General features: G+C 68.1%; 54 protein-coding genes and 1 tRNA gene (1 of these 55 only partly in view). 34 read left to right on the top strand and 21 right to left on the bottom strand.

Features of this window, described 5'->3' with window-relative positions:
* From KEG38_RS21340 to KEG38_RS21325, 4 genes are all read right to left on the bottom strand, one after another.
* Positions 1 to 502, bottom strand: partial view of a formylglycine-generating enzyme family protein gene (locus tag KEG38_RS21340; RefSeq protein ID WP_272416927.1) — the 5' portion only. 428 nt of this gene lie to the left of the window's left edge; only the first 502 of its 930 coding nucleotides appear in the window; it begins with the start codon at positions 500 to 502; its stop codon lies beyond the left edge, outside the window.
* A gap of 337 nt (positions 503 to 839) precedes the next feature.
* Positions 840 to 2915, bottom strand: coding sequence for a choice-of-anchor L domain-containing protein (locus KEG38_RS21335; RefSeq protein ID WP_272416926.1), 2076 nt, complete (start codon positions 2913 to 2915; stop codon positions 840 to 842).
* 127 nt (positions 2916 to 3042) lie between these two features.
* Positions 3043 to 4578 carry a choice-of-anchor L domain-containing protein gene (locus tag KEG38_RS21330; RefSeq protein ID WP_272416925.1) on the bottom strand — a complete coding sequence of 512 codons (1536 nt, stop codon included), beginning with the start codon at positions 4576 to 4578 and terminating at the stop codon, positions 3043 to 3045.
* A 343-nt stretch (positions 4579 to 4921) separates the two neighbouring features.
* On the bottom strand, positions 4922 to 5662 hold the full coding sequence (locus tag KEG38_RS21325; protein WP_272416924.1) for a hypothetical protein: 741 nt from the start codon (positions 5660 to 5662) through the stop codon (positions 4922 to 4924).
* A gap of 510 nt (positions 5663 to 6172) precedes the next feature.
* On the opposite strand from KEG38_RS21325, the gene rplV reads away from it, so the two are divergent.
* The 24 genes from rplV (at position 6173) to rplQ (ending at position 18354) form a co-directional block, all read left to right on the top strand.
* A complete protein-coding gene (gene rplV / locus KEG38_RS21320) occupies positions 6173 to 6511 on the top strand; it encodes a 50S ribosomal protein L22 (RefSeq protein ID WP_153821371.1) in 339 nt (112 codons plus the stop codon).
* Positions 6512 to 6526: 15 nt separating this feature from the next.
* Positions 6527 to 7219 (top strand): 30S ribosomal protein S3, encoded by a 693-nt coding sequence (gene rpsC / locus KEG38_RS21315; protein WP_136935251.1) that lies wholly within the window; start codon positions 6527 to 6529, stop codon positions 7217 to 7219.
* 9 nt (positions 7220 to 7228) lie between these two features.
* Positions 7229 to 7642, top strand: a complete 414-nt coding sequence (rplP, locus tag KEG38_RS21310) for a 50S ribosomal protein L16 (protein ID WP_272416923.1) — start codon at positions 7229 to 7231, stop codon at positions 7640 to 7642.
* A gap of 10 nt (positions 7643 to 7652) precedes the next feature.
* Positions 7653 to 7871, top strand: a complete 219-nt coding sequence (rpmC, locus tag KEG38_RS21305) for a 50S ribosomal protein L29 (RefSeq protein ID WP_272416922.1) — start codon at positions 7653 to 7655, stop codon at positions 7869 to 7871.
* A 4-nt stretch (positions 7872 to 7875) separates the two neighbouring features.
* Entirely contained in the window at positions 7876 to 8196 is a 321-nt protein-coding gene (gene rpsQ, locus KEG38_RS21300) for a 30S ribosomal protein S17 (protein ID WP_271930142.1), read from the top strand.
* Between the two features lie 2 nt (positions 8197 to 8198).
* Complete coding sequence (gene rplN / locus KEG38_RS21295) at positions 8199 to 8567, top strand: 50S ribosomal protein L14 (protein WP_136935255.1); 369 nt, start codon at positions 8199 to 8201, stop codon at positions 8565 to 8567.
* Positions 8567 to 8881, top strand: a complete 315-nt coding sequence (rplX, locus tag KEG38_RS21290) for a 50S ribosomal protein L24 (protein WP_136935256.1) — start codon at positions 8567 to 8569, stop codon at positions 8879 to 8881. The genes rplN and rplX overlap by 1 nt, the downstream gene beginning before the upstream one ends.
* Positions 8882 to 8884: 3 nt before the next feature.
* Complete coding sequence (gene rplE, locus KEG38_RS21285) at positions 8885 to 9619, top strand: 50S ribosomal protein L5 (protein ID WP_504968466.1); 735 nt, start codon at positions 8885 to 8887, stop codon at positions 9617 to 9619.
* Positions 9620 to 9629: 10 nt separating this feature from the next.
* Positions 9630 to 9815: a type Z 30S ribosomal protein S14 gene (locus KEG38_RS21280; protein WP_136935257.1), complete on the top strand. Its 186-nt coding sequence runs from the start codon at positions 9630 to 9632 to the stop codon at positions 9813 to 9815.
* Between the two features lie 4 nt (positions 9816 to 9819).
* Positions 9820 to 10212 carry a 30S ribosomal protein S8 gene (gene rpsH, locus KEG38_RS21275; RefSeq protein WP_272416921.1) on the top strand — a complete coding sequence of 131 codons (393 nt, stop codon included), beginning with the start codon at positions 9820 to 9822 and terminating at the stop codon, positions 10210 to 10212.
* Positions 10212 to 10811, top strand: coding sequence for a 50S ribosomal protein L6 (rplF, locus tag KEG38_RS21270; RefSeq protein WP_272416920.1), 600 nt, complete (start codon positions 10212 to 10214; stop codon positions 10809 to 10811). Before rpsH ends, rplF begins: the two co-directional genes overlap by 1 nt.
* Before the next feature lie 48 nt (positions 10812 to 10859).
* On the top strand, positions 10860 to 11219 hold the full coding sequence (rplR, locus tag KEG38_RS21265) for a 50S ribosomal protein L18 (RefSeq protein WP_136935260.1): 360 nt from the start codon (positions 10860 to 10862) through the stop codon (positions 11217 to 11219).
* Positions 11220 to 11305: 86 nt separating this feature from the next.
* A complete protein-coding gene (rpsE, locus tag KEG38_RS21260; RefSeq protein WP_272416919.1) occupies positions 11306 to 11908 on the top strand; it encodes a 30S ribosomal protein S5 in 603 nt (200 codons plus the stop codon).
* On the top strand, positions 11905 to 12114 hold the full coding sequence (rpmD, locus tag KEG38_RS21255) for a 50S ribosomal protein L30 (RefSeq protein ID WP_372518152.1): 210 nt from the start codon (positions 11905 to 11907) through the stop codon (positions 12112 to 12114). Before rpsE ends, rpmD begins: the two co-directional genes overlap by 4 nt.
* Positions 12115 to 12128: 14 nt before the next feature.
* Entirely contained in the window at positions 12129 to 12602 is a 474-nt protein-coding gene (gene rplO, locus KEG38_RS21250; RefSeq protein WP_271930126.1) for a 50S ribosomal protein L15, read from the top strand.
* 45 nt (positions 12603 to 12647) lie between these two features.
* Entirely contained in the window at positions 12648 to 13976 is a 1329-nt protein-coding gene (secY, locus tag KEG38_RS21245; RefSeq protein WP_272416918.1) for a preprotein translocase subunit SecY, read from the top strand.
* A gap of 16 nt (positions 13977 to 13992) precedes the next feature.
* Complete coding sequence (locus tag KEG38_RS21240) at positions 13993 to 14631, top strand: adenylate kinase (protein WP_272416917.1); 639 nt, start codon at positions 13993 to 13995, stop codon at positions 14629 to 14631.
* Positions 14628 to 14882 carry a translation initiation factor IF-1 gene (gene infA / locus KEG38_RS21235; protein ID WP_136921418.1) on the top strand — a complete coding sequence of 85 codons (255 nt, stop codon included), beginning with the start codon at positions 14628 to 14630 and terminating at the stop codon, positions 14880 to 14882. The genes KEG38_RS21240 and infA overlap by 4 nt, the downstream gene beginning before the upstream one ends.
* Positions 14883 to 14930: 48 nt before the next feature.
* Positions 14931 to 15044: a 50S ribosomal protein L36 gene (gene rpmJ, locus KEG38_RS21230; RefSeq protein WP_136935266.1), complete on the top strand. Its 114-nt coding sequence runs from the start codon at positions 14931 to 14933 to the stop codon at positions 15042 to 15044.
* A 12-nt stretch (positions 15045 to 15056) separates the two neighbouring features.
* Entirely contained in the window at positions 15057 to 15437 is a 381-nt protein-coding gene (gene rpsM / locus KEG38_RS21225) for a 30S ribosomal protein S13 (RefSeq protein ID WP_272416916.1), read from the top strand.
* Positions 15438 to 15460: 23 nt separating this feature from the next.
* Positions 15461 to 15865 carry a 30S ribosomal protein S11 gene (rpsK, locus tag KEG38_RS21220; RefSeq protein WP_136935268.1) on the top strand — a complete coding sequence of 135 codons (405 nt, stop codon included), beginning with the start codon at positions 15461 to 15463 and terminating at the stop codon, positions 15863 to 15865.
* Between the two features lie 36 nt (positions 15866 to 15901).
* On the top strand, positions 15902 to 16531 hold the full coding sequence (rpsD, locus tag KEG38_RS21215; RefSeq protein ID WP_272416915.1) for a 30S ribosomal protein S4: 630 nt from the start codon (positions 15902 to 15904) through the stop codon (positions 16529 to 16531).
* A gap of 208 nt (positions 16532 to 16739) precedes the next feature.
* A complete protein-coding gene (locus KEG38_RS21210; protein ID WP_372518158.1) occupies positions 16740 to 17777 on the top strand; it encodes a DNA-directed RNA polymerase subunit alpha in 1038 nt (345 codons plus the stop codon).
* A gap of 10 nt (positions 17778 to 17787) precedes the next feature.
* Positions 17788 to 18354 (top strand): 50S ribosomal protein L17, encoded by a 567-nt coding sequence (rplQ, locus tag KEG38_RS21205; RefSeq protein ID WP_272416914.1) that lies wholly within the window; start codon positions 17788 to 17790, stop codon positions 18352 to 18354.
* Positions 18355 to 18495: 141 nt separating this feature from the next.
* Here rplQ and KEG38_RS21200 read toward each other — a convergent pair whose 3' ends face one another.
* On the bottom strand, positions 18496 to 20223 hold the full coding sequence (locus tag KEG38_RS21200) for a tetratricopeptide repeat protein (RefSeq protein WP_272416913.1): 1728 nt from the start codon (positions 20221 to 20223) through the stop codon (positions 18496 to 18498).
* A gap of 47 nt (positions 20224 to 20270) precedes the next feature.
* Positions 20271 to 20549: an acylphosphatase gene (locus tag KEG38_RS21195; protein WP_272416912.1), complete on the bottom strand. Its 279-nt coding sequence runs from the start codon at positions 20547 to 20549 to the stop codon at positions 20271 to 20273.
* 350 nt (positions 20550 to 20899) lie between these two features.
* On the opposite strand from KEG38_RS21195, the gene rho reads away from it, so the two are divergent.
* The 4 genes from rho (at position 20900) to KEG38_RS21175 (ending at position 27163) form a co-directional block, all read left to right on the top strand.
* Positions 20900 to 22147: a transcription termination factor Rho gene (gene rho, locus KEG38_RS21190; protein ID WP_272416911.1), complete on the top strand. Its 1248-nt coding sequence runs from the start codon at positions 20900 to 20902 to the stop codon at positions 22145 to 22147.
* A gap of 166 nt (positions 22148 to 22313) precedes the next feature.
* Positions 22314 to 24440: a GAF domain-containing protein gene (locus tag KEG38_RS21185; RefSeq protein WP_272416910.1), complete on the top strand. Its 2127-nt coding sequence runs from the start codon at positions 22314 to 22316 to the stop codon at positions 24438 to 24440.
* 57 nt (positions 24441 to 24497) lie between these two features.
* Positions 24498 to 25589 carry a (Fe-S)-binding protein gene (locus tag KEG38_RS21180; protein WP_272416909.1) on the top strand — a complete coding sequence of 364 codons (1092 nt, stop codon included), beginning with the start codon at positions 24498 to 24500 and terminating at the stop codon, positions 25587 to 25589.
* A gap of 11 nt (positions 25590 to 25600) precedes the next feature.
* The gene (locus KEG38_RS21175; protein ID WP_272416908.1) at positions 25601 to 27163 is read left to right on the top strand and encodes a sensor histidine kinase; all 1563 of its coding nucleotides are present in this window, start codon (positions 25601 to 25603) and stop codon (positions 27161 to 27163) included.
* A gap of 10 nt (positions 27164 to 27173) precedes the next feature.
* Here the strand turns inward: KEG38_RS21175 and KEG38_RS21170 are convergent, their stop codons facing one another.
* The 6 genes from KEG38_RS21170 to clpB all read right to left on the bottom strand — a co-directional run bounded on the left by KEG38_RS21170 (position 27174) and on the right by clpB (position 33729).
* Positions 27174 to 27659 carry a hypothetical protein gene (locus tag KEG38_RS21170; protein WP_272416907.1) on the bottom strand — a complete coding sequence of 162 codons (486 nt, stop codon included), beginning with the start codon at positions 27657 to 27659 and terminating at the stop codon, positions 27174 to 27176.
* Positions 27656 to 28282: a sigma-70 family RNA polymerase sigma factor gene (locus KEG38_RS21165; protein WP_272416906.1), complete on the bottom strand. Its 627-nt coding sequence runs from the start codon at positions 28280 to 28282 to the stop codon at positions 27656 to 27658. The genes KEG38_RS21170 and KEG38_RS21165 overlap by 4 nt, the downstream gene beginning before the upstream one ends.
* Positions 28283 to 28334: 52 nt before the next feature.
* Positions 28335 to 28408 (bottom strand) — tRNA-Gln (locus tag KEG38_RS21160).
* Positions 28409 to 28622: 214 nt separating this feature from the next.
* Positions 28623 to 29579 carry a DUF4339 domain-containing protein gene (locus tag KEG38_RS21155; protein ID WP_272416905.1) on the bottom strand — a complete coding sequence of 319 codons (957 nt, stop codon included), beginning with the start codon at positions 29577 to 29579 and terminating at the stop codon, positions 28623 to 28625.
* A 219-nt stretch (positions 29580 to 29798) separates the two neighbouring features.
* Positions 29799 to 31097 carry a serine--tRNA ligase gene (gene serS / locus KEG38_RS21150; RefSeq protein ID WP_272416904.1) on the bottom strand — a complete coding sequence of 433 codons (1299 nt, stop codon included), beginning with the start codon at positions 31095 to 31097 and terminating at the stop codon, positions 29799 to 29801.
* A 37-nt stretch (positions 31098 to 31134) separates the two neighbouring features.
* A complete protein-coding gene (clpB, locus tag KEG38_RS21145) occupies positions 31135 to 33729 on the bottom strand; it encodes an ATP-dependent chaperone ClpB (protein ID WP_276072105.1) in 2595 nt (864 codons plus the stop codon).
* A gap of 152 nt (positions 33730 to 33881) precedes the next feature.
* Between clpB and KEG38_RS21140 the strand changes: the two genes are divergently transcribed.
* Positions 33882 to 36263, top strand: coding sequence for an FG-GAP repeat domain-containing protein (locus tag KEG38_RS21140; RefSeq protein ID WP_272416902.1), 2382 nt, complete (start codon positions 33882 to 33884; stop codon positions 36261 to 36263).
* A 153-nt stretch (positions 36264 to 36416) separates the two neighbouring features.
* On the opposite strand, the gene gyrB is transcribed toward KEG38_RS21140, so the two are convergent.
* The 3 genes from gyrB to dnaN all read right to left on the bottom strand — a co-directional run bounded on the left by gyrB (position 36417) and on the right by dnaN (position 41570).
* Positions 36417 to 38954 (bottom strand): DNA topoisomerase (ATP-hydrolyzing) subunit B, encoded by a 2538-nt coding sequence (gene gyrB, locus KEG38_RS21135; protein WP_272416901.1) that lies wholly within the window; start codon positions 38952 to 38954, stop codon positions 36417 to 36419.
* A 257-nt stretch (positions 38955 to 39211) separates the two neighbouring features.
* Entirely contained in the window at positions 39212 to 40342 is a 1131-nt protein-coding gene (gene recF / locus KEG38_RS21130; RefSeq protein ID WP_272416900.1) for a DNA replication/repair protein RecF, read from the bottom strand.
* A gap of 103 nt (positions 40343 to 40445) precedes the next feature.
* The gene (gene dnaN / locus KEG38_RS21125; RefSeq protein WP_272416899.1) at positions 40446 to 41570 is read right to left on the bottom strand and encodes a DNA polymerase III subunit beta; all 1125 of its coding nucleotides are present in this window, start codon (positions 41568 to 41570) and stop codon (positions 40446 to 40448) included.
* Positions 41571 to 42101: 531 nt separating this feature from the next.
* On the opposite strand from dnaN, the gene KEG38_RS21120 reads away from it, so the two are divergent.
* The 4 genes from KEG38_RS21120 (at position 42102) to KEG38_RS21105 (ending at position 47586) form a co-directional block, all read left to right on the top strand.
* Positions 42102 to 43862 (top strand): serine/threonine-protein kinase, encoded by a 1761-nt coding sequence (locus KEG38_RS21120; protein ID WP_272416898.1) that lies wholly within the window; start codon positions 42102 to 42104, stop codon positions 43860 to 43862.
* A gap of 10 nt (positions 43863 to 43872) precedes the next feature.
* On the top strand, positions 43873 to 44532 hold the full coding sequence (locus KEG38_RS21115; protein WP_272416897.1) for an ATP-binding cassette domain-containing protein: 660 nt from the start codon (positions 43873 to 43875) through the stop codon (positions 44530 to 44532).
* A gap of 166 nt (positions 44533 to 44698) precedes the next feature.
* Positions 44699 to 46420, top strand: a complete 1722-nt coding sequence (locus tag KEG38_RS21110; RefSeq protein WP_272416896.1) for a hypothetical protein — start codon at positions 44699 to 44701, stop codon at positions 46418 to 46420.
* Positions 46414 to 47586, top strand: coding sequence for a hypothetical protein (locus KEG38_RS21105; RefSeq protein ID WP_272416895.1), 1173 nt, complete (start codon positions 46414 to 46416; stop codon positions 47584 to 47586). Before KEG38_RS21110 ends, KEG38_RS21105 begins: the two co-directional genes overlap by 7 nt.
* Here the strand turns inward: KEG38_RS21105 and bioD are convergent.
* From bioD to zapA, 3 genes are read right to left on the bottom strand one after another with little or no spacing between them, the layout of a single operon-like run.
* Positions 47574 to 48275 (bottom strand): ATP-dependent dethiobiotin synthetase BioD, encoded by a 702-nt coding sequence (bioD, locus tag KEG38_RS21100; protein ID WP_272416894.1) that lies wholly within the window; start codon positions 48273 to 48275, stop codon positions 47574 to 47576. The two genes, KEG38_RS21105 and bioD, sit on opposite strands and share 13 nt — an antisense overlap.
* Positions 48272 to 49393 carry an aminotransferase class I/II-fold pyridoxal phosphate-dependent enzyme gene (locus tag KEG38_RS21095; protein WP_272416893.1) on the bottom strand — a complete coding sequence of 374 codons (1122 nt, stop codon included), beginning with the start codon at positions 49391 to 49393 and terminating at the stop codon, positions 48272 to 48274. The genes bioD and KEG38_RS21095 overlap by 4 nt, the downstream gene beginning before the upstream one ends.
* Positions 49390 to 49713 carry a cell division protein ZapA gene (zapA, locus tag KEG38_RS21090; RefSeq protein ID WP_272416892.1) on the bottom strand — a complete coding sequence of 108 codons (324 nt, stop codon included), beginning with the start codon at positions 49711 to 49713 and terminating at the stop codon, positions 49390 to 49392. The genes KEG38_RS21095 and zapA overlap by 4 nt, the downstream gene beginning before the upstream one ends.
* A 370-nt stretch (positions 49714 to 50083) precedes the next feature.
* Here zapA and KEG38_RS21085 point away from each other — a divergent pair, with 370 nt between their 5' ends.
* Positions 50084 to 50707: a hypothetical protein gene (locus KEG38_RS21085; protein WP_272416891.1), complete on the top strand. Its 624-nt coding sequence runs from the start codon at positions 50084 to 50086 to the stop codon at positions 50705 to 50707.
* 48 nt (positions 50708 to 50755) lie between these two features.
* Here KEG38_RS21085 and KEG38_RS21080 read toward each other — a convergent pair whose 3' ends face one another.
* From KEG38_RS21080 to KEG38_RS21070, 3 genes are all read right to left on the bottom strand, one after another.
* On the bottom strand, positions 50756 to 51499 hold the full coding sequence (locus tag KEG38_RS21080) for a hypothetical protein (protein WP_272416890.1): 744 nt from the start codon (positions 51497 to 51499) through the stop codon (positions 50756 to 50758).
* A gap of 81 nt (positions 51500 to 51580) precedes the next feature.
* Positions 51581 to 53152: a 3-dehydroquinate synthase gene (gene aroB / locus KEG38_RS21075; protein ID WP_272416889.1), complete on the bottom strand. Its 1572-nt coding sequence runs from the start codon at positions 53150 to 53152 to the stop codon at positions 51581 to 51583.
* A 495-nt stretch (positions 53153 to 53647) separates the two neighbouring features.
* Positions 53648 to 54946 carry a hypothetical protein gene (locus KEG38_RS21070; protein WP_272416888.1) on the bottom strand — a complete coding sequence of 433 codons (1299 nt, stop codon included), beginning with the start codon at positions 54944 to 54946 and terminating at the stop codon, positions 53648 to 53650.
* Positions 54947 to 55419: the final 473 nt, after the last annotated feature.

Raw genomic sequence — 55419 nt, 5'->3', positions numbered from 1 at the left:
CGTCGGCGGCGCAGAGGCGCTTGCCCGAGGCCTGGCAGGCGCGCTGCGCTTGCTCCCCGCTGATGTAGCCCTGCGGGACCACACCGGGCCGCGAGACGGCACGCACGGAGGCTTCGTGTCCATCCACGGGGTGGAACGGCGACCACCCGCGCACCTCGCCGCTCGCGAGCCGCTCGACGAGCGAACCCTCCCAGCGATCGACACAGACGCGGTTGTCGACGAGCGCCATCTCTGCCGGGCAACGCGAGGTGTTCGCGAGGATCTCGCTGTCCACGTCCTCGGCCATGGAGCGCCACGCAGCCGCGGCGAGGCGCGTCTCGACCGTGACGACGCGCGCCTCGGTGGCCCGCACCGCGATGGGCCGCTCGGCGGGCGCGACCGGCGCTTGCCGAAGGGCGGACGCGACGCGGGTGTTCGCGCTCGGCTCCTTCACGGCGTGGAGCTGCGAGAGCCCGCCCGGGGTAGCACAGCCGACGGCCCCTGATCCGAGAACGGCCGCCACGACGAGACGGACGAAGCTGGAAACGTGCCGTGCAACGCGACGCGTGTGGAGGCTGGATCGCAGCGGTTGCCCAGGAGGGCTGGGCGCTCGCCAGTCTGCGTCGTCCGCCTTCGTCGCCACGAGCGTCGAAGATGCCTGCGGACGCGCCGAGACGCAATGGAGAAAAATGCCAACGCCCGCCGGCGGGATCGTCTTCCCACGCTTTCATCGCTTGACAGCGGGATGGAAGCTGTTCGGAACGTCTATATTTGGAGGTCCAACCATTGGACCACGGACGGGTTTGTCCGCGAGGGCGCGCTCGCCGGGGAGGCGCCCTCGCGGTTCGGGCGAGAGGGGTTCACTCGTGGATGCCGGTGCCGAGATCGGCCGCGTTCCACCGGAAGTTGTCGAGCAGGACGAGCGAGTCGAGGATGGTGTCGGTCACGTCGAAGATCATGAGCTCGAGCGTGACCTTCTCGCCGGGCACGACGGAGGCGGTGTTGAAGAGCCAGTCCGTGCCGCCACCGACGTTGTCGAGTTGCATGCCCGTTCCCGTGAGCTCGCCCGAACCCGAGGGGCACGTGTTGCAGCCCTTGGCGACGCAGACCTGGAACAAGCTGTTGTTGACGCTGACGGGGTTACCCGAACCGTCCTTCGCGATGTTCTTGTCGGTCGGCAGGCCCATGGCGCCCGACTGGAGCAACGCGAGGAAGAAGTCGTTGTACGACGAGCACTGCCAGCTCTTGTATTCCGAGGAGAAGAATCGGAACTGGTACTCGAACGACTTCGCGTTCGTGGGGACACGAATGTCGAGCCGCACGTTGATCGAGTCGTTCGCGCCCGTGCCCGACGAGCAGCTGCCGTTGCAGCCCTGCGACGAAGGCAGCTTGCCGCCGTTCGCGAGCAGGTACGGGGCAGGCGGGTTGCCGTTGATGCTGTGGCTCGTGCTCGTCCCGGTGTACCCCACGTCGTCCTGGTCACGCATGACACCGCTGGAGATGCCGGCCATCGTGAGGCCCTTCTGCGGCTTCACGACCGAGCCGTACCCCGTCATGATCGCGGTCGACTTGTCCTGCAGGACCGAAAGCTGGGCCGCGGTCGGCGTCGAGCCGTCGGCGAGGACGAGCTTGGCGCCGAGCACGCCCCACTTCTTGAACTCTCCCGCCGGCGGGTTTTCCGGCACGAACTGGCAGAGCTCCATGGCCTTCGCCACGTCCTCGGCCGTGACCGCGGCGAACTTCGCCGACGAGCTGCAGGGCGGCGCCTCGACGTTGTCGGGCGTCGTCGGGTCGCAGTCGTTGTCGACGCCGTCGTTGGTGAACTCGAAAGCGCCGGGGTTGACGGCCTTCGGGTTCGGGCAGCCGGGGCTCAGGAAGTCGCAGCAGTCGCCGCCGCCGCACGAGCTGTAGCCGTCGCCGTCGAAGTCACCGGCGGAGTCGTCGGCCGCGCCGTTGCAGTCGTCGTCGATGGCGTTCGCGCAGATCTCGTACTTCGGAAGCACCTGGCCTTTGCAATCCCCCCAGCCCGAGCCGTCTTCCTTGCACGTCTGCGTGCCGGCCTTGCACGGCCCGATGCCGAGCGTGCCCGGCAAACCCTGGTAGCAAGACTGCGTCTGGCCCGGCACGCAGGTGCACGGGCCGTCCTGCAGCGTGTTCCACTCGCAGCCGTCCGACGGGTCGTTGTTGCAGTCGGAGAAGCCGGGCTTGCAAGCGCCGAGCGAGCAGAGGCCGTTGTCGCAGACCGCCGTGCCGTTCGGCGGGCCGCCCATGACCGGCGGGGTCTGCGTGTCGTCGAGGACCCACGCATTCGAGCAGGAGTTGTTGCAGAAGCCGCAGTTGTTCTCGTCGTTCGAGAAGTCGTAGCAGCTCGAGGAGCAGCAGCTGAAGCCAGCCTGGCAAGGCTGGGTCGCCGAGCAGCCGGGGATGCAGGTCTTCGAGATGCAGATCGAGCCCGGGAAGCAGTCGGTGTCGACAATGCAGCCGTCGCTGCACTGGTTCTTCATGGTGTCGCAGACCTGCGCGCCCAGGCAGTCAGCCTTGTGCGTGCAGCCGACCTTGCACTTCCCCTCGTCCTTGTTGCAGTACTGCCCGAGGCCGCAGTCGTCGACGAGCGGGTCGCCGCTCGGGATGCACTCGACGCACTTGCCCGTGTCGGCGTTGCAGATCGTACCGCCGGGATCGTTCGCGCAATCGCCGTCGACCACGCATCCCGTGGGCCCGGCGCCCGCGCCGCCCGCGCCGCCTGTGCCGCCGGTGCCGCCCGCGCCGCCCATGCCCCCGGTTCCGGCACCGCCGGTGCCGCCGCTCCCGCCGTCGCTCACGTTCGACGTGCCTGCCGAGCCGCCCCCTCCTCCGCCGACGTCCGCGGCGCAGCCGGCCGCGGCCGCGTATGCGACGAGCGCCGGGACGAGCAGGGTCGAAAGCGAAAAACGCATGTCGTTCCGCCTCGTACGCTTCATCATCTCGAAATACCTCTTCGTAAAATCGCGAGCGGGCCGAGCCCGCACCATCCGAAGCCCGAGGCCGCGCGCCGCGCTCACGAAGAGCGCAGCGCGCAGCGGATCACTTGTGGACGCCGGCGGCCGCCGCCTTGATGTCCCAACGGAAGTAGTCGAGCAGCACCGTCGAATCGACGTTCGAGTCGCCCGCGTCGGCGATGATGAACTCGATCTCGATGGTCTCGCCGGGCACGACGGGCGCGTCGTTCACGAGCCACACCGTGCCGCCGCCGTCCTTGTAGTCGCCGCTCCAGCCGCCCATGCCCGTGCCGAGGAGCTCGAGCACGCCGGCCGGACAGGCGCCCGGCGGCGAGATCGGCGAGGGGAAGCAGACCTCGTAGAACGCGTTGTTGACGGTGATCGTCTTGCCGGTTGAGTCCTTGGCGATGTTGCGATCCGCGGGGAGCGGAGCCTGAGGCGGGTTCGCCATCGGATCGGGCGTCCAGTTGCTCTTCAGGAGCGCGAGGAAGAAGTCGTTGAACTGGCCGCAGCTGTACTCGGGGTACTCCGAGGTGTAGCTCTTCAGCCGATACGAGAACGACCGCGCGTTCGTCGGCACGCGGATGCGCATCTTGAAGTTGACCGAGTCGAACGCCTTCGTGCAGTTCTCGCCGACGCACGCCGGGCATTCCGGGGGCGAGGGGAGCTTGCCGCCGTTCGCCGCGAGGTAGGGCGCCGGGATCGGGCAGACCGTGTTCGCCTTGTAGTTGCCCTTCTGGATTTCGGGATCGGGCCCGTTTTGCGGGTGGATGAAGCCGAGGTCGCCCTCGTCGCGCGCCGTGCCCGTCGAGAGCACGGCCATCGTCGTGCCCTTCTTCGGCAGCACGTTCGGCCCGTAGTTCGCGAGCACGCCGACCTGCACGTCCTTCGGCACGACCGCGTTCGTCCCGTCGGCGAGCTGGAGGTAGCTCGCGATCACGCCCCACTTTTTCTGGGGGAGCGGCGGGTTTTCCGTCGTGAACTGGCAGAGGTCCATCGCCTTCACGAGCTCGAGCGTGCTCGTCGGCGTGGCGAGCGGCGGATCGGTGCAATCGACCGCGGCGACGTCGTCCTTCGTCGAGGGATCGCAGTCGTCGTCGATGCCGTTGCCGAGGTACTCGAACGCGCCGGGGTTCACGCTCCCCGGGATGTCGCACTTGACGTCGTTGTCGCAGCAGTCGCCGTCGCCGATGGTCCAGCCGTCCATGTCCTTGTCGACGGCCAGCGGATCGCCGCCCTCACCACCGCCGCCGCCCGCGCCGCCGGCCCCGCCGAGGCCCCCGGCTCCGCCGGCACCACCTGCGCCGCCGGCTCCGCCCGCGCCGCCGAGGCCGCCCTCACCGCCGGTGCCGCCGGTGCCGCCGGTGCCGCCCGTGCCGCCCACGCCGCCGGTGCCGCCCGTGCCGCCGGTTCCCCCGGTGCCGCCGATGCCGCCCACTCCGCCGGTGCCGCCCGTGCCGCCGCCGGTTCCCCCGGTGCCGCCCGTCGCGCCCGCGCCGCCCGTGCCGCCGGTCGCGCCGCTACCACCTTGGCCCCCCGTGCCGTCGTCCGAGCACGACGCGAGGCCGAGGGCGCCCGCGAGCAGAAGCAGCGAGCTTGAAAAGAGAAGGGTACGAGCCATCAGGAAAACCTCCGGGAGCAACGCGCCGGCGCGGCGCCGCCCGAATGCGCGCGGTGGTGCGGCCACGTGGAGCACCCGCCGCGCATGTCGGATCCGGAGCGCGCGCCTGCCGGGAGTGCGGCTCCGATCAAGCGGGCCGAAGCGACTTCCGGAGCATCGTCTCAGATTTCCGCGTGCGGCTCAACTCGGACGAACGAAGTCGATCCACGGCCGACGCGAGCTGCAGCCGTGCAAACGAACGGCTCCCATCGTGGGAGAACTCGCGATCCTGGGAGGGAATGCGGACGGAGGAAGGGCGGCGCGCCCGGGGTTCTCTGTCGCCGGGCGCGCGGGCGAGGGAGGGTCAGTAGCTCGTGACCTGCGCGAAGCAGGCGTCGTATGCGTCGTTGCAGTCGGGCAGGGCGCTGTCCGAGATGCAGTTGGCGAGCTCCTGGAGCGCGGCGTTGTTGAAGGGATTCGTCTCGAGCTGGCAGCCCTGCGTGTCGAAGGTCTCGCCGTTGATGCAGAGCTGGTTGGAGATCGTCTCGCAGGCGAGGGCCGCGTCGGCCGAGGGGCAGGCCGCGCCGTACATCTTGCCGACGCAGTCCGCGACCTGCTGATCGTCGCAGGCGTTCGCGGGCTCGACGCCGATGTCCGAGAGACAGTTCTGGAGCACGGTGGCCGCGCCGCGCGTGTAGATCTCGAAGCCGCGCTTGCACGTGCCGTAGCCGGGGGGGTCGAACTCGATGGGGTTGCCGTTCGGGTCGGTGCCCGGGCACTGGGCCGCGGGGCCCTCCGGCTTGGGCGTGATGTTCATGGCGTCGCAGGCGGCGACACTGCCGTCGCCGTCCTCGGGGCCGACGCAGTTGGAACCGCCGCCCTCACCGCCGGTGCCGCCGGTGCCGCCGGTGCCGCCGACGCCGCCCGTGCCGCCCTGGCCGCCCGTGCCGCCCGTGCCGCCCGAGGCGCCGACACCCGCGCCGCCGTCGCCACCGTTGCCGCCGGTGTTGTTGTTGGGATCCGAGACGATGATGCAGCCGCTGCTGAGGGCCGCGGCCGTGAGGAACGAAGTAAGAACCAAGGCAAACGTCGAGCGAGACTGCATGTTCCGAAACCTCCGGAGTGTAGGAGGCGCCGAGGGCCCGGGGGGGTGGGGCTCCGGCGCGGACGATTTCAAGAAGTGTCAGCGTAGTACGAGCGGCCCGGCGGATCCTTCAAAACCGAACCGTGCTCCGTACGCCCGTTCAGCGATCGCGGCAGATCCGTTCAGCCGGCTCCCTCACGGACGGGGGAGCGCGCAGATTTTCTGCGGATCTCGCTTGCAAGCGTCGTGGGGCTTTGCTAGACACCGCGCTCCGTTTTCCTGGAGGCGATCACCTTTGGTGTTCGTCTCTCCCGAAGCCGTAACGGCGCTTCGGACTCAGCTCGCCTCTTCGGCCGCCGTGGGACACCCCCCGGTGACGCGGAGAGGGTTTCTCGTCGCGAGACGTCGGGTTGATGTTCCGGAACGTACGACGGCAGGGCTCGGTTCGACAGGCGTAACGCTGGTCGACCGGGTTGGCCAACGACCGGGCGCCCTGGGCCGAACCGGCCCCCTGTCTGCGAGGTTTCTCGGATGCTAAGCAAGGCCAGTGCGATGTTTTCGCGGATCTCTCCGCGAAAGGCGCGCATGATTGCGGACCTGGTCCGCGGACGTGATGCAGCGGATGCGATCCAGCTGCTCCAGTTCACGGAGAAGTCAGCCGCGCCGGTGATCAAAAAGGTCATCGAGAGCGCGGTGGCGAACGCCCGCCAGGGTGGCGCCGACGTCGACGCTTTGTTCATCAGCAAGGCGACGGTCGACAAGGGCCCGAACAAGTTCAACCGCCGCTGGCGCCCCCGTGCGATGGGGCGCGCGACGAAAGTCGTGAAGGGCGTCTCTCACATCGTGATCGAGCTCAGCGAGCGCAAGTAAAGGAACACGGCTTCCATGGGACAGAAGACCCATCCGTACGGCTTCCGCGTCGGCGTGATCAAGACGTGGAGCAGCAAGTGGTACGAGGACGGCAACGCGTACCAGAAGTGGCTCCACGAGGACATCCGCATCAAGCGGGCGATCAAGCAGTACCTCTACAACGCGAACATCGCGAGCGTGGAGATCGAGCGCGCCGCGAACCGGGCCAAGGTCATCGTCTACACGGCGCGTCCGGGGATGGTGATCGGCAAGGGCGGCAAGGGCATCGAGACCCTGAAGGGTGGCAACGTCGGCACCGCGACCAAGGGTGAGACGGTGTTCCCGGGCGTCGCCTCCTTCACGGACAACGAGGTCTTCATCGACGTCCAGGAGGTCCGGAAGGCGGAGACGAACGCGCAGCTCGTCGCGGAGAACATCGCGACGCAGCTCGAGCGCCGCATCGCGTTCCGCCGCGCCATGAAGAAGGCCGTGGCGACGGCGATGAAGTTCGGCGCGAAGGGCATCCGCGTTCGGTGCGCGGGCCGGCTCGGCGGCAGCGAGATGAGCCGGGTCGAGACGTACCGCGAGGGTCGGGTTCCGCTCCACACGCTGCGCGCCGACATCGAGTTCGGCCTCGCTGAGGCGAGGACGAAGGTCGGCATCATCGGCGTGAAGGTGTGGATCTTCAAGGGTGAGGTTCTCCAGCGCAAATCGCGCCGGATTCAGTAGGACAGACCGATGCTGTCTCCCAAGCGAACGAAGTTCCGCAAGATGCAGAAGGGCCGCATTCGCGGGGTTGCGACCTCGGGAAGCGACGTGTCCTTCGGTGATTTCGGCCTGCAGGCGCTCGAGCCCGCGCGCATCACGTCTCGCCAGATCGAGGCTGCGCGTATGGCAATTCAGCGGCACTGCAAGCGCGCGGGTAAGCTCTGGATCCGCATCTTCCCGGACCGACCGGTGACGAAGAAGCCGCTCGAGGTCCGCATGGGTGGCGGAAAGGGTGCGCCGGAGGAGTGGGCCGCGGCGGTGCGGCCGGGCCGCGTCATGTACGAGATCTCGGGCGTGCCCGAGGAGATGGCGCGTGAGGCGTTCCGCCTCGCCGGGCACAAGCTCCCGATGGCGTGCAAGTTCATCGCTCGCGGGATCGTGTGAGGTATTCGAGATGAAGGCGAAGGATCTGCGCGAACGCACGACGGAGCACCTGCAGGAGCTCGAGAAGAACCTCGGCCGTGAGGTGTTCGACGCCAAGTTCAAGAACTTCACGAACCGGCTGAACGACACGTCGGCGATCCGCAAGGCGCGCCGCGATCTCGCCCGGGTCAAGACGATCCTCCAGCAGCGTGCCAGCGAGTCGGCGGCAGCGGCGGAAGGGAACAAGTAGAGCCATGGCAACGAACGAGGCGAACGCGACCGCCGCCGGGCAGGCTCAGGCCGAGACGACCGCGAAGCCGCACGGCTTCCGACGCAAGCTCGTCGGGCGCGTGAAGAGCAACAAGTGCGACAAGACCGTCGTGGTCGAGGTTGTGCGTAACTCGCCGGATCCGGTCTACAAGAAGTACGTCCGGGCTCGCGAGCGCTACAAGGCGCACGACGAGAAGAACGAGTACAAGGTCGGTGACCGCGTGGAGATCCAGGAGCACCGCCCGATCTCGCGCGAGAAGCGCTGGATCGTCACGAAGCTCATTTCCCGCCCGGTGGAGGAGTAGCCATGATCCAGGTCACGACGCATCTCGAAGTGGCTGACAACTCCGGGGCTCGGGTCGTCAAGTGCATCAAGGTTCTCGGTGGCTCGCGTCGCAAGTACGCGGGGCTCGGCGATGTGATCGTCGTGTCCATCAAGGAAGCCATGCCGGGCACCAAGGTGAAGAAGGGCGACACGGCGCGGGCGGTGGTGGTGCGCACGGCGCGTGAGTATCAGCGTTCGGACGGCACCTACATCAAGTTCGACACCAACAGCGCGGTGCTGATCAACAAGGAGAAGGAGCCGATCGGGACCCGTATCTTCGGGCCGGTGGCTCGCGAGCTCCGCGCGAAGAAGTTCATGAAGATCATCTCGCTCGCGCCGGAGGTGCTCTGATGCGACGGCTCCGAGTCGGTGACCTCGTGCAGGTCATCAGCGGCAAGGACAAGGGCAAGCAGGGTCGCGTGACGAAGGTCCTCGCGGAGGACGACAAGGTCGTCGTCGAGGGGATCAACGTGGTGACGCGCCATCAGCGCCCCACGCCGCGCAACCAGCAAGGCGGCAAGATCACGAAGGAGGCGCCGCTCCATGCCTCCAAGGTGATGCCGGTGGATCCGACGACGGGCAAGCCCACGCGGGTGAAGTCTACGATCGTCGATGGCAAGAAGCAGCGCACCGCGAAGAGCGGCGCCGTGATCGCGGCAGGCTGAGCCATGGCGGACAAGAAGGAAGAAAAGGGCAAGGGCAAGGGCGAAAAGCCCAAGGACGCCAAGCCGGCGGCTGCGAAGCCGCAGGCGGCTGCGGCCGGCAAGGGTGGCAAGGAAGCCGGGAAGGGCGGCAAGGGCAAGGGCGAGGCGAAGGCCACGTCGCAAGCCGAAGTCGCTGACGTTCCGCGCGATCCGAGCTACACGCCGCGTCTGCGCAACAAGTACCGGGACGCTGTCGGGCCCGCGCTTTCGAAGCGCTTCGGGTACAAGAACCCGATGATGGTGCCGCGCCTCGAGAAGGTCGTGATCAACATGGGCCTCGGCGCTGCCGTCGGGAACCCGAAGATCATCGACTCCGCTGTCGAGGACATGCGGGCGATCTCGGGCCAGAAGCCGGTCGTGACGCGCGCCCGCAAGTCGATCGCGACGTTCAAGCTCCGCGAGAACCTCCCGATCGGCGTGATGGTGACGCTGCGCGGGGAGCGGATGTGGGAGTTCGTCGATCGCCTGATCAGCTTCTCCCTGCCGCGCGTGCGTGACTTCAAGGGCGTGAGCCCGAAGGGCTTCGACGGCAAGGGCAATTTCACGATGGGTCTGCGCGAGCAGATCATCTTCCCTGAGATCGACTACGACAAGGTCGACGTCGTGAAGGGAATGAACATCTCGTTCGTGACGACCGCGCGCACCGACGAGGAGGGACGAGCCCTTCTCACGGAGCTTGGGATCCCGTTCAGGCATTGAGGAACGTTCGATGGCCCGTGCAAAAGAATTCGCCAAGCTGAACCGGCCGCCCAAGTTCGCCGTGCGGCACCGGAACCGTTGCAAGGTGTGCGGCCGTTCGCGGGCTTATTACCGCGATTTCGAGCTCTGCCGCATCTGTCTTCGTACGTTCGCGCTCCGAGGCGAGCTGCCGGGCGTGATCAAGGCGAGCTGGTGATGCCATGATGACCGATCCTGTCGCCGACATGCTGACCCGGATCCGGAACGCCGCCCTCGCGCGGCACGATCGGACCGAGGTTCCTGCAAGCAAAATGAAGCAGGCCGTTGCCGAGATCCTCAAGTCCGAGGGGTACATCGCGGACGTGCGGCCGAGCGACGGCAACCCTGGGAAGTTGACGATCGTGCTGAAGTACGGGCGTGACCGCTCGAGCGCGATCGACGGAGTCCGTCGGGTGAGCCGTCCGGGGCGACGCGTGTACGTCAAGCACGACCGCATCCCCCGCGTGCTCTCCGGCCTCGGGATCTCGATCCTGAGCACCTCCCACGGCCTGATGAGCGACCGCGACGCCCGCAAAAACAAGCTCGGAGGCGAGCTCATCTGCGAGGTGTGGTGATGCAGACGGCTACGACGCAACAAGGCGAGGCCTCCAAGACTTCGCGCATCGGCAAGCGACCGGTGGACGTCCCCAAGGGCGTCACCGTGTCGGTGCAGGGGCGCAAGGTCGAGATCAAGGGCACCAAGGGCCAGCTCGCGCGCGAGCTGCCTTCGACCGTCGACGTGAAGGTCGAAGGCGCGAAGCTGCACGTGACCTCGACGGCTCCCGGGCGTGATGGCTCGCGGCTGCAGGGGCTCGTGCGGGCGCTGCTCGCCGGCATGGTGAAGGGCGCGGCCGACGGCTACGAGCGAGTGCTCGAGCTGAAGGGCACCGGTTACCGTGTCGACCTGAAGGGCACGACGCTCACGTTCGCGCTCGGGTATTCGCACCCGGTCGTGTTCAACGTGCCGAAGGGCCTCACGGCGACGATTCCGGCGGATTCGAAGGGCACGGTCCTCGTTCTGACGGGCGCCGACAAGGAGCTCATCGGGCAGACGGCCGCGACGATCCGTGGCTTCCGTCCGCCGGAGCCCTACGGTGGCAAGGGCGTTCGTTATCGTGGCGAACGCGTTCGCGAGAAGGCCGGTAAGGCTGGCGGTAAGGGCGGCAAGAAGTAACCGAGCGGGGCGACCTCGTGTCGCCCCTACAGGTACGGGGTTACGACCATGGCTATGAAGATCGTCGGACGGGAGCGCCGCAAGCTCCGTATTCGCAAGAAGGTGAACGGCTCGCCCGCTCGCCCGCGCCTCACCGTCTTCCGCAGCGCGAAGCACATCTACGCGCAGGTGATCGACGACACGACGGGTCAGACCGTCGCGCACGCGTCGACGCTGTCGAAGGACCTGAAGGGCACGCTCGACAACGACAACAAGGTCGACGCGGCCAAGAAGGTCGGGGCGCTCATCGCCAAGATCTGCAAGTCGAAGAAGATCGACCGTGTCGTGTTCGATCGGAACGGCTACCTCTATCACGGGCGCGTGAGCGCCCTCGCTCAGGCCGCGCGGGAGGCGGGGCTCGAGTTCTAGCCCCGAAGGCGCCGGACCCGCGGGGGTCTCGGGCAAAACGTCTCGGGCGATAGCGAAGACTTCACGGACGACGAAGAAGGCACGGTATGGCGTTCGATCAGGTCGACGAAGAAAAGCTCAAGGAGCGGGTGATCCACATCAACCGCGTCGCCAAGGTCGTGAAGGGCGGGCGGCGCTTCAGCTTCTCGGCGCTCGTCGTTGTGGGCGACGAGTCGGGACATGTGGGCGTCGGCCTGGGCAAGGCCAACGAGGTTCCGGAGGCGATCCGGAAGGGCAACGACCAGGCCCGCAAGAACATCTTCCGCATCCCGCTCGACGGGGCGACGATCCCGCACGACGCGTTCGGGCACGTCGGCGCGGGCAAGGTGCTCTTGAAGCCGGCGAGCCCTGGAACGGGCGTCATCGCGGGCGGTGCGGTGCGCGCGGTCGTCGAGTCCGCGGGCATCCACGACGTTCTCTCGAAGTCGCTCGGCACGAGCAACCCGCACAACGTCGTTCACGCGACGGTGGCGGCCCTCAAGGCGCTGAAGAGCGTGGAGCAGGTCGCGGGCAGGCGCTCGATGCAGGTGGACGACGTGGGTTGGCAGCGCAAGGGCGGCAGCGCGACGGGCGCGACGAACCGTCGTCGTGCGAGTCAGATGCCCCCCGCTCGCAACCCGCGCGAGGGGGGTGAAGGAGGTACGCCGTGAAGAGCCATCTCCGCGTGCGGCAGACGGGCAGCGTGACGAACCAGACGGAGCACACGCGCAAGGTTTTGCGGGGCCTCGGCCTTCGCAAGCCGGGCCATGAGGTTCTCGTGGAGAACACGCCCTCGTTCCGTGGCATGGTCAAGAAGGTGATCCACCTCGTTTCGGTCGAGGAAGTCGACGGCAACGGCGCGCAGGCGTCGAAGTAAGAAAGCGAAGCAGCATGGACATCCTCTCGAAGCTTCAGGCCCCGGAAGGCGCCAACAAGAAGGAGACCCGCGTCGGCCGCGGCGTGGGCTCCGGCCTCGGCAAGACGGCGGGTCGTGGCCAGAAGGGCCAGAAGGCCCGGTCGACGGGCAACATCGGCAAGAAGCACTTCCAGGGCGGCCAGACGCCGATTCAGCGTCGCCTCCCGAAGCGCGGCTTCCGCAACCCGCTCGCGGCGATCGTCGCGAACGTGAACGTCGGCGACCTCGAGATCTTCGAGGCTGGCGCGGACGTGAACCAGGAGGCGCTGGAGGGCAAGCGCCTGCTCCAGGGTCGTTACGACCTCATCAAGGTGCTCGGCGACGGCGAGCTCACGAAGAAGCTCACCGTGACGGCGCACCGGTTCTCGAAGAGCGCCATCGCCAAGATCGAGGCGGCGGGCGGCAAGGCGATCGTGCTTGCGCCCGGCAAGGCTTCGGCGCAAGCCTAACGTCCTTTCGGCTCGAGCCCCCCCAAGGCAGCACACCGACGTACCATGGCCACACTCGCGGGAATTGCGAACTTCCACAAGGTCCCGGAGCTCCGGCGCAGGGTGATCTTCACCCTCGTGATGCTGGCCGTGTACCGCATCGGGGTCTTCGTCACGGTCCCCGGCGTCGACCGCGCCGCCATGTCGAAGTACATGGCCAAGCAGTCGGGCGGTTTGCTGAACTTCTTCAACATGTTCTCCGGCGGCGCGCTGGAGAACTTCTCCCTCTTTGCGCTCGGGATCATGCCGTACATCTCGGCATCGATCATCATCCAGCTGATGGGCATGGTCTACAAGCCCATCGACGAGCTGCGCAAAGAGGGAGAGCAGGGGCGGCGCAAGATTGATCAGTACACGCGCTACGGCACGGTCGCGCTGTCGCTCTTCCAGGCGTACGGCAGCGCCAAGCTCGTCGAGGGCTGGTCGGCCTCGGACGCGGGCGCGGGCATCGTCACGCACCCGGGTCTCGGCTTCCAGCTCATGACGATGATCACGCTGACCACGGGAACGGCGTTTCTCATGTGGATCGGCGAGCAGATCACGGAGCGCGGCATCGGCAACGGCATCTCGCTCCTGATCTTCGCGGGTATCGTGACGGGCGTGCCGGGCTGGGTGGGTAGCTATCTCGCGACGAACGCGGGCAACATCCAGCCGCTCACGATCTCTGCGGTCGGCGCGTTCGTCGTGGCTGCGATCGCGGTGATCGCGTTCTTCGAGAACGGTCGCCGGCAGATCCCGATCGTTTATTCGCGTCGGCAGGTGGGGCGTCGCGTGTACGGCGCGCAGAACGCGCACCTGCCGCTCAAGGTGAACACGGCGGGCACGATCCCGCCGATCTTCGCCTCCTCGCTGCTCATGTTCCCCGCGACGCTGGCGAACATGAACGTGCCGGGTGCGGACAAGCTCCAGTCGATCATCAGCGGCGGCGGCTGGGTGTTCAACACCGGCTACGCGCTCCTGATCGTGTTCTTCTGCTACTTCTACACGAGCGTCACGTTCCAGCCGGTCGACGTGGCGGAGAACCTGAAGAAGCAGCAGGCGAACATCCCTGGCATTCGCCCGGGCAAGCAGACGGCGGACTACATCCAGGGCGTGATGAATCGCATCACGTTCGGCGGGGCGATGTACGTCGCGGCCGTGTGTGTCTTGCCGTCGGTGGTTGGTGACCTCCTGCGTGTGCAGATTACGTTTGGCGGGACGTCCCTGATGATTGTCGTGGGTGTTGCGCTTGATACGGTCAACCAGATCGAGGCGCAGCTCATCACGCGCAGCTACGAAGGGCTCACCGGCCCTGGGGCGAGCCGCATTCGGGCGCGGCGCCTCCCCGAGGGATGAGAAGGGAGATCTTCGGATGATCGCGATCTTGGTTGGTCCGCCCGGTTCGGGCAAAGGCACGCAGGCGAAGGTTCTCACCGGCAAGTTTGGGATCCCGCAGATCTCGACGGGTGACATGCTTCGCGCTGCCAAGGCAGCCGGCACGCTCGATCCGCAGTACCGCGCGATCATGGACGCGGGCGGCCTCGTTCCGGACCAGGCGATGATCGATCTCATCGACAAGCGCATCGACGATGCGGACTGCAAGAACGGGTTCTTGCTGGATGGTTTTCCGCGTACGGTCCCCCAGGCCGAGGCGCTTGAGCGTCTGCTTGCGGGTCGGAGCCTCACGATCGATGCTGTTTTGCAGCTGGATGTGGCGCGATCTCTCCTGGAGGAGCGCTTGATCCACCGTCGGACCGACAAAAGGTCTGGACAGATCTACCATCTCGTCTATAATCCGCCGCCCCCGGATGCCGAGCTAGAGCATCGGGCGGACGATCGGCCGGAGGCCGTCGGAAAGCGTCTCGATGCGTACGAGGCGATGACGGCGGCACTTCTGCCCTACTACGAAGCAAAAGGTCTCCTCCGGCGTGTCGATGGTGTCGGCAAACCCGAGGAGGTCACGGCGAGGGTGCTCGGGGCCCTTGGCCGAGCGCATCCGGAAGAGTCATGAGGCGATCGAACCAAAGCTCGAAACCCGCGAAGGAACCGAAGGGCGACAAGCTCGAGTTCGATGGTGTCGTTCAGGAGGCTCTTCCGAACGCGATGTTTCGGGTAAAGGCCGACAATGGTCTCGGGGTGCTCGCGACCATCAGCGGCCGGATGCGTCAGTACTACATCAAGATTTTGCCCGGCGATCGCGTTACGGTCGAGGTTTCGCCCTACGACCCGACGCGTGGCCGGATCACGTATCGTCACAAGTAGACCAAGCAGCCCAAATAGCGGAGCGAGGACAGGGAACGGAGCCGCGTCATGAAGGTGCGACCGAGCGTCAAAAAAATCTGCGACAAGTGCAAGGTGGTGCGCCGTCGCGGCGTCGTGCGCGTGATCTGCGAGAACCCTCGCCACAAGCAGCGTCAGGGCTGAGCTGGAGCAACCATGGCACGTATTGCTGGCGTCGATCTCCCGCGTCGTAAGCATCTCGCGTATGCGCTTCCGTACCTCTATGGTATCGGCCGCGCCCTCGCGAAGCAGATCTGCGCGAAAGCCAAGATCCCCGAGAACAAGCGGGTGGAGGAGCTGAACGACGCAGAGATCAGGACGATCCGCGAGATCCTCGACGCCGAGTACAAGGTGGAGGGCGATCTTCGTCGTGAGGTTCAGCTCAACATCAAGCGGCTGATGGATCTGGGCTGCTACCGCGGTCTTCGGCATCGCCGCGGTCTGCCGGTGAATGGCCAGCGCACGCACACGAATGCGCGTACGCGCAAGGGCCCCCGCAAGGGCATGCTGCAGCGTCGCCCGGCGACGAAGGCGTGACGGGACGTTAGGAAGAGGACGCTATGGCGAGTCCGAAAACGGCGGCCACCAAGGCCAAGCAGAAGAAGAAGGTCAAGAAGAACATCGCGGCTGGGATTGCGCACATCCAGTCGACGTTCAACAACACGGTCGTGACGATCACGGACATCAACGGCAATGCCGTGGCGTGGTCGTCGGCCGGTGCGCGCGGGTTCAAGGGGTCGCGCAAGTCGACGCCCTTCGCTGCGCAGCTCGCTGCCGAAGAGGCGGCGCGGCGGGCGCAGGAGCACGGGATGCGGTCGGTGGCCGTATTCGTGAAGGGCCCTGGCGCCGGGCGCGAGAGCGCGCTCCGTGCGCTGCAGACGGCCGGCTTCAAGGTGACGTTGATCCGCGACGTCACGCCCATTCCGCACAACGGTTGCCGGCCGCCCAAGCGGCGCCGGGTCTGAAGCAGCGCGCGCGGGAGTCCGCTCGAGGTTACGAACATGGCTCGCTACGTTGGTCCTGTCTGCAAGCTCTGCCGCCGCGAAGGCATGAAGCTCTACCTCAAGGGAGAGCGCTGCTACTCGGAGAAGTGTGCCTACACGCGGCGTCCTTACCCGCCCGGCCAGCATGGTCAGGGTCGCATCAAGCTCAGCGAGTACGCCGTCCGGCTCCGCGAGAAGCAAAAGGTGCGTCGCATCTACGGCGTTCTCGAAAGCCAGTTCCACGGCTACTTCCAGGAGGCGAGCCGTCGCAAGGGCCGCACGGGTGAAGAGATGCTGGCGCTCCTCGAGCGTCGCCTCGACAACGTCGTGCATCGGCTCGGCTACGCGGCGTCGCGCTCCGAGGCGCGTCAGCTCGTGCGCCACGGTCACGTGAAGGTGAACGGCAAGCGCCTCGACATCCCGAGCTTCGTGGTTCGGGTGGGCGATCGCGTGGAGCTCACGGAGGGCGCGAAGAAGTTCAAGTTCGTGGCGGCCGCCGTGGCCGGCGCGGACAAGCGCCCGATCGCCTCGTGGCTCGATGCCGACCGCGGGTCGTTCTCGGGTTCGGTCAAGGGCACCCCGGTGCGCGAGGACCTCAACGAGCCGGAGATCCGCGAGCAGCTCGTCGTCGAGTACTACTCGCGCTGATTCTGTTCGCAGGTCGGTGGTCTTGCGGTGAACGTTTCGGAAAGCTGATCGGGGGCGTGCGAGGGAGCGCGGCCCCGATCGCTTTTTGATTGCAGGAAAAGAGCGCCATCCGGCGCGACGCGGGCAGGAGACGGCTTTCGCTCACCGAGTGCGGTGACGGGGTGAGATCTCCGCGCGAACCCCTCGAAGAAAGAGGACGCTGATGACGATGCAGACCAGCGGAAGCATGACGATGATCGCGCGAAACTGGCGCGATCTGATCCGCCCGAAGGGCATTTCGATCGACACGGAGTCGGCGAACAACTTCTACGCGAAGTTCACCTGCGAGCCTCTCGAGCGCGGCTTCGGGATCACGATCGGCAACTCGCTCCGCCGCGTGCTCCTCTCGTCGCTGCAGGGCGCGGCGATCACCGCCGTCCGCATCGAGGGGGCGCTGCACGAGTTCACCACCGTGCCCGACGTCGTCGAGGACGTGAGCGACATCATCCTCAACCTCAAGGAGGTCGTCTTCAAGGCGGCCGCCGCGCGCACCTATACGGTCCGCGTCGACAAAGAGGGCCCGGGGCCGGTGTACGCGCGCGATATCCAGCTCGTCGACGGGCTCAGCGTGCTGAACCCCGATCACCTGATCGCGGTTCTCGACAAGAAGGGCCCGCTCGCGATGGAGCTGACGGTGAACGTCGGCCGCGGCTACGTGCCCGCGGAGCGGAACAAGACGCCGACGATGGCGATCGGGACGATCCCCATCGACGCGCTGTTCTCGCCCATCCGCAAGGTCAACTACACGATCCAGAACGCGCGCGTCGGTCAGGTGACCGATTACGACAAGCTGACGCTCGAGGTCTGGACAAACGGCTCGGTGCTGCCCCAGGACGCGGTCGCGTTCGCCGCGAAGATCCTGAAGGAGCAGCTCTCGATCTGGGTCAACTTCGAGGAGTCGGAGGAGACGAGCTACCAGACGGTGCCGGGCGACGAGGAGCCGCTGAACGAGAACCTCTTCCGCTCGGTCGAGGAGCTTGAGCTCAGCGTGCGCAGCGCCAACTGCCTCCAGAACGCGAACATCACCCTGATCGGCGAGCTCGTGCAGCGGACCGAGCAGGACATGCTGAAGACCAAGAACTTCGGTCGGAAGTCCCTGAAGGAGATCAAAGAGATCCTCGCGAACATGGGGCTTTCGCTCGGTATGAAGATCGACAACTGGCCGCAGCTGCTCGAGCGCTGGAAGGCGCAGCAGGCGCAAGCCTAGAGGGTGCGATATGCGTCATAAGAAGGCGGGGAGGCAGTTTGGTCGGGACACGTCGAGCCGGCGCGCGATGCTGCGCAACTTGACGGCGAACCTGATCACCCACGAGCGCATCGAGACGACGGACGCGAAGGCCAAGGAGCTCCGGCGCGTCGCGGAGCGGCTCATCACCAAGGCCACGCGCCTCGGCAAGATCGCCTATACCGCGCAGAGCGAGCTGTCGGCGGCCGACAAGGCGCGCCGGCTCCACGCCGAGCGTCTCGTCTCGTCGTACGTGCCGCGCTTCGGCGTGAAGGCCGACGGGACCAAGGTCGACGTCGTCGAGAAGGTGATGCTCGACCTCTCGAAGCGCTTCGAGGGCCGGCCCGGTGGCTACACGCGCATCATCAAGCTCGGCAATCGCCGGGGTGACAATGCGCCGATGGTCTACATCGAGTTCATCGACGCGACGCCGGTGACCGACAAGCAGGCTCCCGAGGAGCCGGCTGCGGCGGTGACCGCCGAGCCCACGTCGGCCGCGTCGGCCTCGGCCGAGTCCGCCTCGACGGCGAGCTCGGGCGAGACCGCGTCGAACGAGTAAAGCGCTCCCACGACGAACCCGTGAACGGGGATCGGGTGACCGGTCGCCACCGTTCACGGGTTTGGAAGGGAAAAACGAACACGGACACCACAGGGTGCCCGTGTTTTCGTTTGTCTGGACTGCGATCCGCTTCGCGGAAGCTCACTCCGCGCCGGCAACCGGCGCATCTGGCGCGGGCGGAGTGGGCGGATTGCTGCCTGCCCGCGACCCTTCCGCGTCGCGACCGGCGTCAGGCTTGCGCCGCGCCAGGAAGATCATCGCGATCAGCGCGACGAGCCCCACGCCGCTCGCCGCCACGTAGCGGTGCAGCGAGCTCTTCTGCGGCGCGATGCGCTCCTGCTCCAGCGACGCGAGCGCCCGCTTCGCGCGCTCGTTGCTCGGATCGAGCTCGATCGCCTTCGTCAGGGGAAACTTGTCCGGCGTGCCTCGTGCGATGAGGGTCACGCCTTCGAGGTAGGCGATCTCCGCCTCGATCTTTCGCGCCCCCTCCCCCTTCGGGTCGAGCCGCAGCGCCTTGCGCAGCATCTCCAGCGCCGCCGCCGGCTCCTTCTCTTCGAGCGTCTTCGCGTGCGCCACGTACGCCGGCGCCATCTCCTTGCGCCGCTCGAACACCGGCGAGCGCGCCAGCACCTTGTCGAACGCGCTCGTCGCCTCGACCCAGCGGCTCGCGGCTGCATGCGCCGCGCCCTCGTCCATCAGCTTGTAGACCTCGGCGAGCCGCGCGCGGTCGTACATGCCGAAGAGCTCGCGCGCGATGCGGTCCCATGTGAACTCGCGCGGGGCCTTGTTGCCCGTCTGGTTCAGGTAGGCGTCGCGGAGCTGCCAGATGCCGGGCTCGCCGATCGCTGCGATCGCCTCGCGCGCGGCCTCGCGGAGCTGGATGCGGTCGCTGTTGCTGAACGAGAGGATCACGCGGACGGCGTCGACGTCGCGCGTGCGGCCGTAGGCGCGCAGGATGTCGGCGAGGACTTGCGGATCGGTCACGCCGACGGCCTCGCCGGGGATCGCGCGGCCGAGCAGATCGAGCTGCTTGCTCGCGAAGCGCTGGACGATCTTTGCGTCGTGCTGGCGGCCCTCGATGAGCGCGGGGACGGCGCGGTCGCGCAGCTTTCCGATTTGCCGCTGCAGATCGACCCGCAAGAGCTCGCCGAAGTACGAGTACATCTGCAGGAGCTCGCGCACCGCGGGCGTCGTGCCCGCCGCGGTCAGCATGCGCTCCATCGCGAGCAGGCGGACGAGATCCCGCCAGGTGTCGCTCTTCGGCTTTGGAGAGGCCAGGACAAACTCGAGCCAATCGCCCTCGTCCTCCGCGTCCTTGTCCTTCTCCTTGTCGGCCTTGCTCTTCTTCGGCGCCTTCGCGTCCTTGCTGGCCTTGTCGTCCTTGGCGGCGGCCTTCTCGTCCTTGCCGGCCTTGTCCTTCTCCTTGCCTGCCTTCTCCGCCTTCTCGGCCTTCTCCTTGTCGCGCAGCGACTTGCGGCCGGCCTTGCGCGCGTCGTCGAGCAGGCCTTGCGCCTCCTTGCGGTCGAGCCCGGCGCGGAGCTCCTGCACACGCGCGCGCACCGCAGGCACGACGGCGGGCGTCACCTCGGCGACGGCCGTCCGCGCCGTCTCCTTCCCGCGCGGGTCGCCCGTCGTGAGGCGCTCGAGCACGCGGTCGAGCTCTTGCAGCGCCGCTGCGTCGGGCTCTTGCAGCACGATCGGCTGGAGCTTCGGCAGCTCTGGCAAGGAAGCGGGCGCGGCCGGAGCTGCGGCGGCTGAGGCCGAGGCCGAAGGTTGCGTGAGCTCTCCGGCGGCGTGCACGTGCAGGGGCACGAGCGCGAGCGCGGAGACGAGAACGAACGACGAAGCGAGCTTCGAGACGTGATTCACGGTGCCCCCGAGAACGACGGGCGAGCGCGCGGCCCTTCCCGGGCGGTTCACTCGATGATGCGGAAGTCCGGAAAATCGCCCTGGAATCCGCGCCAGCGGATGTCGACACGCTCCACGCGCGCCGCGGTCGGGCCTTTTTGGGCCCAGGCGATGAGCTCTTTCAAGCCGTCTTCTTCGCCTTCGGCGAGGATCTCGACGCCTCCGTCCGGACGGTTCTTGACCCAGCCGGAGAGGCCGAGGCGCTTGGCTTCGCGCTGCGTCGACGCCCGGAAATAGACGCCCTGGACGCGACCCTTCACGTGCAGATGCACTTGTTTCAGCCCCATCGGACCGCTCGATTCCTACTCGCACGTCGCGACCGAGGCAACCTCGTAGGCCTGCGCGCGAACGCACGCGCTGAAACGATCCGCCCCCGAAGGAGCGAACCCGCGAGGCGAATCGGCCGATTGACAGGGCAGTATCGCTTGATAGAGTCCCCGCCCGCCGAGCACCGCGCTCGGCCGCGCCCCCTCGCTGGGGACGCCCATCACTGTCCGTCGAACCGCCCTTCCCAGGGGCGGGCAATCCACGAGAGCCGGCCCAAGGGCCGACTCGAAGCTCGACCTTCCCACAACCCTACCGACCTCGGGGAACGCGCCGTCTCCCGGCCGACGCCCCTGCGTGGAGTTTTCGATCGATGCACCTGCGTGAACTGAAGCAGAAATCGATGGCCGATCTGGTGCAGATGGCCAAGGGCCTCAACATCGAAGGAGCCGCGGGCCTGCGCAAGCAGGAGCTCATCTTCGCGCTCCTCCAGGCCTTGGCTGCCCAAGATCAGCCGGTGTACGGCGAGGGCGTGCTCGAGTGCCTGCCCGACGGTTTCGGCTTCCTGCGGGCGCCCGACTACAACTACCTGCCGGGTCCGGACGACATCTACGTCTCCCCGTCGCAGATCCGGCGCTTCAACCTGCGCACGGGCGACGCGGTGAGCGGCCCGATCCGGCCCCCGAAGGAGCGCGAGGCGTACTTCGCTCTGCTCAAGGTCGACAAGATCAACGGCGTCTCGCCCGAGGTCGCGCGCGACAAAATCCTCTTCGACAACCTCACGCCGCTCTACCCGCAGCAGAAGTTCAACATCGAGAACGGCACGAAGGGCTTCTCGACGCGCATCATCGACATGCTCTGCCCGATCGGGAAGGGCCAGCGCTGTCTGATCGTCTCGCCGCCCCGCGCCGGCAAGACGGTGCTGCTGCAGAACATCGCCAACGCGATCAGCACGAACCACCCGGAGACCACGCTCATCGTGCTGCTCATCGACGAGCGGCCCGAAGAGGTCACGGACATGCAGCGCAACATCAAGGGCGAGGTCATCAGCTCGACCTTCGATGAGCCTGCGACGCGCCACGTGCAGGTCGCGGAGATGGTCATCGAGAAGGCCAAGCGCCTCGTCGAGCAGAAGCACGACGTGGTCATCCTGCTCGACTCGATCACGCGCCTCGCCCGCGCCTACAACACCGTCGTCCCCCCGAGCGGCAAGATCCTCTCCGGCGGCGTCGACTCGAACGCGCTGCACAAGCCGAAGCGCTTCTTCGGCGCGGCCCGCTCCATCGAGGAGGGCGGCTCGCTCACGATCATCGCGACCGCGCTCGTCGATACGGGCTCGCGCATGGACGAGGTGATCTTCGAGGAGTTCAAGGGCACGGGCAACAGCGAGATCCACCTCGACCGCAAGCTCATGGAGAAGCGGATCTTCCCCTGCCTCGACATCAACAAGAGCGCGACGCGCAAGGAAGAGCTGCTCCTGCCCGAGTGGATCCTCCAGCGCGTCTGGCTGCTCCGCGGGCTCCTGCACCCGCTCAACGTCATCGACTCCATGGAGTTCCTGCTCGACAAGGTGAGCCGCACCGAGACGAACCAGGAGTTCCTCGAATCGATGAATCAGTAGGCCTGGCCTTCGGCCATGCCTGAGGGGCCCTCGACCTGGGGGCCCCCTTCCCTTTTTACCCTCCTCTCCCCTCCCCTCCCCTGCCGATCCCCCGGGCAAACGCCGGATCCATCGCGATTTTGCGGGAGCGCTGTAGCGCCGGCCGGAGGCGTGTTAGCGTCGACGAGTGACCGGTAAGGCGGACCGCCTGCGAGAGCTCACGGCCCGGGTCGAGGAGCTCGAGGCCAGGCTCGAACGCTCGGAGAAGACCGTCAGCGCCCTGCGCGACGTCGGGCTCGCGCTCGGCTCCACACTCGACCTCGACCAGCTCCTCGAGCTCATCCTCGGCAAGATCACGGAGCTGCTCGAAGCCGACCGGGCCACGCTGTACCTGCTCGACGAGCAACGAAAGATGCTGCTCTCGCGGGTGATGCTCGGCGGCGAGGTGCGCTCGATCGAGCTGCCCGTCGGCGAAGGCATCGCCGGCCACGTCGCCAAGCACGGCAAAATCGCCCGCGTCAAGGACGCGTACAGGGACAAACGCTTCCAGCGCACGTGGGACGAGCTCACGGGCTACAGGACGCGCTCGATCCTCGCCGCGCCGATGCGCAACCACGTGGGCCGCACGATCGGCGTCGTGCAGGTGCTCAACAAGCACGGCGGCAAGGGCGAGTTCTCGCAGTACGACGAGGAGCTGCTCTCGGCGCTCGCCACGCAGGCGGCGATCTCCATCGACAACTCGCGCCTGTTCCTCTCGGTCATCCAGAAGAACATGCAGCTCGTCGAGACGAAGGAGCAGCTCGAGCACCGCGTCGCCGATCTGAAGCTGCTCTTCGAGCTCGAAACGGCGATGAGCGGAGCCTCGTCGCTCGAAGAGCTGAGCCGCGCGGTGATCGCCGAGGCCTCGAAGGCGTGCGAGGCGCGCGCCGGTGGTCTGCTCGTCGACGAGGGCGAGGCCGGCGTGTTCTTGTACTTCTGCGACGCGTCGGCGCCGGGCGTCTCGGTGCGCGACGTCGACGTGAAGCGACTGCCCGTCAAGCGCGGTGAAGGCCTGCTCGGCTGGGCCATGACGCACAACGAGTCGGTCCACCTCGGCCCGAAAGATCCGCCGATCGGGCCGGTCGCCGAGGCCGCGCTCGCGCACATGCATCCGTCGCTCGATCTGGAGATCGAGAGCGCGATCGTCGTGCCGCTCGAAGGCGAGGAAGACACGTCGCTCGGCGCGCTCGGGCTCTACAACGCGAAGAACACGCTCGGCTTCACGCAGGACGATCGCTCGCTCTTGCGGCTCGTGTCGGCGAACGCGTCGACCGCGGTGCGCCTCTTCCGCTCGCGCACCGAGCGCGAGAAGAGCGAGCGTCTCACGGCGATCGGGCGGCTGCTCTCGGGCGTGATGCACGACATGCGCACGCCGCTCACGGTGATCAGCGGCTACGTGCAGCTCATGGCGACCGCGGGCGAGCCCTCTGTACGCGCCGAGCACGCGCGGCTCATCCTGAAGCAGTTCGACGCGATCAGCGCGATGCAGCGCGAACTGCTCGAGTTCGCGCGCGGCGAGCGCAGCATCCTCGTGCGCAAGGTCTACCTGACGAAGTTCTTCGGCGACCTGGAGAAGCAGCTCCAGCTCGACCTCGCAGGCAACCGCGTCACGATCGTGATGGAGCTCGACGACCGCGGCACCGCGCGCTTCGACGAGACGAAGATGACGCGCGTCGTGCACAACCTCGTGCGCAACGCGGTCGAGGCGATGGAGCCGCACGGCGGCGGCAAGGTGGTGCTGCGCGCGCTGCGGCACGGCTCGGACTTCGTGCTGAGCGTCTCCGACACGGGGCGCGGGATTCCGCCGGAGATCCGCGAGCGGCTGTTCCACTCGTTCGTGACGAGCGGCAAGCGCGGCGGCACGGGCCTCGGCCTCGCGATCGTCAAGAAGATCGTCGACGAGCACGGAGGCTCGATCGAGGTGGATTCGTCCGAGCGCGGAACGACGTTCACGATCCGGATCCCGCAAGAGACGCCGATGATGGCGACGATCGCGCCGCCGGCCCCGACCGCGTCTCCAGCGTCGCCGCACATCCCACGGGCATCGAGCGCGCGTGTCGACGAGGCAACGGGCTTGCCGCTCGTGCATGCGACGAGCCCCACGTCGGCCTCCGCGACGACGGCGCGCTCGCCGCAGGCGCCGGCGGCTGAGGAGTCCGAGGCCGACCGATCGGCCAAGACGGCGCGAGCGAGCCAGCCCGGCGAGGAAGGGCCACCGAGCCGACGCAGCGGCCGCGCGAGCAACCCGGGCCAACCCGCGGGACGAACCGGATAGCTCGGTAGAATCCGCGGATCCCTTGCGCGCATCGCCTCGGGAGCAGAGACTCCGGAGGTGCTCCGCCTGCCCATCGTCGCCACGCACAAACGCGCGCTCGAGACGTGCGTGTACTGCCCGAAGCTCTGCCGCGCCGCGTGCCCCGTCTCGAACGCGGAGGCGAGCGAGACGGTGACGCCGTGGGGCAAGATGAGCCTCACGTACTTCGCGGGCCGCGGCGACGTGCCCGTCGAGGCCGAGCACACCGCGCCCGCATGGGCCTGCACGGGCTGCCACGCGTGCCGCGAGAAGTGCGACCACAGGAACGAGCCCGCGACGGTGCTCGTCGAATCGCGCGCGGACTTTTTCGCACGCGGCGCCGCGCCGAAGGCCGCCATGGACGTGGTGATGCGGACGCAAGCGCGCGCCAGCGAGACGGCCGCGGCGCTCGATGCGATCGAGGGCGAAACGCCAAGGCACGTCGCGGCCGGCGTGCTCGTCGGATGCTCGTACGCTCGGAAAAACCCGGCCGTCGCGAAGGACGCGCTCGCCGCCGCGGCGAAGCTCGTCGGCGGCCCCGTACGCGCGATTCGAAGCTGCTGCGGCCTTCCCTCCCTCCACGCGGGTGACCGGGAAGGCTTCCGTGTGGCCGCCGAGCGCCTCGCCGCCGAGGTCTCCGAGGTCCCGCGCCTGCTCGTCGTGGACCCGGGCTGCGCGCGCGCCACGATGGTCGAGCACGCGCGCGTCGGCGTCACCATGCCCCGCGAGCCCGAGCTGCTCCTCGACCTCGCGCACGCCGCGCAGGACCGCCTCCGCGTGCTGCCCGAGCTCGCAGGCACGACCGTGCGGTGGCACGCGCCGTGTCAGCTCGGCCGCGGGCTCGGCCGGTACGACGAGCCGCGCGCGCTGCTCGCGAAGATGTCCGGCAAGCAGCCCGCGACGTTCCAGCGCGACCGCGAGCACAGCGAGTGCAGCGGCGCAGGCGCGCTCTTGCCCGTGACACGACCGCGCACGAGCGAGGCCATCGCGGACGCGCGCATCGCCGAGCACAAGGCGCGGGGTGGAGGCCTGCTCGTGACGGCGTGCGGGTCGAGCTTGCGGCGCTTCCGGAGCCGCGGCGAAGCTGCCGAGGACCTCGTCAGCCTGCTCGCGCGGGCGCTCGCTCCCTGACGACCGCACGCATGTCGACCCCGAAGGTTCCTCGCCGAAGGCGAACCGTTTCGAGCAGGCTGCTCGCGAGTTACGTGCTCGTGCTCGCGGCCTTCGCGCTCACCGTGACCTGGAGCTTTCGCGCGCTGCGCGACACGTCGCAAGGCGCGGAGCTCCTCCGCAGCGGATACGCGCCGCTCCTGCTCCGCGTGGGCGAGGCCCTCGCCGCGCAGAACGTGTTCAACGCGCAGCTCAACCACATCACGGCCGCAAAAAACCCCGGCGACGTGCGCGAGTGGATCGAGACCGCGCGCCGCACGCGCCCGCTCACGTTCGCGCACGTGCGCGAAGCCGCGGAGAAAGGGCTCGTCGACGAAGATCCTTCCGTCGCGAAGTTCCAGGACGAGATCGTACGCGAGGCCGCGGCGATCGAGCGGCTGCTCGGCGCGGATCCCGAGCGGTTCGGGCAGCTCTTCCAGGCGCTCGCGGTGAGCGATCGTGAAGCCGCGGAGCGGGCGCGGGACGAGCTGCTCAAGCGCGAGGCCGAGGGCGCGCAGCGGCTCCGCGCCATCAAGCTGCGCGTCGAGGAGCGGATGGAGAGCCTCACGGCCGAGGCGAAACGACGCGAGGCCCGGTCCATCCAGCTCCTCGTCGGCCTCTTCGTGCTCACGCTGCTCGTCGGCGTGGTGATCTCCATCTACGCGCGCCGCGTGCTCGCGCCGCTCACGGCCGTCACCGAGCGCGCGAAGGCCGTCGCCCAAGGCGACCTCACGCCGCGCGAGGTCATGGCCACGAACGACGAAATCGGCGAGCTCGCGACCACGTTCGAGGGCATGGTCGCCGCCATCCAGCGCGCCCGCAGCGAGCTCGTCAACGCCGAGCGCCTCGCCGCCATCGGCAAGATGGCCGCGCACGTCACGCACGAGATTCGCAATCCCCTGTCGTCGATCGGCCTCAATTTGGAGCTGCTCGAAGAAGAGGTCGCGTCGTCGGACAACAAGGAGGCCTCGCAGCTCGTCGTCGCCATCAAGGCCGAGGTGGAGCGGCTCTCGCGCATCGCCGAGCAGTACCTCAGCATCTCGCGCAGGCCTCGCCCGCGGCTCGAACGCGAGCGCGTCGAGGACCTCGCGCGCGAGCTCGTGGCCTTCGTGCGACCCGAGCTCGACCGCGGCGGCGTGGCGAGCCGCGTGGATGCCGACGACGATCTGCCCGACGCGCGCCTCGACGAGTCGCAGTTCCGTCAGGCGCTCCTGAACCTCGTGCGCAACGCGCGCGAGGCCATGGCGAAAGGCGGCGAGCTCGTCGTGTCGATCCGCAAAGCCAAGGACGACGGCATCGACCTCGCGGTCGACGACACGGGTTCGGGCGTGCCCGAGGAGCTACGCGCGTCGATCTTCGATCCCTTCTTCACCACGAAGCAACGCGGCACGGGCCTCGGCCTCGCGGTCACGCGTGACATCGTGGAAGCGCACGGCGGAACGATCCGCTGCCTCGGCCGCGAAGGCGGCGGCACGCGGTTTCTGATTCACCTGCCCGCCGCAGGCGCGTCGGAGCCGAGCGCGAAGGCCGTCGAAGACGACGAGCTCGTGGCCTAGCGCGCGTCGCTCAAGGGAGCGCGGCGCCGCCCCACGGAAGGAGCACCAAAAACACGAACGCGACGAGCACCAGCATGAGCACGCTGGTCACGAGGTACGTCGAGCGCGGCGAGCGCGACGTGCTCCATCCGTCGCCGTAAAACTTCCCTCGCGAGCGCGTGCGCAGCTTCTTCTGCACGCCTCCGAGCAGGCTCGGCGCCACCGCGCCCGGCGGTGGACGCAGCGCGCGCCGGAGCAGCTCGCGCACCTCGACCTCGTCGAGCGGCGCTTCGTCCTCGTCCTCGTCCTCGTCACGCGTCTTCGCCGCGCCTGTTTCGTCTGCGCCCGACGACGTCTCGTCCTTCGCCGCGGACTTCTCTTCGGCGTCGAGCCAGCGCTCTGCTTCGGCCGCGAGGCGCTCGGCCTCCTCGCCCGTGACGTCGCCCTCCGTGCCGAGCAGATCCTGATCGTCGGCCGGCGCGCCCGCCTCTGGCTTTCGCTTCGCGTCGCCGCTCATGCCTTCTTCTCGCTCCTCAGCTTGTCGCCGAGCGCCTTCTCGACCAGGGCCCGGAGCTGCGCGCGGGCGCGGAAAATGCGGCTCTTCACCGTGCCTTCCGGCAAGCCCGTCACCTCCGCGATCTCGTCGTAGGACATGTCCTCCACGTCGCGCAGGATCAAGACCTCGCGGAAGTCCGCGTCGACTTGCTCGATCGCGCGCCTGACGATGCGCTCGAGCTGCATGCCCTCCAGAATCTCGTCCGGGCGGTTGATCGCTCCGCTCACCGTGACGCCCTTGCCGCCGTCGCCCGTCACGCGATCGGCGATCTCGTGGACGTCCTCCTGCTCGCCCACCTTGCGCCGCGACAGGTACTTCGCCTTGTTCTTGCAGAGGTTCACGGCGATCCGGAAGATCCACGTGGAGAGCTTCGACTCTCCGCGGAACTGATCGATCGCCTTGAAGACCTGGACGAACACCTCTTGCGCGAGGTCCTCGGCCTCGTCGCGTCGCCCGATCATCCGGAACACGAGCGCGAACACGCGTCGCTCGTAGGCGACGACGAGCTCGTTGAAGGCCGACTCGTCACGCGCCACGAGACGCGCGACGAACCTGGCCTCCTCGGTCTCGTCGTCGCTCGTCACGCCCGGCTGCTCCTCGCAGCTACGGTAAACGCCCTCGGTCGGGGGACGCTAGTGGTTCCGGCGCATGGATTCGAACCATGATTAGGGGATTCAAAGTCCCCCGTCCTGCCCTTAGACGACGCCGGAGTGAGCCCCGGGCATGCCCGGAGCTCGAGAGGGCCGGGACGATAGCGCGACTCTCCCCGCTTGGCACGTGCCGAGGAGACGGTCGCTGCCGGCCGCGGGAGGAGGCCGACCGACTTCGGCGACGGTCGACCCCCAGCGAAACAGAGCCGTGACCAACCTCGCCGGCGGTCGACCCCCAGCGCAGGAGGGTCGCGCTCGTCTTCGGGGACGGTCGCTACCGCCGAACGCCCCGTCGCGACCGTCTCTGACCCGGGTCGGTATGGTGGCGCGCCGAGGGCGGAGGGGGCGCCATGGGAGCCGCCTCTGTCTGCCGGAAGGTCTCGACCGTCCTGTGCCCCACCTTCGACACGAGCGCGGAGGCTCCGGACACGAGCGCGGGACGGTCCGGACCCCCGGCTTGCCCAGACAGAACCGCAGGCGCGATCCCTCGATGCACGAGCGCGAGGCCAACGGCCGTCACCGCCACGACACACCCGAGTAGGAAGGAGAACCCCCCTTGCCCTGCCAGAGACCGTCGTGACCCACCTTTGCGACCGAAGGGCCACGCCCGAACAGGGAGCGAAATCGGCTCCGAGCGGGTCTCGTCTCCCTCGAGAGACCGTACGTGCGGAGGGTCGCCCGTCTGCGCGACGGCCCCGCTGAAGGTCAGAGGCGTCCTCGATTCGCCACGCGGCGGCGTGAGCGCGACGTCCGGCAAGGGCGCGGGCGTCACGAGCGGCGGGTCGAACGAGACCGAATCGGCAAGGGCATAGGCGAGCTCGGGGATGTGCTCGATGCGCCTCCACCCCTCCATCCCGTCGCGCCAGACCGTCGTCTCGGCCCCGATCTCACCCCTGGCGAGGGCCATCCAGAGCTCGAACGTGGTCATGGCCCGCAGGCCCGGGCCGTGCTCCACGCACCACTCGGGCATGGGACGACCGCTCTCGGTGCTCTCCTCGTCGAGGTGGAGCCGCGCGAGCCTGCGCCTCTTCTGGGCGGCGAACCACGATTTCGGATTCGCGCGCTCGTAGGGGATCGTCGGATGGCTCTCGCGCACGAGCGGCGCCGGCTGCGTCTCGGCCTGGTTCTCCGCGGGGGGCGGGAGCATGGACGAGCGCGGCTGAAAGACGCTCGGGATCGTGTCTTCCGGGTCCCTGCTTTTGATGGACGACGACGCACACGACGCCTGCATGAGACGCCCCTTCCCGACAAACACCGGGCGTCCGCAGGCCCCGCGATATGGGGCGACGGGCGGACGCTCGACGTGACTAGGGCGCTCCTACAGGGTTCTCGTGAGGTCGGCCAAGTTTTCGCAGGCCTCACCCCCAACCCCTCTCCACGGAGTGGAGAGGGGAGGAGAAACGCGCGTCTTCCCCCCTCTCCACGGAGTGGAGAGGGGATGGGGGTGAGGTCAAACCCCCTTGATGACCTCGCACCCCATGAACGGCCGCAGCGCCTCGGGCACGACCACGGTCCCGTCGGCCTGCTGGTACTGCTCCAGGATCGCGATCACCGTCCGGCCGACCGCGAGCGCCGAGCCGTTCTGCGTGTGCAGAAGCCGCGGCTTCGCCTTCGGCTCGGGCCGGTAGCGGATCGCCGCGCGCCGCGCCTGGTAGTCGCCGAAGTTCGAGCAGCTCGAAATCTCGCGATAGACGCTCTGCCCCGGCAGCCACACCTCGAGGTCGTACGTCTTCTGCGAGGCGCCGCCCATGTCGCCCGCGCAGAGCAGCGACACGCGGTAATGCAGGTTGAGCCGCTTGAGAACCTCCTCGGCGTTCCGCGTGAGGGTCTCGTGGTTCTCGGCCGAGGTCTCGGGCGTCGAAAAGCGCACGAGCTCGACCTTGTCGAACTGGTGCTGCCGGATGAGCCCCCGGACGTCCTTGCCGTGGCTGCCCGCCTCGGCGCGGAAGCAGGGCGTGTACGCGGTGTAGGCGAGCGGCAGTTTGTCGGCTTCGAGGATCTCGTCGGCGTGGAGGTTCGTCACGGGCACCTCGGCCGTCGGGATCAAATACAGGTCGTAGGCGCGCTCGGGGTCGCTCTTGTGCGTCTTGAAGAGGTCCTCGGCGAACTTCGGGAGCTGCCCCGTGCCATAGAGCGCCGAGTCCTTCACCAGGAAGGGCGGCAGGACCTCGGTATAGCCCTGCTCGCGCGTGTGCAGGTCGAGCATGAAGTTGATGAGCGCGCGCTCGAGCCGCGCCGCCGCGCCCCAGAGCACGGTGAAGCGCGAGCCCGAGAGCTTGGCCCCGCGCGAAAAGTCGAGGATGCCGAGGCCCTCGCCGATGTCCCAGTGCGCCTTGGGCGTGAACGTGAACGACGGTTTGTCGCCCCAGGTCCGGACGACGACGTTGTCGTGCTCGTCCTTGCCGTCCGGCACCGACGGATCGGGCAGGTTCGGGACGAGGGCGAGCTGCTCGTGGATCTTCGCCTCGACGTCCTTGAGCGCCTGCTCCGCGTCCTTGATCTCCGCGGACAGGCGCTTCAGGGCCTCGCGTTGCTCGGTGAACTCGGCGGACTTCTTGTCCGCCTTGGCCATCTTCTCGTTGGCCTGGTTGCGCGCGGCGGCCTTGGACTCACTGAGCGCGATGAGCTCGCGCCGCTTCTGGCCGAGCTCGGCGATGGGGGCGAGGGCGGCCGCGGCCGCGGGCGAGCGCCGCGCCAGGGCGGCGCGGACGTCGTCCATGTGATCGACGACGTGGCGGAGGTCCAGCATGGGGGCGGGTTTAGCCGAGACCTCCGCCGCTGTCAGCCTAGTTGTACGTGACTTTCGTGAAGGTCAGGCCATCGCCCGACCGTCCAATCGCGACGGTATCGCCCGACTTGAACTCGCCCGCGAGCAGCCGTTTGGCGAGCTCGTCCTCGATGTAGCGCTGGATGGCCCGCTTGAGCGGCCGCGCGCCGTATTGCGGATCCCAGCCCTGCTCGATGAGGAAGGCCTTTGCCGGGGGCGCGACGGTCATCGAAATCCCGCGCTTGGCCAGGCGCTTCTCGAACTGCGCGAGCTGGATGTCGAGGACCTTCTCCACCTCCGACCGTTCGAGCCTGCGGAAGACCACGATGTCGTCGAGCCGGTTCAAGAACTCCGGCCGGAAGTGCTTGCGCACCTCCTCGAGCACCACGCGCCGCACGAGCTCGGCCTTGTCCCGCGGATCGAGCCCCTCACGCTCCTCGACCGCCATCGCCGCCGGCGTGCCGAGGTTCGACGTGAGGATCAGGATCGTGTTCTTGAAGTCGACCGTGTGGCCCTGACCATCGGTCAATCGGCCATCGTCGAGCACCTGCAAGAGCACGTTCCACACGTCCGGGTGCGCCTTCTCGATCTCGTCGAAGAGCACCACGGTGTAGGGCCTCCGCCGCACGGGCTCGGTGAGCTGACCGCCCTCTTCGTAGCCGACGTATCCGGGCGGCGCGCCGATGAGCCGCGCGACCGTGTGCCGCTCGCCGTACTCGCTCATGTCGATGCGCACCATCGCCTTCTCGTCGTCGAAGAGGAACTCGGCGAGCGCCCGCGCGAGCTCCGTTTTGCCGACGCCCGTGGGCCCGAGGAACATGAACGAGCCGATCGGCCGCTTCTCCTCGCCGAGCCCCGCGCGCGAGCGCCGGATGGCGTTCGCCACCGACACGAGCGCGTGGTCCTGTCCCACGACGCGCCTGCGCAGCTCGTCTTCGAGGCGCAGGAGCTTCTGCATCTCGCTTTCGAGCATCTTCGAGACCGGAATGCCGGTCCATTTCGACACGATGGCCGCGATGTCCTCGTCGGTGACCTCCTCCTTGAGATAACTGCCCTTCTCCTGCAGTTTGGCGAGCGTTTCACGCAGCCCTTCGAGCTTCTTCTCCACCTCGGGGATCTTGCCGTAATGGATCTCGGCCGCCTTGCCGAGGTCACCACGTCGCTTCTCGCGCTCCTCTTCGAGGCGAAGCTGCTCGATCGATTCCTTCGTCTTCTTGATCTCGGAGAGCAGCTCCTTCTCGCGCATCCATTGCGCCCGCATCGTGTCGCGTTTCGCCTGGAGCTCGGCCATCTCGCGCTTGACGTCCTCGAGCCGCGCCTTGCTCGCCTTGTCCTGCTCGCGCTGCAGCGCTTGCTCCTCCATGCCGAGCTTGACGAGCTGCCGCTCCACGTTGTCGATCGGCGTCGGCAGGCTCTCGATTTCCATGCGGATGCGGCTCGCGGCCTCGTCGACGAGGTCGATCGCCTTGTCCGGCAGGAATCGCTCCGTGATGTAGCGGTGCGAGAGCATCGCCGCGGCCACGAGCGCTGCGTCCTGGATGCGAATGCCGTGGTGAATCTCGTACCGCTCCTTGAGCCCGCGCAGGATCGCGATCGTATCCTCGACGCTCGGCTCGCCCACGAACACGGGCTGGAACCTGCGCTCGAGCGCCGCGTCCTTCTCGATTCGCTTGCGATACTCGTCGAGCGTGGTCGCGCCGATGCAGCGGAGCTCGCCGCGCGCGAGCGCAGGCTTCAGCATGTTCGCCGCATCCATCGCGCCCTCGGCCGCGCCCGCGCCGACGAGCGTGTGCAGCTCGTCGATGAACAGGATGATCCGGCCCTGCGCGTTCTCGATCTCCTTCAGGACGGCCTTCAGCCGGTCCTCGAACTCGCCGCGGAACTTCGAGCCTGCGACCATCGCCGCGAGGTCGAGCGCCGCGAGCTTCTTGTCCTTCAGCGACTCGGGCACGTCGCCGGCCACGATGCGCTGCGCGATGCCCTCGACGATCGCCGTCTTGCCGACGCCCGGCTCGCCGATGAGCACGGGGTTGTTCTTCGACCGGCGCGACAGCACCTGAATCACGCGGCGAATCTCCTCGTCGCGGCCGATCACCGGGTCGATCTTCCCGCGCCGCGCGAGGTCCGTGAGGTCACGCGTGTACTTCTCGAGCGCCTGGAACTTGCCCTCGGGATCCCGATCGGTGACGCGCTGATTGCCGCGCACCTGCGTGAGCGCCGCGAGCAGTTTGTCGTAATTGAGCCCCACGCGCTCGAGGAGCTGCGACGTGTCCTTGTCGCTCTTCAGCGCGGCGAGGACCAGGTGCTCGGTGGAGATGAAGTCGTCCTTGAGGGACTTCATCTCGTCTTCGGCTTTTTGCATCAGCCCGAGCGCTCGTCGCGACAAGCTCGGCTCGGCGCCGCCGCTGACGCGGGGGTAGCTATCGATCTTGGCGTCGAGGGCCTGCAAAACACGCCCCGGGTCGACGCCGGCCTTTTCCAGGAGCGGCGCCCCGATCCCATCCTCCTGAGCGACGATCGCTCGGAGGAGGTGCTCCGGATAAAGCTCCGGGTTTCCGCGCCGGCTCGCGAGGTCGACGGCAGCACGAACCGCTTCCTGGGCCTTGGTGGTCATTCTATCGATCCGCATGGCACGACCGAAACTAAGGCCGGATCTCACGCAAGCAAGGCCCTTGCCAAGGAAGCGAAGAGGTCACACGCTCGGGAGTCCTTTTCGGGTTCTTCGCGATCGACACGGACGGGCGCCCTCGGCGAAGATGCGCCTTCATGCGCAAACATCGGCTCTCTTTTCTCGCTTTCACGGCGCTCGTGGTCCCGTCCCTCGCGGCCGCGCTCGCCTCGTGCGGTGACGGTAACGTGACGGGCAGCGGCGCCTCCGCAGGCACCTCCTCGGGCGGCAGCGGCGGCCAGGGCGGTCAGGGCGGCGGCGGCCAGGGTGGTCAGGGCGGCGACCTCTTCGGCGACAGCGGAACCAACGGCTGCACGCCCGGCGAGGCCTGCGGCGACGGCGGCGTCTGCACGTCGGGCGGCGTGTGCTGCACGCAGGACAAGGCCTGTGGGACGGCTTGCTGCGGCGACGCGGAGGTCTGCTCGTTCCAGCAATGCGTGGTCCCCGGCACGACGTGCATCGACGCCACGGAATGCCCCGCGGGCTCCTACTGCGAATATGCGCTCGGCGAGCCGGGCGGCATGCCCGACGGCGGCGCGGGCGGATCGTGCCAGGGCGGCGTGACGCCGGCGACGGGCAAATGCTTGCCGCAGCCGCCCGAATGCGCGCCCGGCATGGAGCCCGGCCCGAACGACCCGATCACCTGCCTCGCGAAATGCGAGTACAAGCCGCCCGTCGGCCAGTTCGAGCCCGTGCTCAAGTACGCCTGGGGAAACCCGGCCGCGGCGAACACGCAGGACAGCGTGATGATGGCGCCCGTCGTGATCCAGCTCGACGACGACACCTGCGACGGTGTCGTCGACGAGCGCGACATCCCGGAAATCGTCTTCCTCACGTTCCAGACGAACAAGTACAACGAAAATGGCACGCTCCACGCCATTTCGATCGTCAATGGCCAGGTCGTCGAGAAGTGGACCGCGAACGCGGGCGCAACGAGCCAGAACCACCCGGGCCGCTCGATCGCCGCGGGCAACATCGACGGCGTGCCGGGCAATGAGATCGTGGTCTGCACGATCGACGGCCGTGCGCGCGCTTATACGGCGACGGGCGCGGAGCTCTGGCTCAGCGGGCCCGGCACGTGTTTCATGCCCTCGCTCGCGGACCTCGATCAGGACGGCGACGTCGAGGTCGTCGTGGAATCGCAGATCCTCGAAGGAAAGACGGGCGCGACCGTCGCGACGTTCGACCCGGCGAACACCTCGAACGTCGTGGTCTCCGACATGGACGCCGACGGCAAGCTCGACATCGTCACGGGCAGGCGCATTTACAAGGCTGACGGCACGCTCCTCGTCGACTCCAGCCTCGTTGCGAGTTTCCCCGCCGTCGGCGACCTCGACAAGGACGGCATTCCCGAGGTCATCGGGATCTACAATTCGAACCACGAGCTCCGGATCTGGCGCGTGGACCCGAACGAGCCCGGCGGCTTCAAGGTCGTGCGCACGGGCATCGACATCAACGGCACCCTCAATCCGGCGCTCTGCCCCACGAACAGCACGGGCTACACGCAAGGCGGCGGCCCGCCCACGGTGGCGGACTTCAATGGCGACGGTACGCCCGACGTGGCCATGGCCGGCGGCGTTGGATACGCGGTCTTCGACGGCAAGAAGCTCATGGACCCCGCGATCCCGAACGCCGAGACGCTGCTCTGGATCCGGCAAACCCAGGATTGCTCGTCCGCCTCGACGGGCAGCTCGGTCTTCGATTTCGAGGGCGACGGCAAGGCCGAGGTCGTCTACGCCGACGAGAAGATGATCCACGTCTATGCCGGGACCGACGGAACGGTGCTTTACGAGACGTGCAATACGAACGGCACGCTCTACGAGTATCCGCTGGTCGCCGACGTCGACAACGACGGGCAGGCCGACATCGTGGTCGTGTCGAACTCGTATTCGAGTTTTACCTGCGCGGACGGCTCGAAGACGGCGGGCGTGCGGATCTTCGGCGATAAAAACGGAAACTGGGTCCGCACGCGCCGGGTGTGGAATCAGCATGGGTATCACGTGACGAACGTGGAGGAGGACGGGACGATCCCCACGGTGGAGCAGCCGAACTACAAGCAGCCGAAGCTCAACAACTTCCGGCAAAACGTGCAGCCCTCGGGCGAGTTCTCCGCGCCGGACCTCGTCGCCACGGTGTTCCCGATCTGCGGAGGCCCGACGTACGGGCTCATCGCGCGCGTGCGCAACATCGGCGAGGCGAGCGTACCGGCGGGCGTGAACATCGGGTTTTACCTGGACGACCCGGCAAACGGCGGCGTGCCGCTGCCCGGCAGCCCCGTCATGACCACGAAGGTGCTTTATCCGGCCGAAGCCGAGGACGTGACGCTCCCCCTCCCGATGCCGCCGGCCGGCGTGCTCGATGGGTCGAAGAAGATCTTCGTGATCGTCGATGATCAATCGCCGCCGCACGCGTGGCACGAATGCCGGACCGACAACAACGTCGCCCAGGGTAGCGGCGTTTGTGAGGGCGGACCGAACTGACGTAACGTGGACGGCACCTCGTGGCAGAGGCCCGTCCCCAAGGATCGGGCCAAGGGCGGCCCGAACAACATGCTGAAGAAGTAAAACCCTTCGAAAAACGAAGCCCCCCTCGAACAGCGCCGAGGGGGCTTTGTGCTTGGGGGTTTGCCCCCGTCAGATATCGAGGTTCTTCACGTTCAGCGCATTCACCTCGATGAAGCGCCTCCGCTCGTCGACCTGCTCACCCATCAGAATCGCGAAGAGCCGCGCGGCCTCGGTCTCGTCGTCGATCTTCACCTGGCGCAACGTGCGGACGTCCGGGTTCATTGTCGTCTCCCAGAGCTCCTCCGCGTTCATCTCGCCGAGACCCTTGTAGCGGCCGAGCGTGATGCCCTTCTTGCCGCGCTCCTCGAGGTATTCGATGAGCGCCTCACTCGTCTCGAGCTTCGACTCGCTGCCGCCCTTCGACACGGCGGTCCAGGGCGCCGGGCCCGCGGTCTCCACGAGCATACGCTCGATGTCGAGCGCGTCCTTGTACTCGGGCAAACCGAGGAGCTGCCAATCGATCACGGCCACGCGGCTCGAAGCGCCCGGCCGCGGGGTCACCGTGATGCGATGCGCGCCGTGCTCCGAGTCGAGCGACGAGACGACCTTGAACGGCATCATGTCGGGATAACGGCGCTCGAGGTACGCCTTGAGCTTTTCCCGCGCCGATTCGACCTTCGCCTCGTCGCGCAGATCCTCCTGCCCCAAACCCGTCGCGCGGATGAGCGAGGCCACCATGCGCGCATCGCACCGTTTGTCGAGGTTGCCGAGGACAATCTTGAATTGCTTGAGCCGCTTCGCGAGGTTCGGCAGCACCGCGGACGGCACCGGCGCGCGGCCCTCCGACGACAGGATGAGGTCCTCGACCGCATTGCTGCCGAGGTACTCGTCGAGCGCCGCCTGATCCTTCAGGTAGATGTCCTTCTTGCCCTTGCGCACGCGATAAAGCGGCGGCTGCGCAATGTAGAGGTGACCCTGCTCGATCACCTCGCGCATCTGCCGGAAGAAGAACGTGAGCAGCAACGTGCGAATGTGCGACCCGTCGACGTCGGCGTCGGTCATCAGGATGATCTTGTGGTACTTGAGCTTGTTCAGCTCGATCCCATCGTCATCCTTGTCCTCGCCCTCGCCACGCGTCGTGCGCACGCCGCTGATGCCGCAGCCGAGCGCCGTGATGATCGTGCCGACCTCGGCCGAGCTCAGCATGCGGTCGAGTCGCGCGCGCTCGACGTTCAGAATCTTGCCACGGAGCGGCAGAATCGCCTGGAAATGGCGGTCGCGCCCCATCTTGGCGCTGCCGCCGGCGCTGTCGCCCTCGACGATGTAAACCTCGCTCTTCTCGGGATCCTTCGACTGGCAATCGGCGAGTTTGCCCGAGAGCGAGGTGATGTCGAGCGAGCCCTTGCGGATGACCTCACGCGCCTTGCGCGCCGCTTCACGCGCCCGCGCCGCGAGCACCGCTTTCTCGATGATCTTCTTCGCGCCTTGCGGGTGCTCCTCGAAATACTGGCCGAGCTTGTCGGTCACGGCGCGCTCGACGATGCCCTTCACCTCGCTCGACACGAGCTTCGACTTCGTCTGCGAGTCGAACGAAGGGTCGGGGTGCTTGACGCTGAGCACGCAGGTCAGGCCCTCGCGGATGTCCTCGCCCGCGAGCTCCTGCTTGAGCTCCTTGAACAGGTTTTGCGCCTTGCCGTACTGATTGATCGTCTTCGTCAGCGCCGAGCGCATGCCGGCGAGGTGCGTACCGCCGTCCTTGTTGTGGACGTTGTTGGTGTAGCAATAGATTTGCTCGGTATACGAGCCGCTCCACTGCATCGCGACCTCGACCGTGATGGGCGGCACGGGCTTCGAGCCACCGTTGCCCGCCGCCTCGGCCTGGCCCTCGACCACGAACGCGATGACGTCGTCGTGAATCGCCTCCTGCGCCTGGTTCAGGAGCGCGACGAACTCGGCGATGCCGCCCTTGTAGTGGAATGTCTCGCTACGGCCGGTCGGACGCTGATCTTCGAGGTTGATGATCAGGCCGGCGTTCAAGAACGCGAGCTCGCGCAGGCGATTGGCGAGGATGTTGTAATTGAACTCCGTCACCGAGAAGATCTGCACGTCCGGCTTGAACGACACCTTCGTGCCCGTCCGGTCCGTCTCGCCGAGGGCCTTCAAAGGCTTGCGCGGCACGCCACGCTCGTACTCCTGGTACCAGACCTTGCCCTCGCGCTTGATCTCGAGCTTCAACCACTCAGAGACGGCGTTCACCGCCGAGACGCCCACGCCGTGCAGGCCCGCGCTGACCTTGTAACTCGCGTTGTCGAACTTGCCGCCCGCGTGGAGCACGGTCATCACGACCTCGGCCGCACTCACGCCCCTCGCGTGCATGCCGACCGGAATGCCGCGGCCGTTGTCCTCCACGGATATCGATCCGTCGAAGTGCACGGTCACGCGAATCTCGGTGCAGTGCCCCGCGAGGTGCTCGTCGACCGCGTTGTCCACGGCCTCCCAGACGAGGTGGTGCAGCCCCGAGCCGTCGTGCACGTCACCGATGTACATTCCCGGGCGCTTGCGCACGGCTTCGAGGCCTTCGAGCGCCGTGATGCTGTTGGCGTCGTAAGCCTGGCCCGCGGTCGTCTTGGATTCGGTTTGCTGGATGCTCGTCGGTTCGGTCGTCATCGGTCTCGTGCTTTCGGCTCCCGAGCGTCTGGCCGATCGGTTCGTTCCGACCCGCACGTCTGCGCGGATCGAGAGGTTCCTCGGGCCGAGCGCGGACGCCTTGATGTCACGCGCGCGGGGGCCGTTTGGAGTCGCGGAAATCTAGCCTTTTTGTGCCTCTTGGGCAAGCTCGGCGGGGCCCTTTTCGTGAGGAAATCACGCCCGATTGGTGCCCGTTTCGCGCGCTCGTGGTCGAGGCGCTCCGAAACTGCCGGAGGTCAGCCCGCGCCCTCGTCGAGCTCGCCCCGAAACACGCGGAAGTCACGCCGTCCGTCGGCCGATATGTCCTCGGCGCGTATGAGCTCGGGGCGCGTGGTCGTCAGGAAAATCTGACCGCGATGGAGCGCGAGGAATGAAAAGAGCGCGCCCGTGCGCTCCGGATCGAGCTCGCTCGAAACGTCGTCGAGCAAGAGCAAGGGCTCGATGCCTCGCTCTTTGGCGATCGTCGCCGTCTCGGCCGCCTTCAGCGCGAGCGTGAGCGCGCGATGTTGTCCCTGCGACGCGACCACGCGCGCCGGATGCCCATCGAGCAAGAGCTCGAGCTCGTCGCGATGCGGGCCGAACCCCGCCGACGCGCGGAACGCATCACGCTTTCGGCCCCGCGCAAGCTCGCCGCGCGCGGTTTCCACGTCGGCCGAGCCTCCCGGCGCATATCGCGCTTCGAGGCGGAGGTCGGGCGCGGCGATCTGCGCGAACGCGCTCGCGAGCTCGACCACGAGCGCCTCGGCCGCGGCCGCGCGCGCCCGCGTGAGGGCCGCGCCATGCTCGGCGCAGAGCTCCTCGAACGCATCGAGCTCACGTGTATCGCTCGAAGGTATGTCCGCGCCGCGCCGCAGGAGCTCCTGCCGTGCTTTGAGCGCATGTGCATACCGCGCGCGCGCGTCCGCGCTCTCGGGCCGTGTGAAGAGCGCGAGCCGGTCGAGCAGCGTGCGCCGTCCCTGCGCGGGTCCACTCGACAGCGTGAGCTCCTCGGGATGAAACACCACGACGGGCGAGCGTGTCGCGTACTCGACGAGCGCGCGCGGCCGATTGCCGTCGATGCGCACGGTCACGCTCTTGCCCTGCACCGCGGCCGTCTGCTCGCGCGACAGCGCCGGCAGCGCGCCGCCGCGCTCGACGAAGCGCGCCTTCACGCTCGCCGCCTGCTCGCCGTGCCGCACGAGCTCGCCTACGCGTGCCGTTCGAAAGCTCTTCGAAGTCGCGGCGAAGTAAATCGCCTCGAGCACGCTCGTCTTGCCGTGCCCGTTGTTGCCCCACACGACGTTGAGCCGCGGCGCGGGCTCCATGTCCACCCGCGAGAGGACGCGAAGGCCGCGCACGGTGAGCCGTTCGAGCTCGAGGCGATTCATCGAGATTCACCCCTCTCCCGGCGGGAGAGGGGTTCGGGTGAGGGTGGTTCGGAGACGGGGCGCGGCGAGGGTACGCACGTGCGCCCCATGTAGCGACCGCGTTTCAAATCCGCATCGGCATGATGACCGAGACATAGCTCTCCGCCGCCGACTCCGTCGCGGGACGGATGACCGCAGGGTCGAGCTCGCCCGACACGCCGAGGACGACCTCGTCGTCGTTGATGGCCGCGAGCACGTCGAGGAAGTACTTCGCGTTGAAGCCGATCGTCACCTCGGGCCCATCGTAGTCGATCGGCACCTCGTCGAAGCCGTTGCCGCTCTCGGGGCTCTCGCTCGTGATGCGCAGCGCGCGCGACGTGACCGTGAGCTTCACGCCGCCCGTGCGGTCGCTCGCGGCGAGCGAGACGGCGCGCAGGGCCTCGGCGAGCTGGGCGCGCGGCGCGCGGATGCTCCGGTCGCTCACGTTCGGGATGACCTGCTGGTAGGGCGGGAACTGCGCGTCGACGAGCTTCACCGAGAAGGTCATGCCACCGACGCCGAAAAACGCGTTCGGCCCGCTCTGCGTGATGTGCACCGTGGGCGTCTCCTTGTCGACGCCGCTCGTGAGCCTGCGCAGCTCGTGGATGGCCTTGAGCGGGATGAGCATCGTCGCCGTCGCGCTCGTTCCCTCCAGCGTGACCTCCATCTTGGACAGCCGGTGACCGTCGGTCGTGACCATGCGGACGCGGTGGCCGGCCCACTCGAAGAGCGCGCTGTTCACGTGCGCGCGCGTCTCGTCGGTCGAGATGCTGAAGTGCGTGCGCTCGATGAGCCGCGAGAGCAGCTCCACGGGTAGCTCCAGCGAGGGCGCGTCGGGCGCGGGCTTCGGCAGCTGGGGGAACTCGCTGCCGGGCATGCCGTGCAGCGTGTAGCGGCGGGGCGAGCCGACGGCCTTGATGACGGTCTGCGCGCCCTCGCGCGCGGTCACCTGGATGGGCCCGTCGGGCATGGCCTTCACGCGGTCGAGCAGGTCCTTCGCCGGAACGGCCACGGAGCCTGCGCTCACGATTTCGGCCGCCGTCTGACCACTCACCGCGAGGTAGAGGTCGGTCGCGGAAACGCGCAGCGCGTTCCCGTCGGCGGCGAGCAGCACGTTGGCGAGCACCGGCATGGCGCTCTTCTTGTCGGCGACGCCCTGGCAGCGGTCGACGAGGCGCAGCAGATCTTTCTTCGCGATGACGAGGTCCATGGCCCTTCAACTCCGCCGCGGCGGGAAAGCAGCGGGTCGGTCCCTCTTAGCAGGGTTATCGGCGGGGCGAAGGTCGAAAAGATGACCGAGGCAAACGTGACCAAGCTCACCGGTTCCCCTCCGATCTAGGGAAGATCTTTAGATCTAGATCAGGTCGTCATCGTAGAGCCTGTGGACGATGGGGAAAACTCTGGATCGACCTATGATTTCGATGACTTACGGAGCCACCCCCCTGTGGATGAATCGGGGCAACCCCGGGGTCGGGTCGGGGAGAGCTCGACGGGGGGACGGCCGAGCCCGGTTCTCTCCCCAAGGCAGACCCTGGGATCACCGGAAGTTATCCCCAGCTTGCCCCCGTCCGGCTGTAGGCGCCGCGGACTGACCAGACGAGCACCTGCGTACCGATGCGTACCGAGTGCGTCACGGGCTCGCCCGCGCTCGTGAGCTTGCGCCGTGGGAACGAAAACGCGATCGCCGAGCGATTTTGCAGTGGCCGCGCGCGACGGAATGGCCGAACGTAGGGCTCTCGCGATGGGCGAACTCCGCTGCCGCCACTGCGGCATCCGGCATGACGAACGGCTCGTGATTTGCCCGGCGACGGGGCTCGCCATCGGGCCAGGGTCGAGTCTGCCGTCGCGCCCGGCGATGCACACGCCGCGTTCGTTCATCCCGCCCGCGCCGAGCATTCCACGACCCATGGGCATCCCGTCGCCCCGCGTGCCCGCCCTCGCGCCCGCCGCGAACGCTCGCCCGGCACAGCCCGGCGCCGCCCCGAACCGCGACGGCCCTTCCTCGCAGAGCTCGCACAGGCTCGCGCGGCGTGACCTCGTGGGCCACGTCATCGGCGACAAGTACCGCGTGAAGGCGCTGCTCGGCGAGGGCGGCATGGGCGCGGTGTACGAGGCCGAGCACCTGGCCATCGGCCGCATCGTCGCGGTGAAGGTGCTGCACCCGAAGCACGCGCAGCAGGCCGACTCGGTCGCGCGGCTGAAGCACGAGGCGCGTATCGCCGGTTCGATCGGTCACCCGAACATCTGCGAGATTTACGACCTCGGCCGCCTCGAAGACGGCACGCCCTACCTCGTGATGGAGCGGCTCATCGGCGAGACGCTCGACCAGCGCATCAAGCGCGACGGCGCGCTTCCCGAACGCGACGTCGCGGACGTGATGCACCAGGTGCTCTCCGCGCTCACGGCCGCGCACGCAAAAGCCATCATCCATCGCGACCTCAAGCCCGAGAACGTTTTTCTCGTCCGCAAGGCGGGCGTACCGCCCATCGCCAAGCTCCTCGACTTCGGCATCTCCAAGACGATCGACGAGGACACGTCGATCGACCTCACGATGCCCGGCATCGTCATGGGCACGCCGTACTACATGGCGCCCGAGCAGGCGCGCGGCGATCGCGGGCTCGACCACCGCGTCGATCTCTGGGCCGCGGGCGTGATCCTCTACGAAGCGCTCTCGGGCCGCCGCCCGTTCGTCGCACGAAACTACAACGCGCTGCTCGTACAGATCCTCACCTCGAAGCACCGCTCGCTCTCCGAGGTGCGTCCGAACATCACGCGTGGGCTCGAGCGCGTCGTCGACAAGGCGCTCGCCAAGATGCGCGAGGACCGCTACCAGAACGCCCCCGAGTTCCAGGACGGCCTGCGACGCGCCCTCGAGCCCGAGGCGCCGCCGCCGTCACGCCGCGCGCCGCTGCCGCCGGCGAAGATGTCGTTCGCGGAGGACGACGACGAGACGATGGTGCTCTCGTTCTCGCGCAAGGACCTCGGCCTGCCCATCGCGCCGCCGCGCTCGTCGAAGCAGGGCACCGGCAACGCGGGTCCGCCGTCGACCCGCTTCGGCCCGCCCACGACCGTCACCGCGCCGCACGCAGGCGCGCCATCCTTGCCCGCGCCGCTGCCGCCTCCCTTGCCGCTGCCGCCGCCGTCGCACCCCGCGCAGCAGCAAGCGGCCCAGGCATCCGCCTCCTCGGGCCCGCCGTCGACCATGCCGGCCGGGCAGCTTGCGAGCATGGGCGTGGGCAGCGGTCGCCAGGCGTGGCTGCCGCCTCCGCCCGCGCCGCTGCCGCCGCCTTCGGCGCCGCCGCCCCCGGCGTCCGTGCCCATCCCGGTCCACGCGGCCGCGCCTTTGCCGCCGCCTCCGCCGCGCCCCGTCCCGCCGGCGCGCCCCGTGACCGACGACGACGACGACGAGCGCACACTCGTCGACCGGCCCTCGTTCTCCGACGAGCGACCGACGCTCGTGCGCCCGTTCCCGGCGCCGCCGGTGCCCGAGAAGGGGTCGTGAGCCGCGTCGGATGAGCCGAACGCCACGCCTTACACGCATCGTCGGCAAGGGCCTCATCAAGGCCTACGGCCCCACCGTGGCCTTGCGCGGCGTCAGTCTCACGATCGAGCTCGGCAGGCTGCTCGTCGTCGAGGGCGCGAACGGCTCGGGCAAGTCCACGTTGCTGGGCATCCTCGGCACGGTGATCAAGCCGACCGCGGGCACGGTCGTGTACGAGCCGCTCGGCGATGACCTGCTCGCGGTGCGCGCCGAGATTGGCTGGGTCTCGCACGAGACGATGGCGTACCCGGACCTGTCGGGTCGGAAGAACGTGGAGCTCGCGGCGCGGCTCGTGGGGCTCGACGCGGCGGAGGCGTGGGCGCGGGCTTCGTCGCGCTTCGAGCTTGGCGCGTTCGCGGAGCGGCCGGTCCGGACGTACTCGCGCGGACAGCGGCAACGCATCGCGCTCGCGCGGGCGCTCACGCACGAGCCCTCGCTGGTCCTGCTCGACGAGCCGACGACCGGTCTCGACAAGGCGGGCGTGACGCGGCTGCTCGCCGTGGTCGATGAGGAGGTCGCGCGGGGCGCGGCCGTGGTCGTGGTCTCGCACGAGCCGGAGCTCTTTCGCGAGCGGGCCGGCGCGCGCCTCGTGCTCGACCGGGGCCGGGTGGTCGATAGCGTTACCGGTTGAGTATCGCCGAAAAACCACACAATGGATCGTTGCCGCGAATGGGCGGTGACGATGAACGCGAATTCGGATTCGCGCGAAAGAGGCGATCGACCTCGGTGTGTCGAATTTCCGTCAGCCGGTATTTTCTTTTCTTTTTGGATTCGATTCGATAAAGATCGATCGTAGCGTGTTCGAACTCGAAAATGGTTTGAACCGGGGGAGCACGAGGGCGCGCCTCGTTGCGGCGCTGGCCGCGCTCTGCTTTCTCGGAATCGGGACGGGCGCCGGGGCGCAGACGAAAACGTCCGCCTCGGACGCGGCGCCGACCGAGATCACGGGGACGGTGCTCGCCCTCGAAGAGGAAGGCGAGGAGCTGATCCTGGACCTCGGCTCGACCCAAGGAGCGACGGAGGGGGCGACGGTCGAGATCTGGCGCCCGCTGAAGCTCAAACACCCCGTGACGGGCAAGGTGATCTCCGACCGATTCCGGATCGGGACCCTCGAGCTCGGGCAAGTGCGGCCCTCGATGTCGATCGCCACGGCAACCGGCACGCTCACGCGGACCCCCGAAAAGGGCGACCTCGTGATCCTGCGCAAAGCCCCGGCCCCCGGCAAACCCGAGCCCACAAAGCCCGACGCCTCCACGACCACGGAGGCGAAGGAGATGCCCGCCGGCGACGCCGATCCCGAGGCGATCGTGATCGCCACGATGTTCGACAAGCTCAAAGGCGCCGACCTCGTCACGCGCATCAAGGCCTACGAGGATTACGTCCGGGAGAAACCGAACGGTCGTTATGCACGCGTGCTCTATGAAGAGGCCGCGTCGCTACGCCGGCTGATCGAAGCCGATGGCAAACCCGGGTCGAAGGCGGCGCCCGCGAAAGGGCAGACCACGCGGACCGAGCCTTCACTCGTGAGTTTTTCGCGACCAACGGCAGCGGTCGAAGGCACGCCGCTCGAGCTCGCGGTGGAGCTCGACGACCTGGCCACGGGCGCGATCCTGCACGTGCGGACGAAGGGGAAACAGACGTACACGCCGTTCGTGATGACGAGCGCGGGTCCCGGTTACTGGGCCGCGACCGTGCCCGGCGACCGCCTCGTGCCCGAGGAGATCGAGTACTTCATCGAGGCGACCATGGCGAGTGGCGCCGCAAAAGCCGTCGTCGGCCTGCCGAGCGCTCCCGAGCGGATCCAGATCCAGGACGCGCCCAAGATCGCGAAACCTGAGAAACGTATCGCTTCGGCGGTGTTGCTCACGGACTTCGCCGACTACAACGGGCTCAAGGGCAACGATCGCGTCTGGCAAACGGAAGGCACGTTCGGGCTCCGTTACGGCGACACCGGCGTGCGCGCGCTGCGCACGGGGTTCGGCGTCTACCGCGGCGTCGGCGGCTCGCTCAACGATCTCGATACGCTCGGGCTCTCGGGTCGCCCCGTCGGATTGACCTACGGCTACCTCGAAACGGAGGTCGGCTTCCACCGGCTGTTCGGCGTGATCGGCAGGATGGCGATCGGGCTGCTCGACGACGGCATCTCGGGCGGCGGACAGATCCTCTTCCGCATCGGCAACGACCGCGAGACGAACCTGGTGCTCGGCGGCGAGCTGCTCGGCGGCGTCGGTCTACGCGGCTTCACCCAGCTCGAGCTGAACACCTTCAAGCGCGTGCCCATCCTCGTCCGGACCGAGGTGACGAACCAGCCAGCCGGATCGAGCAGCTACAGGTCACCGACCGAAAACGGAGAGCCCACGCAGTCCCAGGAGGAAGGCGAGGTCGGCGCACGCGGGATCATTCAGGTGGGCTACCGGCTCACGCCCGGGTTCGTCGTCGCGGCGCGCGTGTCGTTCCAGGGCCGAACCATCAACCATGCAGGGCCGGGCTTCGGCGGAGCAGTGGGGTACGAATGGTGACGCGAACCTTCGTGAAGACCCTGGCCGTGTTCACCGCGGTCGCGCTGTCGCTCGCGGCGCGTGACGCCGAGGCGCAAAAGGCCGAGGACATCCCGCCGGGCGAAACGCCGAAGCCCACGACGCCGCGCGTCCACCACGCGCCGATCGCCAGCGCGGAACCTGGCACGAAGCTCGTGCTGGAGGCGTCGTTCGAGCACGCGGAGCTCATCCGGAACGTGCTCGCCGTCTACCAGACGTCGCTCGGCGAGATGAAGGCCGTGCCATTCCAGCGGGGCGGCGAGAGGGGCTACATCGCGGTCATCCCGGGCGAAGCGCTCAAGGCGCCGGGGATCGGCTACACGATCGAGGTCGAGCAGACGAACGGGACGCGGTTCTCGGCATTCGCGTCACGGCAGAAGCTCCACCCGGTCAGCGTGATCGAGGACCGGACCGATGCGAAGGAGCGAGCCGCGCTGAGTCGGCTCGGCGGACGTCGTTCGGTCGTCGGGGTGGCGGGCGAGTACGTGGGCTTCGGGACCACGACGGGCACGATACCGATACCATGCGCGGCGGGTCAGGCGACCTGCCAGCCAGGTGAGGAGGTCGTGCCGTCGGTCGACGAGCAGTACTACCGGGTGGAGGCGAGCTACACGTACCGGCCGCTGCGCACGGTGTCGGAGTTCGGCTTCCGGCTGGGACTCGTGCGCGGCTGGTCGCTCGTGCCGCTCTCCGAGTACAACGAGGAGCGGTACAAGGTCGGCCTGAACTTCGGCGCGGCGCGTATCCGCTTCCGGGTGCTCGACCTCTGGCACCTGGAGACGGAGCTCCAGACGAGCGTCACGGAGATCGGCTTCTCGGTCGGCCTCGGGGCGTCGACGTTGATCGGCGACCCGTACGGCTCGAAGCTCATCCTCGGGTTCGAGTCGCTCGGCCTCGGAGACAGCGCGCCGTTCGGGAATCGGTTCTACAGCCGGCTCGATCTGGTCGCGGGCGACCGCGTGCTCGTGTCGCCGATCGTCGAGGTGACGGACATGCCGAACGCGGAGACATACGGCGTGCGTCTGATCGGCGAGGTGGGCATCGCGCTCGGGCGCGGGTTCTCGGTGCAGCTCCGAGGGGGCTACCAGGCGCGAAGGTCGACGTCGGGTGGACCCGGGTTCGGCGGGAGCGTCCTCTACGCCTTCTGATTCTGGCCCTCGAGGGCGAGCGTCGAGAGCACCCACTTCGCCGCCGCCCTCGTCTCCTCCGCCGTCGTCTCGGCCCGGGGGAACACGACCAGCCTCGGAACGATCTTCAACTCCACGAGCTCCTCCGCATTCGTCCCGGTGGACGCATCCGGCACCGCGGGCGGCTGAAGCACGAGGAGCGGCGCCGGCAGGTCCGCGGCCATCGTGCGCAGCGCATGCAGCGTGACCGCGACATCGTGGAGCACGCCGAGCCGATCCGAAGCGACAAGCAACAAGTGATCGGGTCGCAGCACGCGTGCGAGGTCCAGGTTGACGAGCCCCGGCCCGAGCGGAGACAGGAGCGCCCCCGCCGTCTCGATGACCAGCACCTCCGCGCACGCATGCGCATCAACCCACTCGGCCACGCGACCCAGATCGATGCGCATCCCCAGGCGACGCGCGGCCAGGTGCGGCGAGACCGGATCCGGCAGCGCGTAGGGAAGGGGATGTTTCACGTGAAACGTGCTGAACGCCGCGAGCGCGGAGGCGTCGGTCGCGATCGTGGACGAAGGCTCGGACGGGACGCCGGACTCGATGGGCTTGAGGCCTGCGACCGAGACGCGAGCCGATGCAAGAGCAGCGACGAGGGCGACCCCCGCGTGGGTCTTCCCGACGCCGGTGCCCGTTCCAATGACGACAATGCGGCTCATGGCTTCCAGCCCTCCGCGAAGGCAGTGACGATCCGAGTGAGGTCCGCGTCGGTGAGGCGCGCGTGCGCGGTGACGCGAAGGCGCGAGGTGCCCGGCGGGACCGTCGGGGGGCGAATGGCCTGGACGAGGACCCCACGCTCGCGAAGGCGAAGCGAGATGCGAACGGCCTCCTCCGGGGGACCCACGAAGCAAGGGAGGATGGGCCCATGCGAGGGGAGGAGCGCATCACCGATGATGGAGGCGAGTCCGGCGCGTAGGCGGTCGATGATGTGGTCGAGCCGAGCGCGCGCCTCGTCATCGGCAGCGACGCGGAGGACCCGATGCCGGATGGCGGCCGCGAGGGCGGGGCTGATGCCCGTGGAGAAGACGAAGCTACGGGCACGATTCCAGAGCCAGGTGCGGAGGACCATCGGTCCGACCACGAACGCACCCTGAAGCCCGAGCGCCTTTCCGAGAGCCCCCACGAGGACGTCCGGCCGAACGCCCGCCCGCGCCGCAAGTCCTCGACCCTCGGGACCGAGCGTCCCGACCGCGTGGGCCTCGTCCACGACGAGCGCGGCATCCCATCGGTCACAGGCAGCCCGGAGCCGAACGAGGTCGGGCGAGTCGCCATCCATGCTGAAGTACGACTCGGTGACGAGCCATCGCCGCGGCGCACCCTGCGCCCGCTCGAGCGCAGCCTCGGCGGCAGCCGCATCCCGATGGGGAACGACAACGACCTTGGCCCCGGAGAGGCGGCAGCCATCGATGATGGAGGCGTGGTTCAACGCATCCGAGACGATGACGTCCCCCGGCCGGGCAAGAGCCGAGATGGTCCCGACATTGGCCGCGTACCCGGACGAGAACAGGAGCGCGGACTCGAACCCGAGCCAGGTGGCGATCGTCTGCTCGGCGAGCGCATGCTCGGCATGATGCCCGCTGACGAGGCGTGAAGCGCCAGCGCCGGAGGGAGCCTCGGCGGGCGCAGGCCAGGGGTCGGTTCCGTATCCGAGGTAATCGTTCGAGCAGAGGACGAGGCATCCCGACGGCGGCGGCGCGCTCGGCTTGCGAAGCAGTCCAGCCTGTTCGAGCGTCGCAATCTCCGCCGCGAGATGGCGAAGGGCGCCAAGCTCGGTCATCGGTCGTCCTCGTCGGATGCGTCCGCGCCGGGCTCGATGGCGCCGAGCGCAGCGTCGACGCGTTCAAGCATGCGGCCGAAGGCAATGCGGGTGCGAGCCATCTGGTCGTTATGGCGTGCGCGCTCTTCTTCGAGGTCGTGCGCGAGGGCGAGGGCCGCGAGGAGGAGAGCCTGGGGGTTGACCATGCGGCCGGGACCGGCGACCTGCGTGAGCTTCTCCTCAACCATGAGGGTGAGGCGGTGGAGCTCGTCGTCGGACGCGGAGGTGACGACCCGATATGTCTGGCCGCCAATGCGAAGCTGGACCTGACGGCCACCCATGGCGAGGGGACGGTACCATGCGGGGAACCAGGATGCGAGGCGGGGAGGGAGGGTCGGAGGTGGTGGCCACCCAGAGGGGCACTTGGGGTTGTTCTGGTTGGATTTGGACGGGTGGGGTTCTTTGCGGGGTGGCGCCCGCACGTCTCGCTCGGGTGGGTGCATCCGGAGGCGGGGTGGCCCCTGGCACTGGACCGCCTCGCGAGGCTCGGAGGTGGGTGTACCTCGCTCGGTTCTCTTTCGTGCCCCTCCGGGTGGCCACCACCTCCGACCCTCCCTCCCAACGCTGATCGCTTGGGGGGTGGGGGGGATGTTTCACGTGAAACGTGGGGGCTGCTTGACGGCGTGGGGGAGGGTGGGTGATGGGAAGAAGATGGAAAGCAGGCGGGCGTGCTTGCAGCGGTTTGGGTTGGCTGGGCGGGCGTTCGTGGGCGGGGCGGTGCTCGCGGGATGCCTGGCGTTCGGGGTGGAGGCGCGGGCCGAGCCGCAAGGGACGGTCGGGCTGACGATCGGAGCGGCCGGGCGAGGGCTCGATCGAAAGATCTGGGACCAGACGGTCTTTCACCTGGGGCTGCGGGGGGACGTGTTGTTCGGTCGGAGCAAGGTGACCGACTTCGGCGTGGGACCCTATGCCGAGGTGATGACGCACGCCTTCGACGAGGTGCAGTTCGGGGCCGGGGTGTCGACGCTGTTCCCGGTGCTGCAGGCGTTGCCCCTCGTGGTGTCGGTGGGCGGGTACGGTCGGTACGCGCCGGTGCAGGGGCTCGAGCCGGGGGTCGCGGGCGCGCTGTTCTGGGGAACCCGCAGCTACAACTTCCACGCCTCGTACGTGATCGCGGCCGGGTTGCTGGCGCAGTTCCGGTACGGGCTCGGGCCTTCGCGGGAGACGTCGATCGTGGTAGGCGCGCAGCTCGACCTCGTGGCGTTGAGCTTGCCGTTCCAGATCCTCTACAACGCGATTCGGGGAGGCTCGAAGGATACGAGACCCGTGCGATGACGGGTCTCGAGGGGATGTTTCACGTGAAACATTGGGGGCGGTGCGCCCTCACAGAGACGGGGAGTCGCAAACCGGGTCCAGGCCCCTGCAAAGTCGGCAGTCCACCGCGTTGTCGATCCCGGGGCGGCAAAAGCCGGACGGTGCGTCGGCCGGGTTGAAGCAGTCTCGCTCGGGCGTGGACAGGTCGTCAGCCTCCGGCGGGAAAAACACGAGGCAGCCGCGGCACACGTCGATCGGGAACTGCCATTCGCCCGTCGCGACTTCCTCCCCGCCCAGCGTCCGCCCTCGGATGATGACGTTGGCGAGGACCTCGACGGGCGTGCCGCTCCCCCCGCTCGCTCCAAGCGCTGCCGCCGAGGTGCCCGAGTCGACCAGGACGACGTTGGCGAATCCAAGCCCCGGCTCGGCCCCCGTGGACGGGTCCACGAACCCGGTGGCCGGCGCCGTGAATGCGCCGAGCTCATTGCCCGCAGCGTCGAAGGTGTGCACATCGGCGCTCTCGAACTGGACCCGAGAGGTCTCCGTGCGAAGCGTCGCCGCGTTGCCGCGCCGGACGAGCTGATTGCCCACGAGGAGCGCGGCGTTGTATTCGGAGGCGAACGCCACGTCGAGGGTGCCACGCAAGAGGGTCGGAGCCGTGGTCTCAGCGACGACCCCGCAGGTGTCGGTGTCGAACACGAGCGCGCCACGGACGAAGAGGCTGCTGCGGTTCTCCGCGCACCCCGCACCGAGCAAACCGCCGAGCGCCAGTAGCGCGGCCACACCGCCAATATGCCTTCGCTGGATCTTCATGGTGGAGGAGCCTCCCTCGACGCCTGAGGTCAACCGTCAGTGTATCGAGAAAGCCGCCGGGCCGGCAAAGATCCGCAGGGTTCAGACGGAAACGCTCTGCATCCCCGCATGAAGGAGGCGCCCCAACGCTTCGAGCGAGAGGAGCTCGATGCGAGGTCGCCCAAGGCCTTCGAGGAGGACGACCCGAATCCCCGAAGCCGTGCGCTTCTTGTCGAGCGAGGCCAGGCGGAGCGCCTCGTCGAGCGGCTCACGCGTGAGGTCCGTGGGCAAGCCGAGGTCGACGAGGAGGCGCTCGACACGCGTCGCTGCCTCAGCGTCGGTGACACCAAGGGCACGGCCGACGCGGAGGATGGCAATCATGCCGAGCGCGACGGCCTCGCCATGGGTGAGGCGGGTATACGCGCCGGCCGCCTCGAGGCCGTGTCCGATGGTGTGGCCGAAGTTGAGGAGGACGCGGTCGCCGGACTCGCGCTCGTCCCGGATGACGATCGCGGTCTTCACACGGACCGCGCCGAGGACCATCTGCCGAACGAGGTCGAGGTCCCGGGCGAGGACGCGCTCGCGCTCCCGGCCGACGAGCTCGAAGAGGGAGGTGTCGGCAATGGCGGCCGCCTTGACGACCTCGGCCAGGCCGGAGACGTAAGCCCGGGTGGACTCGGTCTGAACGCGCGCCGGGTCGATGAGGACAGCCGAGGGCTGGTGGAAGGTGCCGACGGCATTCTTGGCGACCCCGAGGTCGACGCCGGTCTTTCCACCCACGGCCGCATCGACCATCGAGAGCAAGGTCGTGGGCATCGCGACCCACCGGACGCCCCGAAGGAGGAGGGACGCGGCTAACCCGGCGACATCGGAGACGACGCCGCCACCGAGAGCGACGACGAGGCATTCGCGGTCAGCGCCGGACTCGACGAGGGCGGCGAGGATGCGCTCGACCGCCGGCATCTGCTTGTGGGTTTCGCCGGGCGGAAGGACGACGGTGGCCGGGACACGGAGGCCGGTCGTGCGGAGGGCGTCAAGGACCGGGTCGAGGGCGATGGGCGCGACGTTCTCATCGGTGACGACGAAGACGGCGGAAGGCGCGAGGGAACGAGCGACCTCGGCGAGGGTGCGCGGGGCGTCGTGGGTGAGGCGAACCGGGTAGGAACGGGTGCCGAGCGGGACGACGAGGGTGGGGTCGAGCCAGGCTTGGAGGACGGCGTCGGTGATGTCGGCGGGCGAGCGATCGTCGGTCCGGATGTGGGCATGGGCCTCGGCGTAGACGGGCGCGCGGGAGGCGAGGAGGCTGCGGAGGCGCGCGAGGCGGTCGGGAGTTTCGTCGAGGAGGGGTCGACCGGGGCCGGCGGTGCGCGCGGCGAGGGTGTCGGGTCGAGCCGTGAGGGTGACGACGTGCGCGTGGGCAAGGGCAAACGCGCGGAGCTCGGGGTCGAGGAGGGTGCCGCCGCCGAGGGCGATGACGCGCGGCTCGGGGGAAGCGAGGAGGCCGCGGAGGGTGGCCGCCTCGAGGGCGCGGAAGGCCGGTTCGCCGTCGGGCTCCGCGAAGAGGGCCGGGACAGAGCGGCCCGTGTTCTGGGTGATGACGGCGTCGAGGTCGAGGAAGGGGACCGCAGCTTGGGCGGCGACGAGGGGGCCGATGGTGGATTTACCAGAGCCCATGAGTCCGCTGAGGAGGAGGGGACGCTGGGGGCGCGGCTGGGTGAGCGGAAGCGGAGGCATGGGGACTACGATTCGATGGGGGAAGCGATTTGTCGAGGTGGAGTGTGTGCGCAGGCGCAGGCGGAGGGGGCGCTGGGCGGCGTGAGGTCGGGGGGGCTGGGGGACCCGAACTCGCGAGCCACGCCGGTCGAATTGGGAGGGGGTCGAGGTTTCGGCAAGACTCGGGAGGGGATGGATGTCGCCTCCCGGCTAGGTCACGTGGGTGACGGGAAGGGTGTGATGTAGAACGCGTTGAGGTTCGGACGGTCCCCCCTACGACCGAAGGTGATACGCGTTGAGGTTCCGATGGTCCCTCCCACGACCGAAAGTGATACGCGTTGAGGTTCGGACGGTCCCCCCTACGACCGAAGGTGAAGCGCGTTGAGGTTCCGATGGTCCCTCCCACGGCCGGATAGGACGGGCCAGGTGCCGCGGGCATCGGAGCCCGTGAACCGGTCAGCTGAATCCGTTGTCGTAGCGAGGCCCCTCGAGGAAGCGGGCCGCCGGCGGATTCGTCCATCGCGCGACGCGCGCGGCGTGCTCCTCGGCCGTGAGGGGCGTGAGCGGAGGGAGTGGCACGAGGGGCGAGCCGGCGTGTAGCCGCACCGAGGGCCTCCGCGCGATGAGCCGCTGCCCCGCTTCGGGGAGCCAGACGGTCGCGGGCTCGACGACGCGGACCTCGACGAGGTTCGGGAAGCGCTCGGTGGATTCGAGCGCCGCCCAGGCCGCGGGGTCCTTGTCGTCGCTCATGCAGATGGAGACGTAGGGCACCGGCCGGTCGATGGCGCGGATGAGCGCGGGCGTCGCCTGCAGCTGGCGCACGGGCGGGAGCAGCTCGACAGGGCCGGAGAAGATCACGCTCTCGACGGTGGACCAGGCAGGGTGGCCGACGAGGGGATCGCCGGGCGCAGCATTCCACTCCACCGCGACCGGAAGGCCTTGGTGGAAGGTACGCGCGCGGCGGAAGGGGTGGTGCACACGCTCGTCGTCGAGGAGCTGCTCGTGACGCTTGAGCTTTCGGTGGGTGAGCTTCTCGGCGCAATCGAGGGTGATGAACTCGCCGCGAGGGTCGCCGAGGGCGGTCAGCTCTTTCGCGCAGGCGAGGCGAACATCGAGGTCCGCCGGATGGGCCCACAGGCGCGCCAGGATGGCGTCGAGAGAATTGGCGTCCGCGCTGGGCGGGGGCGGCTTCGGAACGACGGGGGGCGCCCGGTCCGTCACGCTGGAGGGCCAGCCGCAGAGCGCGTCTGGGTTGCCGACGTCGAGCTTCCGGTCGTCTTCGTCGAAGTCGAGGCCGTCGCAGGGGTCGAAGATCGACTCGGCGCGCGTGGCGAGGCGAGCGGAGTAGCCCTTTGCAGCGAACGCGTCGAACCAGCCGATACAAGCGATGAGCTCGGCCCGGGTGGACTCGAAGCGGTGGGTGTTGAAGACGAGCACGCCGAGACCGCGGGGAGCGCAAGCCTTCTCGACGGCGGCGAGGAACGAGCGCAGCACGGCGTCGAGCTCCGGCGTGATGTGGGGCTTCAGCGCCTCGAGCCGTTCGAGGGCGCGGGCGGCGGCCGCGGACGCGGGGCGGCGGAGGAGCGAGTAGGTGCTGCCATCGTGCTGCGAGCGCACGGAGGCGAAGTCCGCGGCGTCGAAGAAGAGAAACCAAGCGGGCGGGAGGAGGCCCTTGGTCCTGAAGAGCCCGGTGCCGCCCGAGGCCGGGTCGAAGTTTTCGGAGTCGTAGCACTCGAGGAACGCGGTGACGCCCATCACCCCCCCTAACAGGGAGGTCTGGTTCTGTAAATCTCCGACATGAGGGCTCTTGGGAGGCGGGTTGACAGGCACCGGCGCGTGGGGCAGCGTGCCACCGCCGGAGGGCTGAGCATTGGTCTCTTCTTGGGGCCGCCGCGCCGGGGCGCTGCCCCGGGCCCCGCGGGGGCTGTTCGCCCCTCGACCCGAACCAGGGCAAGCCCTGGACCTCAGGGGGAAGAACTGCGCGATGCGCAGTTCTTCCCACAGGCCGGTGGCAAGACCAGGAAGGTGCGTTGCACGCTGGCGACGGGCACGTGGCCCGTTGAATCGTCAGCGCTGCTGTCTTGGTGGGCAGGATCGTCGTTGGTCTTGACCTGGCCTGTTCGATGAACTGCGCATCGCGCAGTTCATCGACCCCGGGTCCAGCGCTTGCGCTGGTCCAGGTCCAGGGGCGGATAGCCCCGGTGGGGCCTGGGGCAAAGCCCCAGCGC

It is taken from the genome of Polyangium jinanense (genome assembly GCF_028435265.1).
In the GTDB taxonomy this organism is placed as follows: domain Bacteria; phylum Myxococcota_A; class Polyangia; order Polyangiales; family Polyangiaceae; genus Polyangium; species Polyangium jinanense.
The sequence above is the reverse complement of the archived record's forward strand: the minus strand, read 5'-3'. Positions and strand labels throughout refer to the sequence as shown.

Excerpts from the sequence above, each read along its gene's own strand:
- KEG38_RS21140 (WP_272416902.1), top strand. The coding sequence starts at position 33,882 with ATGCGCAAACATCGGCTCTCTTTTCTCGCTTTCACGGCGCTCGTGGTC.
- KEG38_RS21280 (WP_136935257.1), top strand. The coding sequence starts at position 9,630 with ATGGCCCGTGCAAAAGAATTCGCCAAGCTGAACCGGCCGCCCAAGTTC.
- KEG38_RS21080 (WP_272416890.1), bottom strand. The coding sequence starts at position 51,499 with ATGAAGATCCAGCGAAGGCATATTGGCGGTGTGGCCGCGCTACTGGCG.
- infA (WP_136921418.1), top strand. The coding sequence starts at position 14,628 with ATGAGGCGATCGAACCAAAGCTCGAAACCCGCGAAGGAACCGAAGGGC.
- rpsM (WP_272416916.1), top strand. The coding sequence starts at position 15,057 with ATGGCACGTATTGCTGGCGTCGATCTCCCGCGTCGTAAGCATCTCGCG.
- KEG38_RS21325 (WP_272416924.1), bottom strand. The coding sequence starts at position 5,662 with ATGCAGTCTCGCTCGACGTTTGCCTTGGTTCTTACTTCGTTCCTCACG.
- rpsE (WP_272416919.1), top strand. The coding sequence starts at position 11,306 with ATGGCGTTCGATCAGGTCGACGAAGAAAAGCTCAAGGAGCGGGTGATC.
- rplN (WP_136935255.1), top strand. The coding sequence starts at position 8,199 with ATGATCCAGGTCACGACGCATCTCGAAGTGGCTGACAACTCCGGGGCT.
- aroB (WP_272416889.1), bottom strand. The coding sequence starts at position 53,152 with ATGGGCTCTGGTAAATCCACCATCGGCCCCCTCGTCGCCGCCCAAGCT.
- secY (WP_272416918.1), top strand. The coding sequence starts at position 12,648 with ATGGCCACACTCGCGGGAATTGCGAACTTCCACAAGGTCCCGGAGCTC.
- rpsC (WP_136935251.1), top strand. The coding sequence starts at position 6,527 with ATGGGACAGAAGACCCATCCGTACGGCTTCCGCGTCGGCGTGATCAAG.
- rplQ (WP_272416914.1), top strand. The coding sequence starts at position 17,788 with ATGCGTCATAAGAAGGCGGGGAGGCAGTTTGGTCGGGACACGTCGAGC.
- KEG38_RS21240 (WP_272416917.1), top strand. The coding sequence starts at position 13,993 with ATGATCGCGATCTTGGTTGGTCCGCCCGGTTCGGGCAAAGGCACGCAG.
- KEG38_RS21115 (WP_272416897.1), top strand. The coding sequence starts at position 43,873 with ATGAGCCGAACGCCACGCCTTACACGCATCGTCGGCAAGGGCCTCATC.
- clpB (WP_276072105.1), bottom strand. The coding sequence starts at position 33,729 with ATGACCACCAAGGCCCAGGAAGCGGTTCGTGCTGCCGTCGACCTCGCG.
- rpsH (WP_272416921.1), top strand. The coding sequence starts at position 9,820 with ATGATGACCGATCCTGTCGCCGACATGCTGACCCGGATCCGGAACGCC.
- zapA (WP_272416892.1), bottom strand. The coding sequence starts at position 49,713 with ATGGGTGGCCGTCAGGTCCAGCTTCGCATTGGCGGCCAGACATATCGG.
- recF (WP_272416900.1), bottom strand. The coding sequence starts at position 40,342 with ATGAATCGCCTCGAGCTCGAACGGCTCACCGTGCGCGGCCTTCGCGTC.
- KEG38_RS21085 (WP_272416891.1), top strand. The coding sequence starts at position 50,084 with ATGGAAAGCAGGCGGGCGTGCTTGCAGCGGTTTGGGTTGGCTGGGCGG.
- KEG38_RS21120 (WP_272416898.1), top strand. The coding sequence starts at position 42,102 with ATGGGCGAACTCCGCTGCCGCCACTGCGGCATCCGGCATGACGAACGG.
- dnaN (WP_272416899.1), bottom strand. The coding sequence starts at position 41,570 with ATGGACCTCGTCATCGCGAAGAAAGATCTGCTGCGCCTCGTCGACCGC.
- rplV (WP_153821371.1), top strand. The coding sequence starts at position 6,173 with ATGCTAAGCAAGGCCAGTGCGATGTTTTCGCGGATCTCTCCGCGAAAG.
- rpsQ (WP_271930142.1), top strand. The coding sequence starts at position 7,876 with ATGGCAACGAACGAGGCGAACGCGACCGCCGCCGGGCAGGCTCAGGCC.
- rplO (WP_271930126.1), top strand. The coding sequence starts at position 12,129 with ATGGACATCCTCTCGAAGCTTCAGGCCCCGGAAGGCGCCAACAAGAAG.
- KEG38_RS21335 (WP_272416926.1), bottom strand. The coding sequence starts at position 2,915 with ATGCGTTTTTCGCTTTCGACCCTGCTCGTCCCGGCGCTCGTCGCATAC.
- KEG38_RS21095 (WP_272416893.1), bottom strand. The coding sequence starts at position 49,393 with ATGACCGAGCTTGGCGCCCTTCGCCATCTCGCGGCGGAGATTGCGACG.
- KEG38_RS21155 (WP_272416905.1), bottom strand. The coding sequence starts at position 29,579 with ATGCAGGCGTCGTGTGCGTCGTCGTCCATCAAAAGCAGGGACCCGGAA.
- KEG38_RS21210 (WP_372518158.1), top strand. The coding sequence starts at position 16,740 with ATGCAGACCAGCGGAAGCATGACGATGATCGCGCGAAACTGGCGCGAT.
- gyrB (WP_272416901.1), bottom strand. The coding sequence starts at position 38,954 with ATGACGACCGAACCGACGAGCATCCAGCAAACCGAATCCAAGACGACC.
- rplE (WP_504968466.1), top strand. The coding sequence starts at position 8,885 with ATGGCGGACAAGAAGGAAGAAAAGGGCAAGGGCAAGGGCGAAAAGCCC.
- rpsK (WP_136935268.1), top strand. The coding sequence starts at position 15,461 with ATGGCGAGTCCGAAAACGGCGGCCACCAAGGCCAAGCAGAAGAAGAAG.
- KEG38_RS21170 (WP_272416907.1), bottom strand. The coding sequence starts at position 27,659 with ATGAGCGGCGACGCGAAGCGAAAGCCAGAGGCGGGCGCGCCGGCCGAC.
- rpmC (WP_272416922.1), top strand. The coding sequence starts at position 7,653 with ATGAAGGCGAAGGATCTGCGCGAACGCACGACGGAGCACCTGCAGGAG.
- rplX (WP_136935256.1), top strand. The coding sequence starts at position 8,567 with ATGCGACGGCTCCGAGTCGGTGACCTCGTGCAGGTCATCAGCGGCAAG.
- rplR (WP_136935260.1), top strand. The coding sequence starts at position 10,860 with ATGGCTATGAAGATCGTCGGACGGGAGCGCCGCAAGCTCCGTATTCGC.
- KEG38_RS21070 (WP_272416888.1), bottom strand. The coding sequence starts at position 54,946 with ATGGGCGTCACCGCGTTCCTCGAGTGCTACGACTCCGAAAACTTCGAC.
- KEG38_RS21195 (WP_272416912.1), bottom strand. The coding sequence starts at position 20,549 with ATGGGGCTGAAACAAGTGCATCTGCACGTGAAGGGTCGCGTCCAGGGC.
- serS (WP_272416904.1), bottom strand. The coding sequence starts at position 31,097 with ATGCTGGACCTCCGCCACGTCGTCGATCACATGGACGACGTCCGCGCC.
- rplP (WP_272416923.1), top strand. The coding sequence starts at position 7,229 with ATGCTGTCTCCCAAGCGAACGAAGTTCCGCAAGATGCAGAAGGGCCGC.
- KEG38_RS21175 (WP_272416908.1), top strand. The coding sequence starts at position 25,601 with ATGTCGACCCCGAAGGTTCCTCGCCGAAGGCGAACCGTTTCGAGCAGG.
- rpsD (WP_272416915.1), top strand. The coding sequence starts at position 15,902 with ATGGCTCGCTACGTTGGTCCTGTCTGCAAGCTCTGCCGCCGCGAAGGC.
- KEG38_RS21330 (WP_272416925.1), bottom strand. The coding sequence starts at position 4,578 with ATGGCTCGTACCCTTCTCTTTTCAAGCTCGCTGCTTCTGCTCGCGGGC.
- bioD (WP_272416894.1), bottom strand. The coding sequence starts at position 48,275 with ATGAGCCGCATTGTCGTCATTGGAACGGGCACCGGCGTCGGGAAGACC.
- rpmJ (WP_136935266.1), top strand. The coding sequence starts at position 14,931 with ATGAAGGTGCGACCGAGCGTCAAAAAAATCTGCGACAAGTGCAAGGTG.
- rplF (WP_272416920.1), top strand. The coding sequence starts at position 10,212 with ATGCAGACGGCTACGACGCAACAAGGCGAGGCCTCCAAGACTTCGCGC.
- KEG38_RS21105 (WP_272416895.1), top strand. The coding sequence starts at position 46,414 with ATGGTGACGCGAACCTTCGTGAAGACCCTGGCCGTGTTCACCGCGGTC.
- rho (WP_272416911.1), top strand. The coding sequence starts at position 20,900 with ATGCACCTGCGTGAACTGAAGCAGAAATCGATGGCCGATCTGGTGCAG.